49 protein-coding genes and 1 pseudogene (2 of these 50 running past the window's edge) are annotated in these 56,374 nt (G+C 61.3%); 26 read left to right on the top strand and 24 right to left on the bottom strand.

Translation table 11 applies throughout. From position 1 onward, the window contains the following. On the top strand, positions 1-310 hold the final stretch of the coding sequence (locus ACM6IM_RS27895) for an RNA polymerase sigma factor (RefSeq protein WP_414866874.1). The gene continues 923 nt to the left of window position 1, outside the view; the window shows 310 of its 1,233 coding nt (coding positions 924-1,233); its start codon lies off the left edge, out of view; the stop codon is at positions 308-310. A 116-nt stretch (positions 311-426) separates the two neighbouring features. On the opposite strand, the gene ACM6IM_RS27890 is transcribed toward ACM6IM_RS27895, so the two are convergent. Further along, the gene (locus tag ACM6IM_RS27890; protein ID WP_414866873.1) at positions 427-1,281 is read right to left on the bottom strand and encodes a LysR family transcriptional regulator; all 855 of its coding nucleotides are present in this window, start codon (positions 1,279-1,281) and stop codon (positions 427-429) included. An 89-nt stretch (positions 1,282-1,370) separates the two neighbouring features. Here ACM6IM_RS27890 and ACM6IM_RS27885 point away from each other — a divergent pair, with 89 nt between their 5' ends. Beyond that, on the top strand, positions 1,371-1,793 hold the full coding sequence (locus ACM6IM_RS27885; RefSeq protein WP_192305702.1) for a multidrug/biocide efflux PACE transporter: 423 nt from the start codon (positions 1,371-1,373) through the stop codon (positions 1,791-1,793). A gap of 34 nt (positions 1,794-1,827) precedes the next feature. Here the strand turns inward: ACM6IM_RS27885 and ACM6IM_RS27880 are convergent, their stop codons facing one another. Further along, complete coding sequence (locus tag ACM6IM_RS27880) at positions 1,828-3,441, bottom strand: inorganic phosphate transporter (protein WP_414866872.1); 1,614 nt, start codon at positions 3,439-3,441, stop codon at positions 1,828-1,830. Between the two features lie 178 nt (positions 3,442-3,619). Next, positions 3,620-4,642, bottom strand: coding sequence for a transporter (locus ACM6IM_RS27875; RefSeq protein WP_201193370.1), 1,023 nt, complete (start codon positions 4,640-4,642; stop codon positions 3,620-3,622). Between the two features lie 232 nt (positions 4,643-4,874). Between ACM6IM_RS27875 and ACM6IM_RS27870 the strand changes: the two genes are divergently transcribed. Further along, complete coding sequence (locus tag ACM6IM_RS27870) at positions 4,875-5,309, top strand: hypothetical protein (protein WP_414866871.1); 435 nt, start codon at positions 4,875-4,877, stop codon at positions 5,307-5,309. A gap of 139 nt (positions 5,310-5,448) precedes the next feature. Here the strand turns inward: ACM6IM_RS27870 and ACM6IM_RS27865 are convergent, their stop codons facing one another. Further along, positions 5,449-5,757: a PepSY domain-containing protein gene (locus ACM6IM_RS27865; protein WP_414866870.1), complete on the bottom strand. Its 309-nt coding sequence runs from the start codon at positions 5,755-5,757 to the stop codon at positions 5,449-5,451. 181 nt (positions 5,758-5,938) lie between these two features. After that, entirely contained in the window at positions 5,939-7,066 is a 1,128-nt protein-coding gene (locus tag ACM6IM_RS27860; protein ID WP_414866869.1) for a glycerophosphodiester phosphodiesterase, read from the bottom strand. Positions 7,067-7,284: 218 nt separating this feature from the next. Between ACM6IM_RS27860 and ACM6IM_RS27855 the strand changes: the two genes are divergently transcribed. After that, a complete protein-coding gene (locus ACM6IM_RS27855; RefSeq protein ID WP_192305714.1) occupies positions 7,285-7,611 on the top strand; it encodes a DUF2025 family protein in 327 nt (108 codons plus the stop codon). A 34-nt stretch (positions 7,612-7,645) separates the two neighbouring features. Here ACM6IM_RS27855 and ACM6IM_RS27850 read toward each other — a convergent pair whose 3' ends face one another. Together ACM6IM_RS27850 and ACM6IM_RS27845 are read right to left on the bottom strand one after the other, a co-directional pair. Continuing rightward, positions 7,646-7,969 carry an antibiotic biosynthesis monooxygenase family protein gene (locus ACM6IM_RS27850; protein WP_414866868.1) on the bottom strand — a complete coding sequence of 108 codons (324 nt, stop codon included), beginning with the start codon at positions 7,967-7,969 and terminating at the stop codon, positions 7,646-7,648. Continuing rightward, a complete protein-coding gene (locus tag ACM6IM_RS27845; protein ID WP_414866867.1) occupies positions 7,966-8,673 on the bottom strand; it encodes a CTP synthase in 708 nt (235 codons plus the stop codon). Before ACM6IM_RS27845 ends, ACM6IM_RS27850 begins: the two co-directional genes overlap by 4 nt. Before the next feature lie 15 nt (positions 8,674-8,688). Between ACM6IM_RS27845 and ACM6IM_RS27840 the strand changes: the two genes are divergently transcribed. Both ACM6IM_RS27840 and ACM6IM_RS27835 read left to right on the top strand, forming a co-directional pair. Next, positions 8,689-9,630: a LysR family transcriptional regulator gene (locus ACM6IM_RS27840; protein WP_414866866.1), complete on the top strand. Its 942-nt coding sequence runs from the start codon at positions 8,689-8,691 to the stop codon at positions 9,628-9,630. A gap of 242 nt (positions 9,631-9,872) precedes the next feature. Then, positions 9,873-10,184, top strand: a complete 312-nt coding sequence (locus tag ACM6IM_RS27835; RefSeq protein WP_192305722.1) for a hypothetical protein — start codon at positions 9,873-9,875, stop codon at positions 10,182-10,184. Here the strand turns inward: ACM6IM_RS27835 and ACM6IM_RS27830 are convergent, their stop codons facing one another. From ACM6IM_RS27830 to ACM6IM_RS27820, 3 genes and pseudogenes are all read right to left on the bottom strand, one after another. Continuing rightward, a complete protein-coding gene (locus tag ACM6IM_RS27830; RefSeq protein ID WP_414866865.1) occupies positions 10,185-10,715 on the bottom strand; it encodes a DUF1003 domain-containing protein in 531 nt (176 codons plus the stop codon). Between the two features lie 73 nt (positions 10,716-10,788). Continuing rightward, positions 10,789-11,869: pseudogene (locus ACM6IM_RS27825) on the bottom strand (diguanylate cyclase). A 157-nt stretch (positions 11,870-12,026) separates the two neighbouring features. Further along, positions 12,027-12,635, bottom strand: a complete 609-nt coding sequence (locus tag ACM6IM_RS27820) for a TetR/AcrR family transcriptional regulator (RefSeq protein ID WP_414866864.1) — start codon at positions 12,633-12,635, stop codon at positions 12,027-12,029. Between the two features lie 208 nt (positions 12,636-12,843). Between ACM6IM_RS27820 and ACM6IM_RS27815 the strand changes: the two genes are divergently transcribed. After that, a complete protein-coding gene (locus tag ACM6IM_RS27815; RefSeq protein WP_414866863.1) occupies positions 12,844-13,884 on the top strand; it encodes an MBL fold metallo-hydrolase in 1,041 nt (346 codons plus the stop codon). 269 nt (positions 13,885-14,153) lie between these two features. Further along, positions 14,154-15,530, top strand: a complete 1,377-nt coding sequence (locus ACM6IM_RS27810; protein WP_414866862.1) for an amidase family protein — start codon at positions 14,154-14,156, stop codon at positions 15,528-15,530. 24 nt (positions 15,531-15,554) lie between these two features. Here the strand turns inward: ACM6IM_RS27810 and ACM6IM_RS27805 are convergent, their stop codons facing one another. The 3 genes from ACM6IM_RS27805 to ACM6IM_RS27795 form a co-directional block, all read right to left on the bottom strand. Next, positions 15,555-15,875 (bottom strand): helix-turn-helix domain-containing protein, encoded by a 321-nt coding sequence (locus tag ACM6IM_RS27805; RefSeq protein ID WP_414866861.1) that lies wholly within the window; start codon positions 15,873-15,875, stop codon positions 15,555-15,557. Positions 15,876-15,955: 80 nt separating this feature from the next. After that, complete coding sequence (locus tag ACM6IM_RS27800) at positions 15,956-16,270, bottom strand: XRE family transcriptional regulator (RefSeq protein WP_371048533.1); 315 nt, start codon at positions 16,268-16,270, stop codon at positions 15,956-15,958. Between the two features lie 93 nt (positions 16,271-16,363). Continuing rightward, entirely contained in the window at positions 16,364-17,131 is a 768-nt protein-coding gene (locus ACM6IM_RS27795; RefSeq protein ID WP_414866860.1) for an AraC family transcriptional regulator, read from the bottom strand. Positions 17,132-17,242: 111 nt separating this feature from the next. On the opposite strand from ACM6IM_RS27795, the gene ACM6IM_RS27790 reads away from it, so the two are divergent. After that, positions 17,243-18,058: a sulfite exporter TauE/SafE family protein gene (locus tag ACM6IM_RS27790; RefSeq protein WP_414866859.1), complete on the top strand. Its 816-nt coding sequence runs from the start codon at positions 17,243-17,245 to the stop codon at positions 18,056-18,058. Between the two features lie 6 nt (positions 18,059-18,064). Here ACM6IM_RS27790 and ACM6IM_RS27785 read toward each other — a convergent pair whose 3' ends face one another. Continuing rightward, complete coding sequence (locus ACM6IM_RS27785) at positions 18,065-19,042, bottom strand: hypothetical protein (protein WP_414866858.1); 978 nt, start codon at positions 19,040-19,042, stop codon at positions 18,065-18,067. Positions 19,043-19,162: 120 nt separating this feature from the next. Here ACM6IM_RS27785 and ACM6IM_RS27780 point away from each other — a divergent pair, with 120 nt between their 5' ends. From ACM6IM_RS27780 to ACM6IM_RS27750, 7 genes are all read left to right on the top strand, one after another. Continuing rightward, on the top strand, positions 19,163-19,954 hold the full coding sequence (locus tag ACM6IM_RS27780; protein WP_371048529.1) for a GntR family transcriptional regulator: 792 nt from the start codon (positions 19,163-19,165) through the stop codon (positions 19,952-19,954). Between the two features lie 303 nt (positions 19,955-20,257). Beyond that, entirely contained in the window at positions 20,258-21,127 is an 870-nt protein-coding gene (locus ACM6IM_RS27775; protein ID WP_371048528.1) for a transporter substrate-binding domain-containing protein, read from the top strand. A gap of 17 nt (positions 21,128-21,144) precedes the next feature. Continuing rightward, the gene (locus ACM6IM_RS27770) at positions 21,145-21,864 is read left to right on the top strand and encodes an amino acid ABC transporter permease (RefSeq protein WP_414866857.1); all 720 of its coding nucleotides are present in this window, start codon (positions 21,145-21,147) and stop codon (positions 21,862-21,864) included. Beyond that, entirely contained in the window at positions 21,861-22,619 is a 759-nt protein-coding gene (locus ACM6IM_RS27765) for an amino acid ABC transporter ATP-binding protein (RefSeq protein ID WP_371048527.1), read from the top strand. Before ACM6IM_RS27770 ends, ACM6IM_RS27765 begins: the two co-directional genes overlap by 4 nt. A 140-nt stretch (positions 22,620-22,759) precedes the next feature. Then, a complete protein-coding gene (locus tag ACM6IM_RS27760; RefSeq protein ID WP_414866856.1) occupies positions 22,760-24,100 on the top strand; it encodes an aspartate aminotransferase family protein in 1,341 nt (446 codons plus the stop codon). A gap of 64 nt (positions 24,101-24,164) precedes the next feature. Beyond that, positions 24,165-25,334 carry an acetyl-CoA acetyltransferase gene (locus tag ACM6IM_RS27755; protein WP_414866855.1) on the top strand — a complete coding sequence of 390 codons (1,170 nt, stop codon included), beginning with the start codon at positions 24,165-24,167 and terminating at the stop codon, positions 25,332-25,334. Further along, a complete protein-coding gene (locus ACM6IM_RS27750) occupies positions 25,331-26,962 on the top strand; it encodes an acyl-CoA synthetase (protein WP_414866854.1) in 1,632 nt (543 codons plus the stop codon). The genes ACM6IM_RS27755 and ACM6IM_RS27750 overlap by 4 nt, the downstream gene beginning before the upstream one ends. A gap of 92 nt (positions 26,963-27,054) precedes the next feature. Here the strand turns inward: ACM6IM_RS27750 and ACM6IM_RS27745 are convergent, their stop codons facing one another. The 4 genes from ACM6IM_RS27745 to ACM6IM_RS27730 all read right to left on the bottom strand — a co-directional run bounded on the left by ACM6IM_RS27745 (position 27,055) and on the right by ACM6IM_RS27730 (position 29,152). After that, on the bottom strand, positions 27,055-27,282 hold the full coding sequence (locus ACM6IM_RS27745; protein ID WP_371048523.1) for a hypothetical protein: 228 nt from the start codon (positions 27,280-27,282) through the stop codon (positions 27,055-27,057). Positions 27,283-27,357: 75 nt separating this feature from the next. Continuing rightward, complete coding sequence (locus ACM6IM_RS27740) at positions 27,358-27,621, bottom strand: pyocin S6 family toxin immunity protein (protein WP_371048522.1); 264 nt, start codon at positions 27,619-27,621, stop codon at positions 27,358-27,360. Between the two features lie 56 nt (positions 27,622-27,677). Beyond that, on the bottom strand, positions 27,678-27,917 hold the full coding sequence (locus tag ACM6IM_RS27735; protein ID WP_414866853.1) for a pyocin S6 family toxin immunity protein: 240 nt from the start codon (positions 27,915-27,917) through the stop codon (positions 27,678-27,680). A gap of 14 nt (positions 27,918-27,931) precedes the next feature. Beyond that, complete coding sequence (locus ACM6IM_RS27730; protein ID WP_414866852.1) at positions 27,932-29,152, bottom strand: colicin E3/pyocin S6 family cytotoxin; 1,221 nt, start codon at positions 29,150-29,152, stop codon at positions 27,932-27,934. 279 nt (positions 29,153-29,431) lie between these two features. On the opposite strand from ACM6IM_RS27730, the gene ACM6IM_RS27725 reads away from it, so the two are divergent. Continuing rightward, on the top strand, positions 29,432-29,797 hold the full coding sequence (locus ACM6IM_RS27725; protein ID WP_414866851.1) for a hypothetical protein: 366 nt from the start codon (positions 29,432-29,434) through the stop codon (positions 29,795-29,797). 23 nt (positions 29,798-29,820) lie between these two features. Here the strand turns inward: ACM6IM_RS27725 and ACM6IM_RS27720 are convergent, their stop codons facing one another. From ACM6IM_RS27720 to ACM6IM_RS27710, 3 genes are all read right to left on the bottom strand, one after another. Continuing rightward, positions 29,821-30,534 (bottom strand): HNH endonuclease, encoded by a 714-nt coding sequence (locus ACM6IM_RS27720; RefSeq protein WP_371048518.1) that lies wholly within the window; start codon positions 30,532-30,534, stop codon positions 29,821-29,823. A 117-nt stretch (positions 30,535-30,651) separates the two neighbouring features. Next, positions 30,652-31,215, bottom strand: coding sequence for a Bro-N domain-containing protein (locus tag ACM6IM_RS27715; RefSeq protein ID WP_414866850.1), 564 nt, complete (start codon positions 31,213-31,215; stop codon positions 30,652-30,654). 347 nt (positions 31,216-31,562) lie between these two features. After that, positions 31,563-32,810: a ribonucleotide-diphosphate reductase subunit beta gene (locus tag ACM6IM_RS27710; protein ID WP_414866849.1), complete on the bottom strand. Its 1,248-nt coding sequence runs from the start codon at positions 32,808-32,810 to the stop codon at positions 31,563-31,565. A 542-nt stretch (positions 32,811-33,352) separates the two neighbouring features. On the opposite strand from ACM6IM_RS27710, the gene ACM6IM_RS27705 reads away from it, so the two are divergent. Then, complete coding sequence (locus ACM6IM_RS27705) at positions 33,353-33,658, top strand: hypothetical protein (protein WP_414866848.1); 306 nt, start codon at positions 33,353-33,355, stop codon at positions 33,656-33,658. A 294-nt stretch (positions 33,659-33,952) separates the two neighbouring features. Here ACM6IM_RS27705 and ACM6IM_RS27700 read toward each other — a convergent pair whose 3' ends face one another. Further along, positions 33,953-34,216, bottom strand: coding sequence for a DUF2790 domain-containing protein (locus tag ACM6IM_RS27700; RefSeq protein WP_085578243.1), 264 nt, complete (start codon positions 34,214-34,216; stop codon positions 33,953-33,955). Positions 34,217-34,691: 475 nt separating this feature from the next. Between ACM6IM_RS27700 and acs the strand changes: the two genes are divergently transcribed. From acs to argR, 7 genes are all read left to right on the top strand, one after another. Continuing rightward, positions 34,692-36,647, top strand: a complete 1,956-nt coding sequence (gene acs, locus ACM6IM_RS27695) for an acetate--CoA ligase (RefSeq protein ID WP_192305769.1) — start codon at positions 34,692-34,694, stop codon at positions 36,645-36,647. 698 nt (positions 36,648-37,345) lie between these two features. Beyond that, complete coding sequence (locus tag ACM6IM_RS27690; RefSeq protein ID WP_192305771.1) at positions 37,346-38,119, top strand: ABC transporter substrate-binding protein; 774 nt, start codon at positions 37,346-37,348, stop codon at positions 38,117-38,119. 91 nt (positions 38,120-38,210) lie between these two features. Then, positions 38,211-38,900, top strand: coding sequence for an ABC transporter permease (locus ACM6IM_RS27685; RefSeq protein WP_192305773.1), 690 nt, complete (start codon positions 38,211-38,213; stop codon positions 38,898-38,900). After that, positions 38,897-39,595 carry an ABC transporter permease gene (locus ACM6IM_RS27680; protein WP_201193305.1) on the top strand — a complete coding sequence of 233 codons (699 nt, stop codon included), beginning with the start codon at positions 38,897-38,899 and terminating at the stop codon, positions 39,593-39,595. The genes ACM6IM_RS27685 and ACM6IM_RS27680 overlap by 4 nt, the downstream gene beginning before the upstream one ends. A gap of 1 nt (position 39,596) precedes the next feature. Then, positions 39,597-40,721, top strand: a complete 1,125-nt coding sequence (locus tag ACM6IM_RS27675; RefSeq protein ID WP_414866847.1) for a M14 family metallopeptidase — start codon at positions 39,597-39,599, stop codon at positions 40,719-40,721. Positions 40,722-40,748: 27 nt separating this feature from the next. Then, on the top strand, positions 40,749-41,513 hold the full coding sequence (locus ACM6IM_RS27670) for an ABC transporter ATP-binding protein (RefSeq protein WP_034151461.1): 765 nt from the start codon (positions 40,749-40,751) through the stop codon (positions 41,511-41,513). A gap of 257 nt (positions 41,514-41,770) precedes the next feature. Next, positions 41,771-42,751 (top strand): transcriptional regulator ArgR, encoded by a 981-nt coding sequence (gene argR, locus ACM6IM_RS27665; protein WP_414866846.1) that lies wholly within the window; start codon positions 41,771-41,773, stop codon positions 42,749-42,751. Between the two features lie 176 nt (positions 42,752-42,927). Here the strand turns inward: argR and ACM6IM_RS27660 are convergent, their stop codons facing one another. Next, a complete protein-coding gene (locus ACM6IM_RS27660) occupies positions 42,928-47,637 on the bottom strand; it encodes a dermonecrotic toxin domain-containing protein (protein WP_414866845.1) in 4,710 nt (1,569 codons plus the stop codon). A gap of 93 nt (positions 47,638-47,730) precedes the next feature. After that, complete coding sequence (locus ACM6IM_RS27655; protein WP_414866844.1) at positions 47,731-55,407, bottom strand: dermonecrotic toxin domain-containing protein; 7,677 nt, start codon at positions 55,405-55,407, stop codon at positions 47,731-47,733. Positions 55,408-55,713: 306 nt separating this feature from the next. On the opposite strand from ACM6IM_RS27655, the gene ACM6IM_RS27650 reads away from it, so the two are divergent. Beyond that, positions 55,714-56,374, top strand: the 5' portion of a protein-coding gene (locus ACM6IM_RS27650) for an aspartate aminotransferase family protein (protein ID WP_201193296.1). 560 nt of this gene lie beyond the right edge of the window; only the first 661 of its 1,221 coding nucleotides appear in the window; its start codon is at positions 55,714-55,716; its stop codon lies beyond the right edge, outside the window.

Raw genomic sequence — 56,374 nt, 5'->3', positions numbered from 1 at the left:
GACGGACTGGGAGCAGATCGTGGGGCTGTATGACGTGCTCTTGGCCGCCGTGCCTTCGCCGGTGATCGAGTTGAACCGCGCAGCGGCGATCTCCCGGCGAGATGGACCGCTGGCGGGGCTGACCTTGATCGAGGACATCCTGGCCCGCGGCGATTTGCAGGATTACCACCTGGCGCATTCGGCGCGGGCGGAGTTCTGTCGGCAACTGGGCAGGGTGGAGGAGGCGCGAGCGGCGTACGAGCGGGCGCTGACCTTGACGCAACAGGTGCCGGAGCGACGGTTCATCGAGGCGCGGCTCAAGGCATTGTGAAGGGATTCATCGAAGCCATCGCCAGCGGGCTCGCTCCCACAATGGATGTTCGTTGCACCATGGCCTCCTGCGGGAGCGAGCCTGCTCCGGGCGGCGTTCCGACGATGGCCGCACCGCTATTCCAGCATCCTGCCCAACAGCCAGCTCCCCGCCGGCCCCGGTGGATGCAGGCGCGACCACAGCGCATCGACGAACAGCGGCCGGGGCCAGCCCCGCACCTGCAATTCCTGTAATGTTCCGGCGCCAAATCGCGCCACCAGCCAGCGCGGCAGCGGCGCCCAGCCGAACCCGCCTTCGGCCATTTCCAGCAGCATCAGGTAACTCGGCGCCGACCAGACACGCCCCTTTGCGCGGCTTTCGTAAGGGTTGACGATGGTTGCCAGGCGCAGCTCCCGGTGCTGTTGCAACAGCGCCTGATCGATCCCCGACAGGGTCGCCAACGGATGCCGGCGGGACACGAACAACGCAATGTCCGTGTGCTCCTGCACCGTGGCACTTTCCAGGTCGGGCGGGTAACTGGGCTGCTGTTCGGCGAACGCGACCTGGGCCCGACCGCTTTGGACCAGCGCGATCAGGTCATCGCATTCGGCAATCAGGCACTCGAATTCGAGGTCCGGGTAACGCTGCTCGAACGCGCTGAGCGCCGCTTCGAAACGGTCGGACTGGTAAGTGTCGGACAACGCCACGGTCAGCTTCGGTTCGACACCCTGGGCCAGCTGGCTGGCGGTCATTTCCAGGCGACTGGTGGCCGCGAGGATCTCCTCGGCCCGCTGCAACATCACATGCCCGGCCGGTGTCAGGGTCGGCTTGCGGCTGCTGCGGTCGAACAGCAGCAGATCCAGGTCGATCTCCAGGCTCGCCACCGCTGCGCTGACAGTGGACTGACTGCGCCCGAGCTTGCGGGCCGCAGCGGAAAACGAACCCTGGGTGGCCGCTTGTACAAACGCCTGCAACACTTCGTGGGAGGCCATGAACTATCGTCCTGGTCGATGGTTATTGGTTAGGAAGTATCGGTGCGGGGCAGGATGATGACAACCACATTCACTCTGGAGTGCTGGTCATGACCGCCGACAAATCCATCCTTGAACGCATCTGCCAGGCCATTGGCTTCGAACTGCTGGCGATCCTCATCTGTACGCCGCTGCTGGCCTGGATCATGGACAAGCCGATGCTCGACATGGGCGTGGTCACGGTGGTGCTGGCAGCGCTGGCACTGGCCTGGAACGTGGTGTTCAACGGCGTGTTCGATCGCGTGTTGCGGCATTTCGCGGTGGTGCACAACGCCTGGACCCGAGTGATCCATGCGCTGCTGTTCGAAGGCGGGTTGGTGGCGGTCGGCGTGCCGCTGATTGCCTGGTGGCTGGACGTCAGCCTGTGGCAGGCGTTCCTGATGGACATCGGCGTGCTGCTGTTTTTCCTGCCGTACACCTACGTTTACCACTGGGGCTACGACGTGATGCGGGCGCGGCTGGTCAGTGCCTGATGGCTGATGCCCCTGCTCCCACAGGGCAGGGGACTCAGAACAACCGGGAGAACAACCAGTACAGACTCCCCGACAACACGATCGCCGCCGGCAAGGTCAGCACCCAGGCCATCAGCAGGTTGCGGATGGTCTTCATCTGCAAACCGCCGCCGTTGGCGACCATGGTCCCGGCCACGCCCGACGACAACACATGAGTGGTCGACACCGGCAGGCCGAACATGTCCGCCGCGCCGATGGTCAGCATGGCCACGGTTTCGGCCGAGGCGCCCTGGGCGTAGGTCAGGTGGGTCTTGCCGATCTTTTCGCCGACCGTCACCACGATGCGTTTCCAGCCGACCATGGTGCCCAGGCCCAGGGCAATCGCGACGGCGATCTTCACCCACAGAGGAATGAAGCGCGTGGCGTTGTCGATCTGTTGCTTGAACAGTTGCAGGGTGGCCGTGGTGTCGGCGTCGAATTGGGCGACCTTGTGCTTGTCCATCAGACGAATGGTTTCACTGGTCAGGTACATGTCGTTACGCACGTTGCCCATCGCTTCCGCCGGCACCCTGGACAAGGAGCCGTACCCCTTGACCTGCGCACCGATGCTCCCGGTGAGCGCGGCGAGGGCCGGTATCAGTTGCGGCGTGACTTGCTTGCTGCCCACGTAAGCGGACAGCACTGGACGCGGATCGGCCGGTGCCGGCAGCGTCGAATGTTTCATCAGCGCCTGCTGGGTGACTTCGGCCACTGCGGCGAACTGCAGGGCCTGATCGGCCGGCATGGTGCGGTTCAACGCATAGGCCATCGGCAGGGTGCCCACCAGGATCAGCATGATCAGGCCCATGCCTTTCTGGCCGTCGTTGGAACCGTGGGCAAACGACACCCCGGTGCAGGTCACGATGAGCATGCCGCGGATCCACCAGGGTGGCGGCGTGTTGCCTTGCGGAGCCTTGTACAGCGAACGATTCTTGACGAAGGCGCGCAGGGCCAGCAGCAATAGCGCGGCAAAACCGAAACCGACCAGTGGCGACAGCAGCAGTGCGTAACCGATCTTGATGGCCTGCGCCCAGTCCACGCCGCTGGTGCCGTCGCGGCCGTGCATCAGGGCATTGGCCACGCCCACACCGATGATCGAGCCGATCAGCGTGTGCGACGACGAAGCCGGCAAGCCGAGCCACCAGGTGCCGAGGTTCCACAGGATGGCCGCGATCAGCAGGGCGAAAATCATGGCGAAACCGGCGGACGAACCGACTTGCAGAATCAGTTCCACCGGCAGCAGGGCGATGATGCCGAACGCCACCGCGCCGCTGGACAGCAACACCCCGAGGAAATTGAAGAACCCCGACCAGGCCACCGCGACATTGGGCGGCATCGAGTGGGTGTAGATTACCGTGGCCACTGCGTTGGCCGTGTCATGGAAGCCGTTGACGAACTCGAAGCCCAGGGCGATCAGCAGCGCGACACCCAGTAACAGAAACGGCGTCCAGGTGGTGACCACCGTGCCGATTTCGCGCATGTCGTGCATCAGGCTGTAAGCGGTGAACAACAGGCCGCAGGCCAGCACGCCGAAGAACATCACCAGAGTGAACAGGCTGGGCTTCTTGTCCAGCAGCGACTTGCCGCTGCTGGCGGACGCCGGTGCAGGGGCAAAGGAAGAAATAGCCATGACGGACAATCCATCGGGGGAGAGGAATGTTCGTCATGATCGTTTCAATGGCTGACAGAGACACTGCGTTGGATCAGTGTTAGGGGAATCGGGTGGGCCGTTGATCCGAAATCGTCCGTTGTGGGGACAGATCCATTGAGGGCGGCCTGTCTGATAAATCGCTAAGCGCCCACGGTACTCAATAATCCTGGCGCTTGCGAAACGCCCATCGACCGGCGATCACGGTGAAGGTCGCGACCAACGCCACCAGAATCCAGAATCCTTCCGGATCGCCGGCCAGCGGTACACCGCCGACGTTCATGCCAAAGAAACCGGCGATGATGTTGATCGGCAGCGCCAGCACCGTCACCACCGTCAGGGTGAACAGGGTGCGGTTGCTCTGTTCGTTGAGGTTGGCGGCGATCTCTTCCTGCAACAACTTGATCCGCTCCCCCAGCGCCGTGAGGTCGTTGATGATCAGCGCAAACTCCTCGGTGGACTTGCGCAACTCCTTCACGTCCTCTTTCTGCAACCATTGCGGCGGGCGGTTTAGCAGCCGCAGCAACGAACCCGGCTCGAGCGCGAGCAGCCGTTGCAGGCGCACCAGCACCCGGCGGTTGGTGCCCAGTTCCGCACGGTTGGTCGACAGGCGCGAGGACAGCAATTCATCCTCGATCTGATCGACACTCTGGCTGGTCTTGCGCACGATCTGGGTCAGCACCTCGCCCTGGTCGCGCAGCAGATGCACCAGCAGTTCCAGCGGTGAGCGAAAGCACTCGCCAGCCTTCACCGAGGAGCGCAACTTGTCGACCGAGTGCAGCGGTTGCAGGCGCGCGCTGATGATCAGCCGGCTGCGCACGCACACCCACAGCGTCGAGACATCCGAGGAAACCATGTTGCTGAGGTTGAACACCACGTCGTTGACCACCGCCAGCAGCGCCGAGTCCACATGCTCGATGCGCGTCGAACGCGAGCCTTCGTGCAAGGCCTCGAAAAACTCGTCGGGCAATTCCAGATGATTTTTCATCCAGCGCTCGCACGCGGCGTGGGCGAGGTTCAGGTGCAGCCAGAGAAACTCGTCGCTGTCGTCGGGTTGTTGCAGGCGACTCAACGCCATCGCCGAATCGATTTCACGGCCACGTTCGCCGGGACGAAAACTGAAGCCGTAGAGCAGACCGAACAGGTCCGGATCGCGATGGCTTTGGTCGATGCTGTGGTTCATGAAGGCTCGCTGCAAGGAGGCGCCTGTCGCGGATTTCACAGGTTCACTTGAGCCGAATCATCGCAAGGCTGGATGACACTTTTGTGACGTCGAGTTGGCGATGGCACGCTTGAGCGCATGACGCCACGGGCTGTGTACCGGTTTGCTTACCGAGTCGGTACACAGTCGATCTCAAGTCGGTGCGGGCGATGTCGATGATGGGCGTAAACCCGTCACTTCAAAGGAAAACGCCATGGTCAGCATGACTTCGATTTCGATCACCCAACCGCTTTCGACAACTGCCAGCAAAGTCGCCGCCAGCGACGGCACGGACGACACGTCCGCCACGGCAACCGCCGACACTTCCAGCGACAGCAACAAGGTCGCTGCGGGCGGGGCACCGACGGCGGGTGGCAGCAGTGCCAGCAGTGAAGAATCCGATTCGGTAAAGGCCCTGCGCAAGCAGATTGCCGAGTTGCAAAAGCAGTTGCAGGAGGCGCAGCAACAGCTGCAGGCGGCCCAGGCCAAACAGCAAAGCGAGGACGCCAAGGCGGCGAGTGTGGCGGCGGCTCAAGCGCAGGTGACGAGCACCTCGGCATCGTTGCAGACCGCCACGGCTGCGTTGCTGGCAGCCTTGCAGGAAGAGGGCGGCAGCACCTCGGGCACGATGGTCAGCACGACGGCTTGATGGAGGAAATTGCAGAAAGTTTTGTGGGAGCGAGCCTGCTCGCGATGCAGCGTGTCAGTCACCGTCAAGGTGTCTGTCAGACCGCATCGCGAGCAGGCTCGCTCCCACAGGGGAATGGCGATGCTGTTGCAGGCCGGCCTCAGTTGTCCTGCTTGTTCTTCAGGACTTCGCCGGTGGCCGCGTTCACGTCCACGTCCCACTCAACGCCTTTGGCGTCGCGCAGCTCGACTTCGTACTCGTAGAGGTTGGCGTGCTGGTCCAGGTCGCTGTCGGTGATCGTGGCACCCGGGTGCAGCTTCAATACGATCTGGTTCAACTCTTCCAGCGGCTTGATCTTGCCGTCCTTGACCAACTGAGGAATCTGGTCGACAGGCACATCGGCCGCCTGCGCCAGGCCAGCGGTGAGGGTCAGTGCAGCGGCGGTGAACAGGGCAGTCAAAGTCTTCATGGGGGCTTTCCTTGGTGTGCTGTTTAAGTGAGTTCAGGTTAGCGTTCGTAACTTAATCCACCCTTAAAATTCCCTGCCCCGCAAAATTTTTGCCTGTGCGAGCCTGCTCGCGATGGATGCCGATAGACCGCGGGGCGCGGTATTGTCGGCGATCTTCGCGAGCAAGCTCGCTCCTGCCGTTTCAGTAGCCGTTGTTTTTCAGCACCTGCGCAACACTCGCGGCGGCCGGGCGTTTGTAGAATTTCAACAGTTCGCTGGCGCGGTTGGTGAAGATGCCATCGACGCCGGCGTCCATGACCTTCTGGAAATCCACCGCTTCATCGACGGTATAGACGTGCACCAGCAGACCCTGATCGTGGGTGTACTGGTTCATCCACGGTTGCACCAGGTCCGAATAGCTCTGGTCGCCGCCGTGGGTCAGTGCGGCGGAAGGCCCGGTGCCGATAGCGCCCTGGGCTTTGGCGTAATCGATCCATTGCTGGAATTCGGCTTTGCTTTTCGGTTCCTGCCTGGCGTAGTAGGTCGCGTGGTCCTTGTCGCCCGACGCGGCGAAAGTCACTTTGGACTTGGGTTCGATGTTGCCTTCGCCCACCCACAGCAGCAGGATTTTCGGCACCTGCGGCATTTCCTTTTCCAGCAGTTCGAGGCTGCTCTTCTCGAACGTTTGCAGGACCACCCGGCCGCTGCCCTGGCCGACCGCCAGAGCGCTCTTCGCCCCTTTGGAACCGGCCGGAATCAGCCAGCCACGGTCATGCAATTTGTCCTTGAGGTCGCGTTCGATGCCGGGAAACTGCTTCGGCTCCTTGGTTTCGATGTACAGACCGGGTTTGTGCAGCGGGTTTTCCTGGGCGATATCGATGATTTCGTCGAGGGTGAGGATCTTCAGACCGACAAAGGCGGGGCGCGCGCGATCCGGGTAAGCGGTGTTGAACCAGCTGCCGGCGTCCAGGGTTTTCAGTTCCGCCATGGTGAACGCATTGGCCGGGCTGTCCTTGCGTTCCGGGAATTTGCTGGCAACGTCGGTGGTGCGTTGCAGGTTGTTGTCGTGCAGGGCAAAGAGCACGCCGTCCTTGCTGCGTTGCAGGTCCAGTTCCAGGTAATCGGCCCCCAGGTCGCGCGCCACTTTATAGGCGGCGGCGGTGGATTCCGGTGCATCGAACGAGGCCCCACGATGGGCAATCACTGCCGGGTGCGGGATGCCCGAACGGGCCGCCAGTGTGGCGGGACTTGGCTCGGTAGCGGCCTGGGCCTGACCGAGGCCGAGCATCAGACTCAGCAACAGGGCGCTCTTGGTGAAAGTGGCTGGCATGTCGAGATCCTTTCGCGGAGAGTTTTCGAAGACGTCTCTTTTAACAACTGAGCGCCGACCGCGCTATCGCGAGACCGACATAAACGTGTTTAAAGCGGTTTTTTTCAACACATCTGTGCGGTGCTTTGCAGTACTCTTGGCCACGGCAGTCTCCCCGGCAGAGGGAGCGCCGTTCATCTTGCCAGGCGTGTAAACCATCGATCTTTTGTGAGGTTTATATGCGCATCACGTCCCAACTCATCTGCCAGGCCGCCGATCAACTCAAGGGCTTTGTCGGCCTCAACCGCAAGACCGGCCGCTACATCGTGCGCTTCAGCGAAGACTCCTTCGGCATGGACGTGGCGGATGACGGCATCATCCCGGCCAGTGAGTTCGTCTGGGCACCGGGCCCGGAACAGGCCATGACCCTCAAGCGCGATTTGATCCAGTTGCTGCTCGACCAGCACATCGATGACCGGATCAACATCACCGAGCCGTTGCGGGTGTACATGAGTCGCCAGCAGGTGCCGGAGATTTCGGCGGTGCGCCGTTTGGTGCAGGGCTGAGGCATTGCGGTGAGTGTGCCGGTCGCATCGCGGGTTACAGGCTGAACTCATACGCCCGCTCGACCCGACACACCCGTGTCTGACACCGCGCATACCAGGTCGAACGCCCGCGCTCACGGATCGCGCTGTGCTCAGGATGATGCTTCCACGCCAGGATCGCCGCCTCGCTGGTCCAATACGACACGGTGATCCCCACCCCGTCGTTGCCCCGGGCCGACTCCACCCCGAGAAACCCCGGCTGTTCATGCGCCAATTGCACCATCCGTTCGGCGGCTTCGGCATAGCCCTGATCGCCGTCCGTGCGCAGCGAGGTGAAGATCACCGCGTAATAGGGCGCGGGCGGTGTGCTGGCGATCATGCTTGCCCCTGCGCGCAGGCATCGACCAGCGCTCGCACCAACGGTGGCAGGACGCCCTGCAGCGCCGCCCGCTCCGGCTGGAACAGGGTCGCGACGAAGAAGGGATGACCTTCGAGTTCAATGGCCCGCAACCCCTGCGCTGCATCGTGCCCGACAGGCTGCAGGTCATGTTTGAGGAGCGCCTGTTCGAACGCCGGGTTCACCCCGTAGCGGCAGCGATAGCCTTCACGGATCTCCGATGTTTCGTACGCCTGGGCGATCAATGAGCCTTCACGCAACTGAATGTCGTCGATGGCTTCCACCAGTGAGCAGGTCAGGGGCGTGATCACTGCCCTGACAGCGTCGGGCGATAGCTCACCGTGCTCGGCGTCCGACCAACCCAGTACATGGCGGGCGTGCTCCAGCACCGCGTGCTGAAAACCGCCGCAGGTGCCAAGGAAAGGTCGTGGGCGTTCGCGGGCAAAACGGATCGCCCGCAAGGCGCCTTCCAGGTTGCGATAGGGGCTGCCCGGCACGCACCAGAATCCGTCGTAGGCCTCGAGCGGGGTGTCGGCGTGAATGCACTCGGTGGCCAGCCACTGTCCTTGCACGTTCAGGCCGCTGTGTTCGGCGGCCAGGCCCAGAGCCACAGGGATGGCCTGGTGCGCGGTGACCTGGGGGTCGTAGTCGCCGATCAGGGCGATGCGAATGACGCGGTTTTCCATGAGCAGCCTCTGCGCTTGTTGATTCCCGAGGTCCACTATAGATTGGCGTTCACGCACTCAATATGGGCATTTTCCCAAATGATCAATGCAGCCACGCACTATCGGCTGGACTACCCGGACCTTGCCCTGATCCTTGCACTGGTGCGCGGCGGCTCTCTGGCCCGGGCCTCGCAGCTGATGAAGGTGGATGTGTCGACGGTGTTTCGCGCCGTGCGTCGCCTGGAAGGTGCGCTGGGTCAGCAACTGTTCGAAAAAAGCCGCGCCGGTTACCTGCCGACGACCTTGGCGCAGTCTCTGGCCGAGCAGGCGGAACGGGCCGAACAGGCACTGGAAGCTGCGCGTATCGGCGTGGAGCAGGGCGGCGTTGTCATCAGCGGAACGGTGCGCCTGACCTGCACCGACTCGGTGTTGCAGGGCTTGCTGTTGCCGGCACTGGCGCGTTTCATGCCGGACTATCCGGCGCTGACCCTCGAACTGAGCACCTCCAACGACTTCGCCAACCTCACCCGTCGGGATGCCGACATCGCCCTGCGCCTGACCTGCGCGCCACCGGAACATCTGGTGGGCCGACACCTGGCTGACGTTTCCTATCGGGTCTGCGCCAGCGTTGGTTACCTGCAATCGATCGATGCCGCAGAACTGGAGGCACTCACCTGGATTGCACCGGATGGTTTCCTGCCCGATCACCCGACGGTGGCCTGGCGTCATCAAGCGTTGCCGGGCGTGATGCCGGGGTATCGCTGCAACAGCATGCTGTCGGTCACCGAACTGGTACGCGCGGGCCTGGGCGTGGCGGCGTTGCCGGATTTCCTGATCGGCGATGGCCTGCAGGCCATCAGCGAACCATTGCCGGGGTGCGACACCGCCCTCTGGTTGCTGACGCGTCCGGATTGTCGTGCGTTGCGTTCGGTGGTGACGTTGTTCGATGAGCTGGGGCGGGCGTTGCGGTTGTCTTGAGGTGTGTGCCGGCCTCATCGCGAGCGGGCTGCAATCCCTGTGGGAGCGTGCCTGCTCGCGAGGCGGCCGCGAGATCAACCGGTGCGTTGACAGGTAAACGCCCGCTGCCGAAGCACCCTTCAACCCCAAGTGCTTTAAGCCTAAGGCCAGTGTCGACTTTTCCGATTGTGAACCCGTTGCACCGACCTTAAGTTTGGCTCCAGTCATTTGACTGAACCTTTAAACGATGGAAAGGGATCACCATGAAAAAAACAGCAGGGCAGCTTTTGGTATGGGTTTGTTGCGCCGGGGCGTGGCCAGTGATGGCGCAGCCTTTTACCTGTGGTGGCAAATTCCTGGGCAGCGACACGCAGGCGGAGCTGGAACAGGTCATCATCGAGGATGGTGGGCGGGCCGTCGGCGTTCAGCGGGTGTTCACGATTTGCCAGAAGGGCGTCATCCAGGTCGTGCTGGACGGCAACAACGAGACCTCGACGCCCAGTTACAAAAGGCGCTGGCAGCAGCGTGCCGTCGCCTTGCTGCAAGTGCCGGCGGACAAGGTCACGCTCCGTTGATCAGGACGTCGGCGCGTCCTTGCGCACGAAGTGCTGGTGCATTTCCGAGGTCAGGCTCTCGATCCGTTCGGTGAGGGTCTTGGTCATCTCGGTGAGGCGGGTGTTCTGTTCGAGCAATTCCAGCAGTTGCGCGGAGTTCTGCGCCGCTTGCGCCTGGCGCTCGCTGTTGGCCACGGCCAGTGCCTCGCGGTGCTGCGCGTCGGCCTCGGATTGGGCTTTGTCCCGGGCCGCCTGCCGGGTCTGGGCCAGCAGGATCAGCGGCGCGGCGTACGCCGATTGCAGGCTGAACGCCAGGTTCAGCAGGATGAACGGGTACACGTCGAAATGCGTGACCCCGGAAACATTGAGCGCCACCCACAACAGCACGATCAGCGTCTGCGCGCCGAGAAAGGCCGGGGTACCGAAGAACCGCGCAAAGGCCTCGGCACGCAGGGCGAACTTGTCGTTGCCGAAGGTCGGCGCCAGATGGGCGTGGGGGCGATGAAAGCGCAGGTGATCGATGGGCGCGGTGGTCTTGCTTTCAGTGGTCATGAGGCTCTCTGCGGTAGGCGGCTAAGACAGCGCTCACTATAGCGCTCCCCATCGCCGCCCCGCGCAGTCTGGCTTAAATCGCCAGGGTCGGCGTCGGGTGGCGATCGCCTTCGCCGGCCGCCAGGCTGATTTTGTTGCGACCGGTATTCTTGGCGGTGTAGAGCGCCTTGTCCGCGTCATCGAGCCAGGCAATGGCATCGCTGAAGGACGGCTGGAAGGCGGCCAGGCCAATGCTCAGGCTGATCCGCAGGCCGGGCACTTGCTCGTGGCGATAGTCATGCAGGACGCCACGCAAGCGCTCCATGACATCTTGGGCTTGCAACAGCGGCATGTCGGGCAGGATCACGCAAAACTCATCACCGCCGTAGCGACCGGCCAGATCGCATTCGCGCAGGTTGCGCTTGAGTTCGGCGCTGAGCTGGCGCAGCACCGAATCCCCGACGATATGCCCATGGGTGTCGTTGATGGGTTTGAAGTGATCGATGTCGATCAAGGCAATCACGGCCGAGTGTCCCTGCAGGCGGCTACGCTGGAATTGCAGTTGCAGCGAGTCTTTCCAGGCACCGTGGTTGAGCAGCCCGGTCAGGCTGTCGGTGCGGTTCAGGGCGCTCAGGATGCGTTTGTGTTTGGCCAGCTTGATTGCCAACTGGTAGCTGACCATGCCCACCGCAAAAGGGTAGAGCGTGAGCATGGGCAGGGAGGCCCAGAGTTGCATCGGTGTGGTCACCGCACTGAAGGCGACACCGAACACCAGCCAGCCAGCCAAGCAGTATGCCTGCCATCTGTGCCAGGGAGCCGAACGCAAACAGCCGCAGCCCGCCCATGGCGACATTGTGCATCGCCATCATCCCCAGGACCGTCACGGTGGTCAGGGGATTGAACTGCACCGTCGCGGCCCAGAAGCCGCCCCACAGCGAATCGTAGAGCATGTTGCGCAGCTCGGCCTTGTAGGGATAGTCCGCGCGGGACGACAGCTGATAGGCAATGTGCGGCCAGATATAGGCGTTGAGCACCAACAGGGCCCAGATCCAGGGCGGCAGGTTCATGGGCGCCAGGGCGGCGGCCACGCTGAAGCTGCCGATGCACAGTCCAACGGCCCGCGGCAGGTAGATGCGTCTGGCAAATGACAAGCCCTTGCCGCGTTGATTTTCCATAATGTCCTGCGCCAGATTCATCTTGAAACAAAATGCCGAGCGGCCAGCAAATTACCGTTCATCGGCAAAAACGGCGCACATTGTCATTTATTCCAGCGCGAAAAATCAGTGTCCTTCGAAGCCATTTAGCGGTGTCGACGCACATGAAGTGCTTGATTCAGCGCTGATAGCACGCCAGGAACATGTCCAGCGCCGACTCCGCGACTGCGGTTTGCCGCTCGGGCGAAAGGCTGGGCTGCCCCATGGAAATCTGCGGCCAGAACGCAAAGGACTTGAGCAGGCCCTGGACCTGTTGCGCGGCGAACTCCGGATCGACCGGCTTCAGGCGTCCGTCGGCCTGGGCGGCACGAATCCACACGGTCAGGCCTTCCTCGCGCTGGCCCATCCTGGCAACCATGTCCTGCGCCCGTTCCGGGGAATGGATGGTCGCGGCAATCGCCACGCGAGCCAGGTCGAGAAAGTTGTCATCGCCCAGCATGTGCAGTTTCGCCATCAGCATCCGGCGCATCTGCTCGCGCAGGGGCAGGTCGGGGCGGTAGGGCGTTTCCTGTTCGGCGGTCACCCGCGCCCATAACTGATTGAGGATTTCGGCGAACAACTCTTCCTTGCTCGGGAAGTGGTTGTACACCGTGCGCTTGGACACGCCGGCGGTGGCGGCGATCTTGTCCATGCTGGTGATGTCGAAACCGTTGTCACGGAATTCGGCAATCGCCGCTTGGATGATCGCTTCGCGTTTTCGGTCGGTCAGGCGCTGTGGAGCTGTCATAAGTACGCTTCGGCAGAAGAAGTCAGGAATTACACTTGGCAGTTTACTTGTGATGGTTATTGATGCAACCTTGAAACTACACTGTGCAGTGTAATGTTTTGTTAATCCTGCCCAGTCAACACTAGAGTGTCCGGCTGATGCGTGCGTGCCTTGGCCATTTATCGTTCATCGCAGACACCGCCTCGCGTGCGGTGCCCTGGAGTCATTCATGGCCAATGCCACTACCGCTACTGAACCTGAAGCGTCCCGCCAGGTCGATGGCCTTTTCCGCAACCATGCGCCGGTGCAACGGGAAGGCTTTCGCAAAATGATGCGCATCCTGTGGAACATGATCTTCCACAAACCGCGCGACACCCGGCCGACCGCTGCGGTCCCGGTGCAACGCCTGACCCATGACGCGCTGATCGCCGCGCCCAATCACAGCGTCTATCGCCTCGGCCACTCCACCGTATTGCTGAAACTGCAGGACAAATTCTGGATCACCGACCCGGTGTTCGCCGAACGCGCCTCGCCGTTGCAGTGGCTTGGCCCCAAGCGCTTTCACCAGCCGCCGATCAGCCTGGAAGAACTGCCGCCGATCGAAGCGGTGATCCTGTCCCACGACCACTACGACCACCTGGACTATCGGGCGGTCCTGGACCTGGCGGACAAAACCAACTACTTCCTCACCCCGCTGGGCGTCGGCGACACCCTGATCAAGTGGGGCGTCGACGCCAGCAAAGTGCGTCAACTGGACTGGTGGCAGGACACCGAAGTGGCGGGCATCCGCTTCGCGGCGACCCCCTCGCAACATTTTTCCGGTCGCGGCCTGTTCGACAGCAACAGCACGCTGTGGGCGTCGTGGGTGATCATCGACGGTGATACGCGGATTTTCTTCAGCGGCGACAGCGGCTACTTCGATGGTTTCAAACGCATCGGCCAACACTACGGCCCGTTCGACCTGACGCTGATGGAAACCGGCGCCTACAACGTCGAATGGCCGCACGTGCACATGCAGCCCGAACAAACCCTGCAAGCCCACATCGACCTGAAAGGCCGCTGGCTGTTGCCGATCCACAACGGCACTTTCGACCTGGCGATGCACGCCTGGTACGAACCGTTCGACCGGATCCTGGCCCTGGCCTGGGATCGCAATGTATCGATCACCACGCCGCAGATGGGGCAGGCGTTCAACGTGATGCATCCACATCGGGGCGACGCCTGGTGGTATGAAGTGGAGCAGCAGGTGTATCAGCAGAGCATTGGTTGATAGGGCTACCGACAGGCGCGAACTTTCATACGGGCTCTGGCGGTAAGTGATGACGGACATTTCCGGACGCCTCGGTAGGCTGGGAATGGAACGGGACCTCTCCCTCCCGTCATCACACAGGATTTTTTTTCATGGATGTAAGGCAAAGCGGCCGGCTGATGGGTCTGGTCATGACGGTTCTTTTTTCACTCGCCAGCACGGCTCATGCACACGCACTCCTAGCTGAATCAAGGCTGGAATATTTAAGCGTCGACGAAATCTCCCGGCGGATGGAACGCAACGAGCTGAGTGCGGCAACGTTCGTGCTCTACCTGCAGCGAAGGATCGCCGCCCTCGATAAACAGGGGCCGAAGATCAACGCTGTGATCGAGCTCAATCCCGAGGCGCTGGCCATCGCCGAGTTCCTGGACCGGGAGCGCAAATCGGGCTACGTGCGCGGTCCGTTGCATGGCATCCCGGTACTGCTCAAGGACAACATCGACACCTCCGACCAGATGCAGACCAGCGCGGGCTCACTGGCCATGGTGGGTGACCCTCCGGCCAAGGATGCGTTTATCGTGCAACGCCTCAGGGAAGCGGGCGCGATCATTCTCGGCAAAACCAACCTCAGTGAATGGGCGGCGTTTCGCGATCCGGCCCTGCCCAGTGGCTGGAGCGGTCGCGGTGGCCAAACCAGAAACCCTCACCTGTTGAGCGGTGACGTGTGCGGCTCCAGCTCCGGTTCTGCCGCCGCCACCGCCGCCGGGTTCGCCCCATTGGCTGTCGGAACGGAAACCGCCGGCTCGATCATCTGCCCGGCGTCCCTCAACGGCGTGGTCGGCATCAAGCCGACCGTAGGCCTGTTAAGCCGCAGCGGCATCATCCCGGTGACCCACAAACTGGACACTCCTGGCCCGATGGCCCGCACCGTTCGCGAGGCTGCCCTGCTCCTGAACGCCATGCGTGGCAGTGACCCCGCCGACCCGGTCAGAAAGCCCCATGGCCAGGACGCCGTGGACTACACCGCACTGCTGCGCCCCCACACCCTGGTTGGCAAGCGTATCGGCTACCCCGCCAAGTTTGATCGCAGCGGCCTGCCGCTGTTGCTCGACCCGCAGTTTTCCCAGGCACTGGAACTCATCCAGGCCGCCGGTGCGACCTTGATTCCCGTGGACCTGAAGGATCCGTCATCGGCTCGGCTGGATGAGGCGTTTCAGATGGGCATCCAACGTGAGTTGCCTCGCTACCTGGCCACACGAACCGGCATTCCCGCCCAGACCCTGAACGATCTATTGCTGTTCAACGCCGCAAACGCCGAAGGCCCTGGACAAGCCACCCTGATCGCCGCCAGCAAAGTGGTGTTTGACGAGCAGACCTACAACCACCTCTGGGGCATGATTCAAGGTGAAAATGCCGCCGCCATCGATCGCTTGCTGGTCACGCATCAACTCGATGCCCTCGTCTCGGATATCGCATCCTCCGCCATGAACGTCGCCCCCCTGGCCGGTTACCCCGGCGTCATGGTGCCCACCGGCATCGACGAAGAGGGCGCCCCGACCTCGATCTTCTTCTACGGCCCGCGCTGGAGCGAGGCCCAGCTTCTGGCGTTGGCGTATGGTTATGAACAGGTTTCCAATGCGCGGCGGGCGCCGGAGTTCAAGCCATAACCAGTGTTTTACAGGCTGCACCTGTCAGGCGAACACCACCTCAATCAGCCCCTCTTTTCTGGATCGGGGGGCCGACTTGACCACGATTTGAACGTCCCGCCCCAGCAACGACAGGCATTCCATCATCTTGGCTTCGCTGATGCCGCGAAACTTTCCGCGTAGCATTTCAGACAATTTGGGTTGGGAAAGGCCGAGGATTTCGGATGCTTGAACTTGGGTCAGATGGCGAGCCTTGATGATTTCGCCAATTTTTGCCGCCAGTTGGGATTTGACGCGCATCTCATTGGCGTTGGGAGTTGCGAAATCTTCGTAGACATTCCCACTGCTTGCTTCGACTTCAGTCATGATTTGATCCTTTTGAGTGATCATAATCATGCGAAAATATACCAATTTGGGAATAATCGCCAATCAATGATTCATCTCACTCAACCATTCACAAAATCCGTCTGCCCTCGCGATTCTGCCACTGCGCCTTTCCCACCGATCACCCGCCCCGGCGCAAACCCCGGGAAGAACATCAGCCCCTCGGACTCAAAGCGATAGGCCAGCGCCAAGCGGTCGGCGTCCGCCACCTCGCGCCGGGCCTCGAACCGTTCGATTTCGGCTACCGCCACCCCGGTCTCCCGCGATAACTCATCAACACTCCAGCCCAGCATCGCCCGGGCCTGGGCGCAATGGGTGGGGGTGAATTGGAAGAGGGCGATACGTTCCAGGGTGATTTTCATCGCATAAGAGGCCATGGTGTGCTCCGGGCTCGAGAGTGCTGATCCAAAATGTACTGTGTTTTTGTACAGTTGTTTTCGGCCCGGATCAAATTGATTTTTTGTTTTTTTCTAGTTTGCCTCCGCCATCCAGACGGACGGTGCATGGCCCAGCACACGCCGGAACATGGTCGAGAAGGCCGCCGGGCTGTCATAGCCGAAGTCCAGCGCAATACGCGTCACCGGCTCACCCACGGCCAGTCGGGCAAGCGCCAGCACTACACAGGCACGCTGTCGCCATTGGCTGAAGCTCAGGCCGGTTTGCTGGCGAAACAGGCGATTGAACGTGCGCAGGCTGACGTGCATTTGACTCGCCCATTGCTGCGGCGACTGATGAGCATCGGGCCGCTGCAGAAACAGCTGGCACAACCCGAGCAGCCGCGACTCCTCGGGCAACGGAATGTGCAACGGCAGGTGAGCACTGCGCGCCAGTTCGTGCAGCAGCAGATCGATCAATGCCCCATCGCGGCCGGTCTCGTCGTACACCGGCGCCACCTCTGCGGCCTCCATCAACAAGTGCCGCATCAACGGCGAGACATTGATCACCTGACAACGGCCGCCCAGGTCCACCTCCCCCGGCTCGATGTACACACTGCGCGTGCTCACCCCCAGCATCAACACTTCGTGTGCCATCCCCGGTGGTATCCACACGGCCCGTTGTGGCGGCACCACCCAATTGCCATCGTGCGTGCTCACCTGCATCACCCCGGTGGCGCCGTACAACAATTGCGCCCTGCGGTGTGTATGACGTGGCAACACCTGGCCGTAGGCGTAATCCGTACCGATCGCCACCACCCGCCGGGGCGTGTCGTCCAGCACATCAATCGAAACATTGCGCATCGGGCGGCTCCCGCGTTTGGCGTAAACGCGAACATTATTGGCCTATTTGCTGAGGCCGGCCAAGCCACTTCACTCTATCGTCGAGCGCTCTCAATCCGATGGAAGCCCGTGATGTCCTACCTCTTGCTGACACTCTTCGGCTGCATGACTGGCGTCACTGCGGTGTTGTTTGGCTTTGGCGGTGGTTTCGTCGTGGTGCCCTTGCTGTACCGCATGCTCATGGCCCATCACTCGGTCGACGATCCGATGGGGCAATCGGCAATGCACATCGCCGTCGCCACCTCGACCTGCGTGATGATCGTCAATGCGCTGGTCGCCACCGGAAAGCATCGACGCGCGGGTAATCTGGTTCGCCATTACCTGTGGCCATTGGGCGGGTTCATTGCCATCGGTGCCGTGTTGGGGGCCGTCGCGGCGACCTGGGTCAGCGGTGAGGTGATTCGGTACGCGTTCATCGCCTACCTTGGCTTGACCATTGTGGATTGCCTGTTCAGGCAAGGGTTTCTCACGCCGCCTGGCACCGGCAACACACGTCGATTGGGCCGAGCAGAAGTATCTGTCGGTGGCGTAGGAATCGGCGTCATCGCTACGTTTCTTGGCGTGGGGGGCAGTGTCATGACGGTCCCATTATTGCGTCGATGCGGGTTGAGCATGAATCAAGCGACCTCGATGGCGAACCCGTTGAGCCTGCCGGTGGCGGTGGCCGGTACGCTGACCTACCTGTCGATGGCAGGTTTCGGGACGCTCGATCTGGGGCCGTGGTTTATCGGGTATGTGGATCTGCTGGCGTTTGCGGTGTTGACCGTGGGGTCGATGCTGGGGATTCGATTGGCCACGCGCTGGATTGGTCGAATTCCGGACCGGATCCATGCGCGGGTGTATGTCGGGTTGCTGGTTCTGGTCATGATCAGCATGGCCCTGAACTGAAGGCTGCTATTTCGCCTCCAGCCCCGGCGCCTCCCGAATAATGAAGTGATCCAGGTTCTCGATGTTCGCGCTGAACACCCCGAACGTCTGCTCGGGATTTTTCTTGCTCGGCACCTGCGTCAACGCCGGCGTCACGCCATAAAAGAAGCAATACAACTCGGCCTCGCTGTCGATGGCATGCTTGATCTCTTGCAGAAACGCTTTGCGCTTGCGGTAACCCTCGATCAACTTTTTGCTGAGGTAGACGTTCACCGAATACGGTTTTTTTTTCGCCTCGTCCGCCTGCTTGAACCACACCTTCTGCTCGAAATCGATGCGAAAGCTCTGGGTGTAATCCTTGATCTGTTTGATCCGGCCCCAGTAAATCAGCCCCTTGTTGTCCGTCAGGTACTCGATCTTCTTGAAGAACGAAGCGTACGGCGCCGTGTGCTCGCCCACCTTCAGCGGCATGCGCTTGAGCAGCTCCTTGTCGGCGAAGTTCGAGACGAAACACTCAACCGGATGGGCAAAGACACTGGTCTTGTCCGGCGACGACTCGCGGCCTGAGTGCTCGGCACGGACCGTCGACGAGGAGGGCACAGGCGCGTCCTGCCCATCCGCCACCGCAGCCGCCGGGCTCGACGGCCTGCGCACATACTGACGCCGGGTCAGCAACAGCTCCGACGGAAAATGCTCCTCACGCCCGTCATCCGTTTCCGCACCGTCCACCCCCGACGCCTTGAGGCTGGCATAAGGACAATCCGCCACATGCCGCGTGCCCGGTGTGTTCTTGAAGTGCGGGGTGCGCACGTAATTGACGTTCTTGGCATTGAACGTGGTCAGCACATTCGCCGCATCGAATGCCGAACGACAGGCGTCGTTGGGGCACTGGAAGTGTTCCTTGGCGGAATCGAACGCCACCGTCTCGTCGAAATTCAGATCCCGCACGTCATAGATCGACAACTTGTCGTCGAGGCTGAGGCAGTAGGCGAGGTCGAATTTCATGTCAGTCTCGGTTCCGTGAGCAAATGGGTATTAATAGCGGGAGGCGGGCAGGGATGCACTCACTGAATTCACGCGCTGCCCATTTGCGGGAGCGGACCTGCTCACGACAGATCCGGGGACATGACTGCTTTTCATCGACCTCATCGCCTCCACAAAGGCGCCATTGCAGAGAAGACAAGCGGTATTGAAGTCGATCTGTATATATGTATACTTAAATACATTGAGACCAATGCTCTGCCCATCGGGCCAAAAGGTAAACAGGAAATGGCACTCTCCAAATTCCCGGTCGTAGCCAATGAGCGGTCCCGCACGCTGGGGGATCAGGTCGCCGACTCTATCGTCAGCGCGGCGATTCATGGGGATCTGGCTCCGGGTGCCCGGCTAATTGAGGTAGAGCTGGCCGAAGCCTTTGGTGTCAGTCGGGTGCCGGTGCGCGAAGCCCTCAAGACCCTCGAAAGCCAGGGCATTGTCGTCACGACCAACCGCGAATTGTGCCTGGTGGACGTGGATCGTGAATCCCTGGAGCAGATGCTTTCGGTGCGCGTCGTCCTGGAGAACCATGCGGTCGAATTGGCGATGGCGGCCATTGCCAAGGACCCACGTTTGCTCGAACCCTTCGAAGATGCCCTGTTCAATTTGCAGGGCGCCATCCGCAAGGGCTCTGCATTCCTGGCAGCCCAGGCAGACATGGATTTTCATCGTGCCATCTATCTGGCCAGCGGCAACAAGACGCTATTGGACATTTGGGACAAGATGTCGCGCAAGATCCTCATCGCAGTCGGTTTGAGGGTTCCCAATACCAAGGTGTACGAAGACCACGAAAAGCTGCTGAGCATTCTCAAGAGCAACGACTCGGTGAAATTCAAGGAAGCGCTCTTGCCGCATGTTCAGGAGTGCCTCACCGTCGAATAGCCAGGCGCCCAAAGCGAAATCACCCGTCGTGGTGATTTTTCTGGATTACCAATGTATACAAGAGTACAGGAGGACATGTATCAAGCTTTGAGCGCCCAATCACGCCCGCTTGGCAGCTGCCCCGCCAAAGGCTGACGCCATGGTCGGACTGAGCCACTGGGCGTAGCTTAAGCAACAGCAAGATTCGAGCGGACTGCAGAGCCGCCTTTATCAAGCCCTGTGAGTACCGCAGCAACGACTTTGTAACTGCCACCCAACGGTTCCAACAATTTCAACTAATCACGTTCGGTAGGGAATTTAGTCATGAAAGCTTCCAAGTGCATCCTCTCGGCATTTTGCTTTGCCGCCGTCGCCAACCTCGCCATGCCCGCCATGGCCTATGAGGTTGCCCCAAGCTACGAGAAATGCGGGGACGACTCCTTCAGCCAGTACATCAAGGACGGCGTCACGATCGGCATCGTGTCCGCGCCGCCTCACTCCTTCCTGAACACTTCCACCGGCAAGGCCGAGGGCATTGATGTCGAGATCAATGAAGCGGCGCTGAAATGGATGGGCATCACCTCGATAAAATACGAAGTAACGCCCGTTGGCCAACTTGTCCCGGGCCTGATGTCCAGGCGCATCGATGTGATTGGCACCAACATCCACGTCACCCCGGACCGGATCAAAGCCATCAGCTTTACCGGGCCCTCGTGGTGGTACGGCCCGATCATCGTGCTGCCGGCAAACTCCGATTTGCAGATCAGTTCCTACGCCGACCTCAAAGGCAAGAAAGTCGGCGCCGTGGTGGGCTCTGCGGCGGACGAATACCTGCGCAAGATCGGGGCCGAGTCGATCGCGTTCCCCGGCGCCGAGCAGGAAATCGGTGCGCTGACCACCGGCCGCGTGGATGCGGTGCTGGAGGATGATGTCACCGTCGTTGACTGGCTCAAATCCAACCCCTCGCTGCCGATCAAGCAGCTCAAGGACGTTCCGGTTCCTGAAGAAATGATCACCAGGTACGGGTATGGCTACGCACGCTACGGTTTGCGCAAGGATGATTGCACTTTCCGCGCCGCGTATACCCAGGCGTTGGCTGAAGTGAGAGGCACGGGGGAGGTCTCTGCGATATTGAAAAAGTACGGTCTGAGCAATCGCAATCTGTTTCTTCACCCGCTTGAGAAAAACTGGTAAAGCCCAAGGGGTGAAACATGAACTTATTCAACGTTTCAGTCGTACTCGAATATTGGCCCGTGTTCCTGAGAGGGTTGGGCCTCACGGTATTGTTGACCATTATCGTATTCAGCCTGAGTGCAGTTTTGGCCATACCCGTGGCACTGGCTCAACTGTCCCGCTATCGCGTATTACGCCTGCTTGCGCATATCTACGTGGAAGTGATGCGCGGTACGCCGGTCATCCTGCAATTGATCTACGTGTATTACGTATTCCCGATCATCGGCATCAAGGTCGCGCCATTCAGTGCTGCCGTGATCGGTCTTTCAATGAGCATGATTGCTTACTTGAGTGAAGTGTATCGAGGCGGTATCAACGGTATTCCACAGGGGCAACGAGAAGCCGCTGCGGCCATGGGCATGAGCGAGTTTCAGGCGTTCCGTCGAGTGGTTCTTCCCCAGGCCATCCGCCTGACGCTGCCGTCGTTGGGTAACTACCTGATCGCGCTGTTCAAGGACAGCGCACTGGCCTCCGTGGTCACGCTTCAGGAGTTGATGTTTGCCGGCCAGATCATCGCGGTCCGCAACTATGAATATTTCACCGTTTATACCGTGTGTGGCGTGCTCTACCTGTCGGTCAGCTACCCCTGTGCATTGCTGGTGCGGCACCTGGAAAAACGCACTCAGGGCGGTTACCGGCGCAAGGTCGCGCGGGCGGCGCCAGCCTCGCAAAGCTCGGCCGTAGGAGAAAACTCATGATCGAACTCAAAAGCTTGAACAAGGCTTACGGTGATCACGAAGTCCTGCGGGGCATCGACCTCACCATCGAGACCGGGAAAGTCGTGGTCATCATTGGTCCGTCCGGCAGCGGCAAGTCCACGCTGCTCAGGTGCATCAACTACCTGGAGCAGCCGGATTCCGGGACGATACTGCTGGACGGTCAACGAATCTTTTTCGATTCAACGGCCGGCGCAGCCAAGGCCCACAGCCCCAAGCGCGTCGCCGCCGTGCGCGCCCGACTGGGGATGGTGTTCCAGGACTTCAACCTGTTCCCGCACATGAACGTCCTGCACAACGTCATGGAAGGCCCCGTGACGGTCAAGGGGCGGCGGGCCAGAGACGTGGAGTCACTGGCGCGCGAGTTGCTGGCCAAGGTCGGATTGGCCCATCGGGCCGACTACTTTCCCGATGAAATTTCCGGCGGGCAGAAGCAACGGGTGGCGATAGCGAGGGCACTGGCGATGGAGCCCGATGCCATGCTCTTTGACGAACCCACCAGCGCCCTCGACCCCGAGTTGGTGGGAGAAGTGCTGAACGTCATGCGCGATCTGGCCCAACAGGGCATGACCATGATTGTGGTCACCCACGAGATGGCCTTTGCCAGGGAAGTGGCCGATGAAGTGGTGTTCATGGACGGTGGAGTCATTATTGAACGCGGGCCGCCGGCGCAGTTGTTCGATCATCCACAAAATGAAAGAACCGTGCGGTTTCTGCAACGTACGGCGAATGCTTAAAGTTTAGAAGTTTCACCTCTTCAATTATAGAAGTCCGCCGTCTATTGCTCATTTGGACGTCAGCGGCTCCATTGATTTTTTAAACACTCGTCCAGCCGATTAGTTCGGCCGCGCACTCATTCGTCAAGAGAGGATTCGTCATGGCTCTGCGATATCAACATTTCATTACTCCGACCGGTACAGCCGAATTCCCCAAAGTTGTCAGAGGTGAAGGGGTTTATATATGGGACCATACCGGGCGTCGTTTATTGGACGGCTCTTCCGGCGCAGTCTCGGTCAATATCGGTCATGCTCATCCCAGGGTGCTGGAAGCCATGCGTGAGCAGATGAACAAGATCATCTACGCCCACAGCATGCGTTGGGACAACGACCCCAGCCAGGCATTGGCCGAGCGACTGGCCCGCCTGAGCGGCTGGGATTTCGAAGCGGCGTTTTTCGTGTCCGGCGGTTCCGAGGCCAACGAGGCCGCGATCAAGTTCGCCCGTCAGGTGGCGGTCGCACGCGGGCAGGCCAGCCGCTACAAGATCATCAGTCGCGTGCCGTCCTACCATGGCGCCACCACCGCCTTGCTCGGCATCACCGGCGATACCGATTACGCCAAAGCGTACAAGCCCATGTTCGTCGACATGCCAAAGATCGATGCCCCGTTGCTGTATCGCCGACCGGCCCATGAATCGGTCGACGATGTGATCGATCGCTGCGTTCGCCAACTCGAAGACACCATCATCGCCCAGGGCCCCGAGACCGTGCTGGCGTTCATGATCGAGCCGGTGGGGGGCGTTTCGACGGGGGCCTTGATGTCACCTGTCGACTATTACGACCGCTGTCGCCAGATCTGCGACCGCTACGGCGTACTGATGATCTACGACGAGATCATGAGCGGCGCCGGTCGCACCGGGCGATTCCTCGCGGCCCATCATTGGCCCGACTGCCGTCCCGACATCGTCACCCTGGCCAAGGGTGTCAGCGGTTCCTACGCGCCGTTGGGCGCGGTGCTCGCGTCCTCGGCGATGGTCAATGACGTCCGGCTCAGTGGCGGGTTCAAGCACGGCCATACCTACTCGGCCAATCCGCTGGGGTGCGCGGCTTCCAACATGGTGCTCCAGGTGCTGGAGGACGAAGCCCTCATGCCGCGCGCCACCTTGTTGGGTGAAAGAATCCGAACGCGTCTGGAGGACCTCAAGAGCAGGACTCGGGTCATCGGCGACATCCGGGGCATCGGCCTGCACATGGCGGTCGAAATCGTCGTCGACAAGGACACCAAGGCAATCTTCACCGATGAAGTCCGCGCCAGCGAAAAGATCGGATTGCTCTGCCGCGAGTACGGGCTGCTGCTGTTCTCACGCCGCACGGCCGGTGCCGCGTATGGCGAGTGGCTGATGTTCTGCCCGCCGCTGACGATTTCCGACGCCGAAGTGGAGGAAATGCTGGCAGCGTTCGAGAAGGGCGTCTTCGCGTTCCAGAACTCGGTGTGCTCGTAAGGCCAACAGCCGCGCCGTTTTGCTGAGCAGTCGCGGCTTTCATCTGTATATGGGAGGGTTTCATATGGCTAGGCGAGCAACCATTGTGGGTTGGGCTCATACGCCTTTCGGTAAGCTGGACGACCCGGACGTCGAGTCCTTGATGTCCCGCGTGTCGCGGGCTGCGCTCGATCACGCCCAGGTCGCCCCCGGGGACGTTGGCATGGTCTGCGTGGGGGTCTATAACAACGGTCTCACCCCGCAAGGATTCGAAGGTGCCTTGGTCTCCCTGGGCGAACCGGCCCTGCGTTTTACCCCGACCGTTCGGGTTGAAAATGCCTGCGCCACTGGCACCGCCGCCATTCACGCGGCGGCCGATTTCATCGAAAGCGGTCGCGGCCGCATTGCCCTGGTGATCGGCGCGGAAAAAATGACCGCCGTACCTTCCAGTGTGGTCCCCGGCATCCTGCTCAGCGGCTGCTACCGCCGCGAAGAGGAAAGCCCCGAAGGCTTCGCCGGCATCTTCGGCCAGATCGCCAGTGCCTACTTCGACCGCTACGGCGATCACCGCGAAGCGCTCGCGATGATCGCTGCGAAGAACCACGCCAACGGCGTGCACAACCCTTATGCCCACATTCGCAAGGATCTGGGCGTTCAGTTCTGCAATAAAATCTCGGAAAAAAATCCCCTGGTGGCCGGACCGCTTCGCCGCACCGACTGCTCGTTGGTGTCCGACGGCGCGGCCGCGATCGTGCTGGCCGATGAAGAGACGGCGGCGGCACTGGGCCGGGCCATCCGCTTTCGTGCACGCACCCACGTCAATGACTTCCTGCCGCTCTCGCGCCGTGACCCATTGGTGTTCGAAGGCGCGCGCCACGCCTGGGATGCCGCCCGCGAAACCGCCGGGATTGCGCTGGACGATCTTGACCTGGTGGAAACCCATGACTGCTTCACCATCGCCGAGATGCTGCAATACGAAGCGATGGGGCTGGCCAAACCCGGGCAGGGTTGGACAGTGATACACGAGGGCATCACCCAACGGACGGGCCGCCTGCCAGTGAACCTCTCCGGCGGCCTCAAGGCCAAGGGGCATCCACTGGGTGCCACAGGCGTGTCGATGCATGTGATGGCCGCCATGCAACTGATGAACGAAGCCGGCGACATGCAGATCGCCAACGCGCAGTTGGCCGGTGTTTTCAACATGGGAGGCGCGGCCGTCACCAACTACGTCTCCATCCTGGAGCGGACGAAATGAAGATGGCAGCTCAAATTCCGGCCGTGTCCGAACGGGTCATGAACCTCGCGCACTGGCTGACCCAGAATGCGCGGCGCCTGCCCGATCATCCGGCGATCATCCACGGCGACACCACCTGGACCTGGGCGCAGTTCGACGCCCGGGTCAGCGCGCTGGCCGCCGGGCTCGCCGAGCGGGGCCTGGGGCCGGGCGACAAGGTGCTGGTGCATTCGAAAAACAGCAGCGAAATGTTCGAATCGCTGTTCGCCGCCTTACGCCTCGGGGCGATCTGGGTGCCGACCAATTTCCGCATCACGCCTGACGAAGTCATCTACATGGCGTCCACGGCCCAGAGCCGGATCTTCCTGTGTCAGAGCGATTTCCCCGAATACGCGGCCGCCGTGTGCGCGGCTGCGCCACAGACGGACCTCATCTGGCTCGAAGGCACCCGGCCTGCCGCGCCGGATCAGCGTCCCCTTGCCAATGACCTGATCCGCACGCACTTGGGCAAGTCCGTGCCCAATGCCGCCGTCGCCCGAGACACGCCGTGCTGGTTCCTGTTCACCTCCGGAACCACCGGCAAGCCGAAGGCCGCCGTTCTGACCCATGGCCAGCTCGCGTTCGTGATCAACAACCACCTGGCTGATCTCCTGCCAGGCACCACCCATCACGACGGGTCGCTGGTGGTCGCGCCGCTGTCCCACGGTGCGGGCATTCACCAACTGAACATCGTCGCGCGGGGCGGCACTACGGTTCTGCTGCCCTCGGACCGGTTCGATATCGACCTGGCCTTCGAACTCATCGAAAAGCACCGGCTGACCAACATCTTCACCGTGCCCACCGTGCTGAAAATGATGGTCGAGCACCCCAGCGTGGACCAACGGGATCACCAAAGCCTGCGCCACGTCGTCTACGCCGGCGCGCCGATGTACGAAGCCGACAAGCAACGCGCCCTGGAAAAACTCGGCCCCGTGCTGGTTCAGTATTACGGCCTGGGTGAAGTGACCGGCAACATCACCGTGCTGCCGCCCTGCGAGCATCAAAGCGCGACCTCACGGCCATCAACCTGCGGCTACGAGCGCACCGGCATGCAGGTCTCGATTCAGGACGAGCAGGGCAATGAGCTGCCGACTGGCGTCACGGGCGAGGTCTGCGTCGTGGGCCCGGCGGTATTCGTGGGCTACTACAACAACCCCGATGCGAACGCCAAAGCATTCCGCAATGGCTGGTTCCGCACCGGCGACATGGGGCACATGGACCAGGACGGTTTCATCTACCTGACCGGGCGATCTTCCGACATGTACATCTCGGGCGGCTCCAACATCTACCCCCGAGAAATCGAAGAAAAAATCCTCCTGCATGAAGGCATCACCGAAGCCGCCGTGCTCGGCCTGCCGGATGCGCAGTGGGGGGAAATCGGCGTCGCGGTCTGTGTACGCAAGGAAGGCGCGGTGTTGAGTGAGGGCGAGCTGCTGGAGTGGATGGCCGCGAGGATTGCCCGTTACAAAATGCCCAAGCAGGTGTTCTTCTGGGACGCGCTGCCCAAGTCCGGTTATGGCAAGGTGACGAAGTTGCTGGTGAAGGCGGAGCTGGAGCGGCGGGGTGTCAGGGTGGTGCTCGAGGAGGCGGTGGGGCACGTGGGGCGTTGAGTGGAGTCGGCTCGCCCCCGCACCTGTGGAGCGAGCCTGCTCGCGATTTTCACCCCGTGGCGAGGACGCTTGTCGTGTTCCTCTGGCTCTCCTCAACGCTCGCTACTGGTTAAAAAAAGAGTCAGGTTATGCGGGAGTGATAACGCGCAGGTTTTCTCGATTTCGCGGATCTGTGTTTTTGTCAGTTTGTAGTCGTACACATAATCCTTTTTATCTTTCCAGCCCATTAACGCAGCCAGCTCGTTGCTGAGAATTGGCAGTGTTGTTTCATATGACGCGAAATAATCTCCATCGCGTACGCCCATGACGCTGTGCTTCAAGGCTCTATCCTCTGTGTCTGATCTCCAGTTGTCTCCACCCGTTTGTTGTACTTCCCGTTGCGGTCAGACCGAGTTTCATGACGGGCTCGGGTTCTTGAGGCAAGTGCCGACAAAGTACTCCAGGCCATCAGGAAACCCGACGCCTAGAAGTTCGGAGAGCGCCATCACCTGACGCTCGCTCAGCAGTAATTCGCCCGGCTCCATTTCGGCGAGGGGCTTTGATTCAATGAGTTGAGCGACCTTTTCATTGAGCTCAATACCTTCAATGTCCAGCTCGAACTGGAGAGAATCGTCCTGCTTGTCATCCGGATAGAAGCCAGTGATCAATAGGTAGCGCATGGTTCACTCCTCACTGCTTTGACCAATGTGAACGCGCACTACCTGGCATTGTGAGCCTAACCCTCCACTCCAATAAAAATATCCAGATCAGACGGAATCACCTCTCCAACCAACCTCGAAATCTGCGCCACCTGATCAGCAGTCAACAGCCATTCCCCTGCTGCCATTTCATCCAGGCTCATGTGCCCTAGCAGCGCCACAATCCGCTCGTTGAACTCGTCATCTACATACAGCTCATACTTCAATGAACTGTCTTCAAACGCGTCAGGCAGGAAGCCCGTAATACACAGACTCATAGAGACCTCTCGGCTTATTTAGGCGTGGTTCGTCCCGATTTCGCAGGTTTGGTTTGCTTACCCGTTTCTGGGTCGAATTCGCCCAGATGCTTTCCTTGTCTGTCATACATTTCAACAGCCCCATGTTGGGCGTCCCACTCGAAAATTCGACCTTTCGTATCTTTCCAGCGCTTGCGCCGTGCGCCGCCACCTTGAACGCTGCTTTTGGATTTATCTTTTACCGCGTCAGGGAAGGCTTTCAGTTCCTTGGGTGCCTGATGGTATTTCTGATCGCCCACGCTCAGCACAATGTAAACCGGCTTCACTGATGAACCCACCGGAAACACAAGAATGAAATCCCTGTACTCAGGCGGATAGATCGGATCAACGATCATGCTGTCCGCCTGTTGGGTCGGCGGATAAACCCAGATGTGCGGTGCCTGCGGAGCGGCCTCCAGCTTGGGAATGCCCAGGATGTCGGCGCCATCGACCGCCGGCGTCCAGATCAACTCAATGCCTTCCCCAAGATCCGCGACGTACTGGCTGTCACGCAGTGCGACTTGCACCACATCAACCATCTCCCAATCGCGGTGGTTGCCGGTGTAGAACCCGTAGCCCTTGAGACTGCCGTCCGCCTTTTGCTCGATTTGCAGGCGCATACGGGTGCGAGCATGCTTGAGGGTTCGCAGTTGGTCTTCGTTATAGAGCGCGCTGTCGCCGAGGCGGGGTGACCAGAACACCGCCACCAAACCCGTCAACACGGCCACCGTCGTAGCGCCGACGGCGGCGATGGTGCCCGCGACCGGCGCTGTGAGCGCAGGCGCGCGAAGTGCCAGTTGCCCGACGCCAAGCGAAACCGTGGAACCGCTGATCGTACGTAGTTTCAGCAGGCCATCGTCGTCCGCTTCGCGAGCGCCAAGCCAGGCGATCTCACCGTAATCCGCGAGGCTGTCGGTAGGCACTCGGCCCGAAGGGTTGGAATAGTTGATGACCGCGTCGGGCAGCTTGCAGGATTTGGCGAAGACGCAACCTGCATGCACCGTTTTTTGCTCGACCTCGTTGGCCTGACGTCTGCGCATGTAGTCGTCTTGCCTGGCGAGCATGGCTTCGTAGGCGTTTTGCCGGGTTTCGCGTTCGGCGAGTTCGGAGGGCGTCATGAAACGGTAGGTGACGTGATGGCCGTCACCGGAAGGAGGATTTCTGACCTTGGGAATGTCCTTTCGCCAGCCACTGATTGTCCCTGTGTGTTCGTCCATCGGCAGCTCTGGAGAAGAGCAGGGCGACGTTATCGAACCGGAGAAATCGGGGCAGTAGGAGGCTTCTGGGATGACGTGAGGAATTGTCGCTGCTTCACGGGATGGCTACGCAATGTGCGAGCCACCGGTCTTTCTTGCAGATGCGAGAGCATCGCTACGACGCCTGACATCGCAGAGAGTTTGGTCTTGAAGACTGTTCCAGTTATGGTCAGGCACGTCACGCAACGCGAGCAACTTCAATCAACTGGATGATGACCCTTACCCCAAGGACCGTACCCTATGCCAACCCCTCTTTCCCTAGTCAGCGAACGCCTCAACAACCGCCGATTCACCGTAGCCGGCAACACCCACGGCCTCTCCGGCACAGGTACGGTCTTCCATTACCAGGTCGAAGGCGACGCCATTACCAGCACCTACCAAGGCGGCCGAATCCGCACCGGCCACCAGGTTGGCCGCGTCACCGGCGACGACACCATCGAACTGCTTTATCACTGCATCAGCATCGAAGGCGAAATCCTGGCCGGCTGGTCCCGTGGCACGGTGGGGATCGATGGGGCAGGGCGGACGACGCTGGCGTTTGTGTGGGGTTGGTTGTCGGGGGCGGAGGGTGGTGGGGAGTCGAGTTATGTTGAGGTGGTGGGGTAGAGCCACGCAGATTGATATCGCGGCTATTCGCGGATCAACCGCCCAACCTTTTCATAAAGTGACTCAGTAAATTCCACACTGTCATTCGAATGATGGCAACGCCGGTGACAGTTGGGGCAAAGCGCTACGGCGTTGCTGATTTGATCCGAACCTTTTAGGGCCAGGGGCCTGACGTGGTGGACTTCGAGAAACGGCAGGTCAAGTTTCAGAAATGGAGCAGGCTCGCCACAGCCTTCGCAATGTCCCTCCGCTTCCTTCCGAACCCAGGCTCTCACCTCAGGATCACGTACAAACGCCGTGCGAGAGCTGGCCGCCAGCTTCGGTTTCTTGATGCCCTTGGGCGGTGCATTCATTGGCTGTTTTTGAAGCGCGGCCGCTCGACGTTCGAGGGTTTCTTCGTCGGCTGTCGGTGCTTTGGGGTCGTCGGGCTTAACTCCCCGTTCAATCAGCACTGCGCGAATTGCCTGCTCGACCTTCGAGCCAACGTTTCTGGCGGGTTTGTAACCCTCAATGAACTTTCGATTCATGTTCATTAGGACAGTGGAGATGTTCTGCATCCGAAACTCGACCGAGCCTTTGGTACGAGTGAGCAAGGTCGTTTCTCGCAGAGCGAGATTCTCTTGGGCCTTCACGAATTTCTGACCATTGAGCTCCAGCGCGAGCATCTTCAAGTAGGCGTCAACAGCGGCCCGAATCTCGATCACGCTCCAGTCAGTGTCCTTTTTCTTTTCGCTCATACAGCCGCCGAGGGTTGAAAACCCTCGGACGATACTGATTAGCCATTACCGTTGTCTACGAAAATTCCTACAGAAAAGAATGACGAGTTTCGCGAGCGATCCTACAGTCGCGTTGCCTTAGCTCAGCGAATGCTTCGACGCCTGAAACATCTCCATCATCCTGCGCCGCCAAGGCTTAACCACAGGCATCCGATATTGAGTGTGATCCATCAACAGATAGGGCATATCCCGCAGCCGAATCCATCCTTCACCCTGCCAATGCAGCATGCTCAACGACATCTGCGGCCAATCCAACAAGCTCACCATCGGCCGATCCGGATGCCCCGAGGGCTGCGCATCGCGCAAGGCCGGGACCACCTGTTGGGTTAACCATTCACGCAACAATCGATTGCCTGGAACGTAGTGATACACCAGTAGCGCATACACCCCGGACTCGCTGAGCATCAGCTGCTTTTCGGGTTGCCGGTAATTCTCGATCCATAGGACCCGATGCTGATCCTTATCCAACTTGTGGACCATGCGATCACTGAGATGTACACCCATCAGGCGACCGATGTCACGAGCGCAGAACCATGGTTGGTTTTCGAGGAGTAGGGCGTGAAGAGACAGGTTGTGGCGAGTAAAAACGGTCGAGCTGGAAGGCTCGGAGATGACCGAGCGTTGCGCGATGGTGGCAGGCATATCCATTACCTCTACGTGCGAAGTTGAAGAGGGCCAAGCCCGACGTAGAGGATCTAAGAAATCCCAACAAGCGTTTTCTTCAAACAGTGCATACGTGGGCGGATGCCAGCATGCTTTCTGTGTGATGAAGATAGCTTCTACGTTGGGCGTTTCTTAGGCACCTGCAAGAAGATTAGACCTGCTCGACGTGGTGCTCAATACGGAATGTGCTGCAGTTTTCGTAGGAGATCTAGCTGCCCCTCCATCACCAGTCGACTTTTTCTTACCCACAAAAAAGCCCTGATCAGATCAGGGCTTTCTATGTTCGATTTGTCGTTCAAGTCGTCAAATCGCGGCTCACTCAGGAATCAATCCCAGCTCAACGCCCCACCTGTCTGATACTCAATCACCCGAGTCTCAAAGAAATTCTTCTCTTTCTTCAAGTCCATGATCTCGCTCATCCATGGGAACGGGTTAGTGGTGCCTGGGTACTCTTCCTTCAGACCGATCTGCGACAGGCGACGGTTGGCGATGAACTTGAGGTAGTCCTCCATCATCGCCGCGTTCATGCCCAGCACGCCGCGAGGCATGGTGTCGCGGGCGTATTCGATTTCCAGTTGGGTGCCTTGCAGGATCATCTGCGAGGCTTCTTCCTTCATTTCGGCGTCCCACAGGTGCGGGTTTTCGATTTTGATCTGGTTGATCACGTCGATTCCGAAGTTCAGGTGCATGGATTCGTCGCGCAGGATGTATTGGAACTGCTCGGCGACGCCGGTCATTTTGTTGCGGCGGCCCATGGAAAGGATCTGGGTGAAGCCGCAGTAGAAGAAGATGCCTTCCAGGACGCAGTAGTAGGCGATCAGGTTGCGCAGCAGTTCTTTGTCGGTTTCGACGGTGCCGGTTTCGAACTTCGGATCGGAGATGGAGCGGGTGTACTTGAGGCCCCAAGTGGCTTTTTTCGCGACCGATGGGATCTCGTGGTACATGTTGAAGATTTCACCTTCGTCCATGGCCAGCGATTCGATGCAGTACTGGTAGGCGTGGGTGTGGATCGCTTCTTCGAATGCCTGGCGCAGGATGTACTGGCGGCATTCCGGGTTGGTGATCAGGCGGTAGACGGCCAGCACCAGGTTGTTGGCGACCAGGGAGTCGGCGGTGGAGAAGAAGCCGAGGTTGCGCATGACGATGCGGCGTTCGTCGTCGGTCAGGCCTTCCGGGTTTTTCCAGAGGGCGATGTCGGCGGTCATGTTGACTTCTTGCGGCATCCAGTGGTTTGCGCAGCCGTCCAGGTATTTCTGCCAGGCCCAGTCGTACTTGAAGGGCACGAGCTGGTTGAGGTCGGCGCGGCAGTTGATCATGGCTTTTTCGTCGACGGCGACGCGTGCGGAGGCGCCTTCGAGTTCGGCCAGGCCTTCGGCGATGTCGAGGTTGTCCAGGGAGGCCTTGGCGCGTGCGACGGCAGGCGAGTCAGCGGAAGTCACGGCGCGGGCTTCCAGGGCGGCGGCACCGCCGGCGCTGTCGAGACGGTCCATATTGGCTTCGGTGGGGTGGCCGGCGTTAGCGCTCTTTGCCACGACTTCCGTGTCTTCTTTGTCGAATTCGTCCCAGCTCAGCATGACGTGTCGTCTCCTGCGTGAGGGCCAGAGTGCCCGTGTGAAATTGGATGGTCTGTTTTTTCACACGGCCTTGTTGGCCGCGTTGATAGCGTTTTTTGCAGCGGTACACGCAGGCAAATAAACATGAATTAGTACCGGGTTCCGAGAGCCACTGACGGGCGCAGAAATCGTTGAGGACTTCGGCGTGGGCTTCAGACTGGCAGTCCTCCCTGTAAGGGAATATTGCAGGCCGGGTTTAGGCGGCATTATAGGGAAATTTTTGCTGCCGTGGTGGGGCGAATCCGCGCACGAAGCGCTCGAGCAGGAGGGTTTTTCGGTCGGAGCGAGGGTTTACAGGGCTTTGGCCGGAGATGGCGGGCGCAGATTTTTTTTGATTAATTTTTCCGGTCGGTTTTTTTTGTTCAAAAAATAGGCAAAAAACCGGTTTTTTACTACATCTTGTGTTTTGGATCGGTTTTTGACCGGCCTGGACACAACTAAGCCCGACCGAAGTCGGGCTGTGAAGTCATGCCGGACGATCAGCTAAGGCGAGCGGCACCCACGTGATCCGAACCATCGGCAGCCAGCTTGGAAGCACCGACGTGATCAGCGCCATCGGCAGCCAGCTTGGACGCACCGACGTGGTCAGCACCATCGGCAGCCAGCTTCGACGCACCTACGTGGTCGGCGCCATCGGCAGCCAGCTTGGAAGTACCGACGTGGTCAGCGCCATCGGCAGCCAGCTTGGAAGCACCGACGTGATCAGCGCCATCGGCAGCCAGCTTGGAAGCACCGACGTGATCAGCGCCGTCGGCAGCGAGCTTGGACGCGCCAACGTGGTCAGCGCCATCGGCGGCGAAGGAGGCTGATGCGGTGGAGAAGGCAGCCGAACCCGTGCGGTCGTAACCGTCAGCGGCGAATGTGTTGGCGGCCAGTACGGAAAGGGTCAGGGCGAGAATCAGTTGGGTTTTCATGGTGGTTGCTCCAGTTCGCAGTCGTTGTATGTCTTGGTGTGGAATTCATACTACGCCGATCAATTTGATTAAAAAGCGCAAATAAATGCTTGAATCAATCGTATAAATCGATCTATACGGTTCGGCGCTTCATCGGCCTGTACAGCGAGGCGAATGGGTCGAACCGTTTAGAAGGAAGAGGGGCGGTGATCAGCCGTTGGAGCAGCCGTTGCCCATGACGCTGTAGCGCAGGATATGGCGTTGGCCTTTGGAGTCGTCGTATTCCATTTTCATGGGAACCACTTCGCAGACATTGGGCACTTCGCTCATCGATACAACTTTGGCGATGTCCAGGTGTGTGGAGTAAGTGTATTCCTCGATAACCGGTTGTTGCTGTGCGACATCAGTCGGGACCTCGTCTGCCATGGCGGTTGCGCACAGGCTGGAGAGGGCCAGAACTAATAAAGCTTTCATTTCGTTTTTACCTTTTAGAGGTCGAGTGGGGTCACGCAACCTTTTTGGGGTTGCGTGTGGAACTTGATTACCGGAGTTTTGATTAACGGCCTTCGTGGGGGCTGCAACTGTGTTAATCAGGTTTGCCTTGTTGGCGGAGCGAATTCTAGGCGTGGGGTCGGGATTCATATAGGCCGGGTTTTGATAAACACCTTTGGCAGATTTTGTAACAATCGCTGACCCGGGTGCTTTGGGTGTTCTGATTTTTTGTGGTAGCGGGCTTGCTCGCGATAGCGGTTTATCTGTGAATGCTTCGGTGACTGACAGACCGCAATCGCGAGCAGGCTCGCTCCCACAGGGGGAGGGCGGAGATGGTCAGAAGCTTGTCACGACAATTTGTAGGGGATTGTTACTACCATCGTCGAATGGTTCTATGGTGCTGGCCCGGCTAAAACTGGTGCCATACAAAAACAACTATTCCACCGAGGTAAGAAAGATGAGTGCGGCTTCTCTGTATCCCGTTCGTCCCGAGGTAGCGGCCAACACGCTGACCGACGAGGCAACCTACAAAGCCATGTACCAGCAGTCGGTCGTCAACCCTGACGGTTTCTGGCGCGAACAAGCCAAGCGCCTCGACTGGATCAAGCCTTTCACCACGGTGAAACAGACGTCGTTCGACGATCACCATGTCGACATCAAGTGGTTCGCCGACGGCACCCTGAACGTTTCCTACAACTGCCTCGACCGCCATCTGGCCGAGCGCGGCGACCAAGTCGCGATCATCTGGGAAGGCGACGATCCTTCCGAAAGCCGCAACATCACCTACCGCGAACTGCACGAGCAGGTCTGCAAGCTCGCCAACGCCCTGCGTGGCCAGGACGTGCACCGCGGCGATGTGGTGACTATCTACATGCCGATGATCCCCGAGGCCGTGGTCGCCATGCTGGCCTGCGCCCGCATCGGTGCGATCCACTCGGTAGTCTTCGGTGGTTTCTCGCCGGAAGCCCTGGCCGGCCGCATCATCGACTGCAAGTCGAAAGTGGTGATCACCGCCGACGAAGGCATCCGCGCCGGCAAGAAGGTGTCGCTCAAGGCCAACGTCGACGACGCCCTGACCAACCCGGAAACCAGCAGCATCCAGAAGGTCATCGTGTGCAAGCGCACCGGTGGCGACATCAAGTGGAACCAGCACCGCGACATCTGGTACGAAGACCTGATGAAAGTGGCGGGCACCGTGTGCGCGCCAAAAGAGATGGGCGCCGAAGAAGCGCTGTTCATCCTTTACACCTCCGGTTCCACCGGCAAGCCCAAGGGCGTGCAGCACACCACCGCCGGTTACCTGCTGTACGCGGCCATGACCCATGAGCGCGTGTTCGACTACCGCCCGGGCGAAATCTACTGGTGCACCGCCGACGTCGGCTGGGTCACCGGTCACTCCTACATTGTCTACGGGCCGCTGGCCAACGGCGCGACCACGCTGCTGTTCGAAGGCGTGCCGAACTATCCGGACATCACCCGGGTGGCGAAGATCGTCGACAAGCACAAGGTCAACATCCTCTACACCGCACCGACCGCGATCCGCGCCATGATGGCGTCCGGCACCGCAGCGGTCGAAGGGGCGGACGGCAGCAGCCTGCGCCTGTTGGGTTCGGTCGGCGAGCCGATCAACCCTGAAGCCTGGGACTGGTACTACAAGAATGTCGGCAAATCCCGTTGCCCGATCGTCGACACCTGGTGGCAGACCGAAACCGGCGGCAACATGATGAGCCCGCTGCCAGGCGCCCATGCCCTCAAGCCGGGTTCGGCGGCGCGTCCGTTCTTCGGTGTGGTGCCGGCGCTGGTCGACAACCTGGGCAACATCATCGAAGGCGAGGCCGAGGGCAACCTGGTGATTCTCGATTCGTGGCCAGGCCAGGCGCGTACGCTGTACGGCGACCATGACCGCTTCGTCGACACCTACTTCAAGACCTTCCGTGGCATGTACTTCACCGGTGACGGTGCGCGTCGCGATGCCGACGGTTACTACTGGATCACCGGGCGTGTGGACGACGTGCTCAACGTGTCCGGCCACCGCATGGGCACCGCCGAGATCGAGAGCGCGATGGTGGCGCACCCGAAAGTCGCCGAGGCCGCCGTGGTCGGTGTGCCGCACGACATCAAGGGCCAGGGCATCTATGTCTACGTCACCCTCAATGGCGGCGAAGAGCCGAGCGAGCAATTGCGCGTCGAGCTGAAGAACTGGGTGCGCAAGGAGATCGGCCCGATTGCTTCACCGGACGTGATCCAGTGGGCGCCGGGGCTGCCGAAGACCCGTTCGGGCAAGATCATGCGCCGGATTCTGCGCAAGATTGCCACGGCCGAGTACGATGGCTTGGGCGATATCTCGACCCTGGCCGATCCGAGCGTAGTGGCGCATTTGATTGATACGCACAAGACGATGAATGTGGCTTAAGCGCCGGTTCTGAGTGACTGAGAAGCCCCGTCGGTGTTGAGCTGGCGGGGCTTTTTTTGTCTGGGGATTCTGTGGTGTTCAGGCGGGCGTCTTCGCGGGCAAGCCCGCTCCCACAGTGTTTTGGGGGGGCACACATAATGTGTCCACTGGAGATCCCTGTAGGAGCGAGCATGCTCGCGATGACGCCCGCCCAAACACCGGATAACTCCCCGGCCAATAATTATCGACATCTCCTGTCACCCAATTCCCACTGTTACCTTCCTCTATTCAAGTAACTGAATGTGTAACCAGCCGCACCGCCCCGGGGCATCCAGAAACGCCCATGCCCCAATCAGGGCCACAAAATCCGCTGAAAAAAATAACACCCCACGCTGCGCTTGCCGGATTAGAAGGCTTTGCCAATAATAGGCCCGCAATTTGCAGCATAGATCGGTTCACTGTCTTTTGCTCTTGCATGAATTTGCAGGGCTGTCAACGTGTCCGGGCGGCTTTCTCGTGGCATCTGTAACTAGTTGTCGCATTGAAGAAATATCGACCTCGGGCCTGTCGTTAGAATGCCGATCACTCGCTCGTCGTTGCCCGTGTTGAAAATCCCGCGGGCTTCCTAGGACGTAGCAATACATTTCCGGTCCCACTCATTCGCATATTGGGCTGTCGCTCACTCTGCTGTTTTAGCCCTTTACCGATGGAGTCCCAAGATGAAGAAACTCGTGCTGCTTGGCGCCCTGGCACTGTCCGTGCTGTCCCTGCCCACCTTCGCCGATGACAAGCCTGTGAAAATCGGTATCGAAGCGGCCTACCCTCCGTTCGCCTCGAAAGCGCCGGACGGCAGCATCGTCGGTTTCGACTACGACATCGGCAACGCCCTGTGCGAAGAGATGAAGGTCAAGTGCGTGTGGGTCGAGCAAGAGTTCGACGGCCTGATCCCGGCGCTTAAAGTGCGCAAGATCGACGCGATCCTGTCGTCGATGTCGATCACCGAAGATCGCAAGAAGTCCGTGGACTTCACCAACAAGTACTACAACACCCCGGCTCGCCTGGTCATGAAGGAAGGCACCCAGGTCAGCGACGGCCTGACCGAGCTCAAGGGCAAGAACATCGGCGTGCAGCGTGGTTCGATCCACGAGCGTTTCGCCCGCGAAGTCCTGGCCCCGCTGGGTGCCGAGATCAAGCCTTACGGCTCGCAGAACGAAATCTACCTGGACGTGACGGCCGGTCGCCTCGACGGCACCGTGGCAGACGCTACGCTGCTTAATGACGGTTTCCTGAAAACCGACGCCGGCAAGGGCTTCGCGTTCGTTGGCCCGGCCTTCACCGACGTCAAGTACTTCGGCGACGGCGTGGGTATCGCAGTGCGCAAGGGTGATGCGCTCAAGGACAAGATCAACAGCGCCATCGTGGCCATCCGTGAAAACGGCAAATACAAGCAAATCCAGGACAAGTACTTCGCCTTCGATATCTACGGCAAGTAACACGTCCCGGCGACAAGTCCGAAATGGCGCAAGCAACAGGATCTCTGCGGTTTGCGCCATTTTTTCATCCCAACATTCGAGGACCTGAATCATGTTGAAAGGCTACGGGGCTGTCATCCTCGATGGCGCATGGCTGACGCTTCAGCTCGCCTTGTCGTCCATGGCGCTGGCCATTGTCCTGGGGCTGATCGGCGTGGCGCTGCGTCTGTCGCCGGTGCGCTGGCTGGCGTGGCTGGGCGACCTGTATTCCACGGTGATTCGCGGGATTCCCGACCTGGTGCTGATCCTGCTGATTTTCTACGGTGGCCAGGACCTGCTCAACCGCGTGGCACCGATGCTCGGCTACGACGACTACATCGACCTCAACCCGCTGGCCGCCGGTATCGGCACCCTGGGCTTCATCTTCGGTGCGTACCTGTCGGAAACCTTCCGTGGCGCCTTCATGGCGATCCCCAAGGGGCAGGCCGAAGCCGGCATGGCCTACGGCATGAGCAGTTTCCAGGTGTTCTTCCGGGTGATGGTGCCGCAGATGATTCGCCTGGCGATTCCGGGCTTCACCAACAACTGGCTGGTATTGACCAAGGCCACCGCGCTGATTTCGGTAGTGGGCCTGCAAGACATGATGTTCAAGGCCAAGCAGGCGGCGGATGCCACCCGCGAGCCTTTCACCTTCTTCCTCGCAGTGGCGGCGATGTACCTGGTGATCACCAGCGTCTCGTTGCTGGCATTGCGTCACCTCGAGAAGCGCTACTCGGTAGGCGTAAGGGCGGCTGAGCTATGATCTTCGACTACAACGTCATCTGGGAGGCCTTGCCGCTGTACTTCAGCGGTTTGCTGACCACCCTCAAACTGCTCGCGCTGTCGCTGTTCTTCGGCCTGCTGTGCGCGTTGCCCCTGGGCCTGATGCGCGTCTCGAAGAACGCGGTGGTCAACGGCGCCGCCTGGCTCTACACCTACGTGATCCGTGGCACGCCGATGCTGGTGCAGCTGTTCCTGATCTACTACGGCCTGGCCCAGTTCGAAGCGGTGCGCGAAAGCTTCCTCTGGCCGTGGCTGTCCAGCGCCACGTTCTGTGCCTGCCTGGCGTTTGCCATCAACACCAGCGCCTACACCGCGGAAATCATCGCCGGCAGCCTGCGCGCCACGCCGAACGGCGAGATCGAGGCGGCCAAGGCCATGGGCATGTCGCGCTTCAAGATGTACAAGCGCATCCTGTTGCCATCGGCCCTGCGCCGGGCGCTGCCGCAGTACAGCAACGAAGTGATCATGATGTTGCAGACCACCAGCCTGGCCTCCATCGTGACCCTGATCGACATCACCGGCGCCGCGCGCACGGTCAACGCCCAGTACTACCTGCCGTTCGAGGCGTACATCACGGCGGGCGTGTTCTACCTGTGCCTGACCTTCATCCTGGTGAAGCTGTTCAAACTGGCCGAGCGCCGCTGGCTGGGCTACCTGGCCCCGCGGAAGCACTGATATGGAACGTATCGATCATTCCCTGCCATGGAGCCACCTGGGCAGCGAGCGGCAGATCTCGGTGTTCAGCTTTGGGAATAGAGAGTGCAGCGGCGAGCGCAAGGCCTACATCCAGGCCAGCCTGCACGCCGATGAACTGCCGGGCATGCGCACCGCCTGGGAGCTGAAAAAGCGCCTGGGCGAACTCGAAGCCCAGGGCCTGCTCAACGGCGTCATCGAACTGGTGCCGGTGGCCAACCCACTGGGCCTCGGGCAACTGTTGCAGGGCAATCATCAAGGGCGTTTCGAGGCGGGCAGCGGCAAGAACTTCAACCGTGATTTCGTCGAACTCAGCGCGCCCGTCGCCGCACAACTCGCCGGGCACCTGGGCGACGACCCGCACGCCAACATCCGCCTGATCCGCCAGGCCATGAGCGATCACCTGGCGGCGTTGCCTGCCGCTGCGAGCCAGCTGCAAGGCATGCAGCGCATCCTGCTCAGCCATGCCTGCACGGCGGACGTGGTGCTGGACCTGCATTGCGATGCCGAAGCGGCGCTGCACATGTACGCCTTGCCGCAACACTGGCCGCAGTGGCGTTCGCTGGCCGCGCACCTGAACGTCAAGGTCGGCCTGCTGGCCGAGGATTCCGGTGGCAGCTCGTTCGATGAAGCCTGTTCGCTGCCGTGGCTGCGCCTGTCGCGGCAGTTCCCCGACGCGCAGATTCCCCTGGCGTGCCTGGCAACGACCGTCGAGCTGGGTGGCCAGGCCGACACCGCTCGCGACGATGCCGAAGCCTATGCCGAAGGCATCCTGGCGTTCCTCGCCGAGCAGGGGCTGATCGGCGGCGAATGGCCAAGACCGGCGCAGGAGCCTTGTGAAGGCATGCCGTTCGAAGGCACCGAGTTGCTGTTCGCGCCGCACCCGGGCGTGGTCAGTTTCCTGCGCAGGCCCGGCGAGTGGATCGAAGCCGGCGATGAAATTTTCGAAGTGATCGATCCGTTATCGGATCGGGTGAGCACCGTGTGTGCGGGTACGTCCGGGGTGCTGTTTGCCATTGAACGGCTGCGTTATGCCCAACCCGGTTTCTGGCTGGCCAAGGTGGCGGGGCGCGAAGCGCTGCGTCACGGGCGCTTGCTCAACGACTGACTGACTGTTTTTGTGAGAACCGACAGCATGTACAAACTTGAAGTCCAAGACCTGCATAAACGCTATGGCAGTCACGAAGTGCTCAAGGGCGTGTCCCTGAAAGCGGCCGCCGGCGATGTGATCAGCATCATCGGCTCCAGTGGCTCCGGCAAAAGTACTTTCCTGCGCTGCATCAACCTGCTGGAGCAGCCGCACGCGGGCCGTATCCTGCTCAACAACGAAGAGTTGAAGCTGGTGGCGAACAAGGACGGCGCGATGAAGGCCGCCGATCCGAAGCAGCTGCAGCGTATGCGTTCGCGCCTGTCGATGGTGTTCCAGCATTTCAACCTGTGGTCGCACATGACCGCGCTGGAAAACATCATGGAAGCGCCGGTCCACGTACTGGGCGTGTCCAAGGCCGAAGCCCGCGAGAAAGCCGAGCACTACCTGAACAAGGTCGGCGTGGCCCATCGCAAGGACGCCTACCCGGGGCACATGTCCGGCGGCGAGCAGCAGCGCGTGGCGATTGCCCGTGCGCTGGCGATGGAACCGGAGGTGATGCTGTTCGACGAACCGACCTCGGCGCTCGACCCGGAGCTGGTGGGTGACGTGCTCAAGGTGATGCAGGCCCTGGCCCAAGAAGGCCGTACCATGGTGGTGGTGACCCACGAAATGGGCTTCGCCCGTGAAGTGTCGAACCAGTTGGTGTTCCTGCACAAAGGCGTCGTCGAAGAAAGCGGCAACCCGCGTGAAGTGCTGGTGAACCCGCAATCGGAGCGTCTGCAGCAGTTCCTCTCCGGGAGCCTGAAGTAATCAGTGCTGCCTTTGTGCACCTTGATAGTGCATGCTTCGCAGCCTGAAGCCGGTCCCGGATCTGTGGGAGCGAGCCTGCTCGCGAGTGCGGTGTGACATCCCAAGCAGATGTCGACTGATTCATCGCTTTCGCGAGCAGGCTCGCTCCCACATTCAGATCGCTGCCCGGATCGTGACTGGTTTTGAGTTTTGTGTTCATTTACGGGCTAGCATTGGCCCATGCCTTCAACACTTGATTTCGCTTCGGATTGCCCGCCATGACTGCCCATCGAATTGGTTTCCTGATTTGGCCCAGCACTAAAGCCCTGACGCTTGCGCTGGCTGAGGAGGCCTTGCGTGTGGCCCAGCGTGTGCATCCGGAGGTGGTCTACGAACTGTCGTTCCTGCAGGCCGAAGCGCCGGACGAAGGCGCCTGGCAATTGCCGGGCGAGGCCTGGACCGGCAAGCTCGAGAATTTCCAGAAACTGTTCCTGCTCGCCGACGAGCCACCGACCGCGATGACGCCGGCACTGAGCAGCGCGCTCAAGCAACTGGTGCGCGCCGGTTGTGTGATCGGCGGCTTGTCGGCCGGGGTCTACCCGCTGGCGCAGCTCGGTCTGCTCGACGGTTATCGCGCCGCCGTGCACTGGCGCTGGCAGGACGACTTCGCCGAACGCTTCCCCAAAGTCATCGCCACCAGCCACCTGTTCGACTGGGATCGCGACCGCCTGACCGCGTGCGGCGGCATGTCGGTGCTCGACTTGTTGCTGGCAGTGTTGGCCCGGGATCACGGCGCGGAACTGGCCGGTGCCGTGTCGGAAGAACTGGTGGTGGAGCGCATCCGCGAAGGCGGCGAGCGTCAGCGCATTCCATTGCAGAATCGCTTGGGCTCCAGCCATCCGAAGCTCACCCAGGCGGTGCTGCTGATGGAAGCCAACATCGAAGAACCGCTGACCACCGACGAAATCGCCCAGCACGTGTGCGTGTCCCGTCGGCAGCTGGAGCGGATCTTCAAGCAATACCTCAACCGCGTGCCGAGCCAGTATTACCTGGAACTGCGCCTGAACAAGGCCCGGCAGATGTTGATGCAAACCAGCAAATCGATCATCCAGATCGGCCTGTCCTGCGGCTTCTCTTCGGGGCCGCACTTCTCCAGCGCTTACCGCAACTTCTTCGGCGCCACCCCGCGCGAAGACCGCAACCAGCGGCGCAGCAGCAGCCCGTTCGAGTTGTCATCGGTCCCCTCAGAGCGCGGCTGACGGCTCCCTCCAATGTAGGAGCGGGCTTGCTCCGGGCGGCGTTCCGACGATGAGCCGGCACAGCCAACATCACCGGCGACTGACCCACCGCTTTCGCGAGCAAGCCCGCTCCCACAATGTATTGAGTGGTTCCAGGCTATTGAGAACGCCTCCAAAACCTGTGGGAGCGTCACTCCCTACTCATCCGCCTCCGATTCGTCGGACGTGGCCATTTGCACTTCGCCGCGCTGGATCACGGCTTCGATGCCGAAGTCGATACCGGTCTTTTCGTAGTGGGCGATCAGGCGCAGCAGCGTGGCTTCGCTGAACGGGTTGTTGGACAGGTGCAGGACATCCGCCTGGTCCGTCGTCATTTCCAGGATGTCGCTGGGGACATCGGTGATGGCGTTGTTGCTCAGGTCCACCCAGTCCAGTGCGGCTTTGTCCAGCAAGCCACGGGGGATTTCCCGCAGGCCTGTGTCATGCATCACCACGGTCGCGAGGCTTTGCATCTGGCTGAAGTCCGGGGTGAGTTGCAGTGGGTTGTGCGCCAGGTCGAGGTACTCGATACCCTCCATGCCCGCCAACGCGCTGGCCGATTGCGCTGACAGGGTGATCCGGCAGTTGGGCAGCGACAGTGAGTTCAACGGGCCCATCTTGAACACCGCCTCAGGCAGATTGCCCAGGTCAAAGTCGCGCAGCTTCAGGCGTTTCAGTTTGGGGAACGCCTCAAGGAAACGCCCGATGCGTGTCGCGCCATGGTCGCTGCGCAACTCCAGCGCCGAGACATGGCTGAAGTCGGCGCGCAGGGCCGGCAGCTCACCGTGAATCACCGAATCGAGCACCAGCTCGTAGGTGGGTTCGAGCAGCTCATTGAATTCGTCCAGCTCCATGTCCTGACGCCAGCAGCGTTGCAGCGCCTGCATGAAGGCATCGCGGTTGAGGTGCTCGGTTAGCACCTGATCGGCGGTGAAGGGTTCGCCGGACACCGGGTGCAGCGCTGGCAGGTCGGCGGTCCAGGCGGACAGGTCGTGACCCAGTTGCGCCAGCTCGGCTTCCAGCCGGGTCAGCTCGCTCAGGCTGTCGGCCCAGGTGCCGGGCAGTTCGTAGAGGAAGTCGCTGGCCTGTGCCGATTCCAGGTTCGGGTACAGCGCCATGACCCGCTGAATATCCGCCGCCGGTGCCGACACCCCGAGATCGTAGGCGGTCTGGAAGTAATGCAGCTTGATCTGTTCCCGCGACGCCTCGGTGAGCGGGTTGTTGGACAGGAACACCCCACGCTTTTCATGCACCGGGCTGTCGAACAGACCGGGCGGCAACTGGTCGATGGCGTTGTTCATCAACATCAGGGTGTTGAGCCCGGTGTGTTGCGTGGCGCCACGGGGCAGGGCGGTCAACCCGGTGTCGCTCAAGTCGAGGTGAACCAGCCCCGGCATCGATTCGATCCCCGGCACGGCGTCAAACGCATTGCGGTTGAGATCGAGGACCTTGAGTTTCTTCATCGACGCCAGTTTTTTCCAGGCGATGCCGTCGAACTGAATTCCGCAATCGCTGAGGATCAAGGTTTCGAGGTGCGGCATGTTCGCGATCGCGTCGGGCAGCCGGTCGAGGGTGAAACGGCGCAGCTCCAGTCGGCGCAACCCGCTGAACCGCTGCACAAAGGCCGGGATGCCGTGCGCGGCGCGGTGGCCCTCGAGGGTCAGTACCGAAACGTCGGGAAAATCGGCCGTGAGGAGGGGCAGGTCGCCCGGAATCGGCTCGCTGAATCGCAGCGTGTAGCGAAAGTCACCATCGCCTGCTTCGACGTCACGCTCGGACTGGCGTCGCCAACTGCGGCGGATTTCCTGCGCCAGCAAACGGCGATTGTTGCGCGTCCCCTGCTGTTCGCTGTCACTCAGCGCCAACCCGGTTTCCGGGTCGAGGACCGGGGTGTCGTTGATCCAGCGGCTCAGATCGCGATGCAATTGATGCAGTTCGCTGGCCCGCCGCGTGAGTTCCATGCGGGCGCCATCGGGATGGCTGCGCAGGCTGGCAATCACCGCGCTCAATTCCTCTTCGTCCAGCCCGCGATAGAGTTCGAGCACCCGGTTCTCCAGCGTGGGGATTGCGCTGCCATGGCGGCGCGGGTAACCCTGGGTGCCGCCGGGCAGGCGCATGGTCGACGGGTCGTAAACGGGTTTTCGCAGCGGGTGTTTGGCGAACAGCGTGCGCAGTCGCGGCTGGTTCGTCGCGACATCGACGATGCGTTTTTTCAGCGCCCGGCTGTCTTCGCCGACAAGCCCCAGCGTGTCGCGCTCGGCCTGGGTCAGGGTGCCCAGGAGCACCTGGTAGAAGGTGCCGTGTCGATCCGGGTTTTCATGCAGGTGAAAGGTGTCGTCCTGCTCGTTGACCAATGTCTTGACGTCCGGTGCGTCGGCCTCGCCGAGGCTGTCCAGCACCTCGCCGGTGTGCGAGTACTGGCGCACTTCGATGCACAGGCGGGTCGGCCAGCCGGGCATGGATTCCAGGCTGTGCAGGGCCAGTCGGCGGGTGTCCACGGTTTCCATGTCGGGCAGGTAGAACCCCTCGTAGGCCCGAGCGACCCGCACCGCGTCCAGGGCCTTGTACGCCAGATCGGTCAGGCGCCGTGGCGTGCGGCCGTGGTGCATGTCCAGGCGTTCGCTGGCGGTGGCGTTGGCCACCAGTTCCCCGGCGATGTCGGTCGGCAGCCCGCGCACGGCGCCTTGCAGCAGTTGGATGTCGCGGTCGCTGGTTTGCTCGCTGTCGCGGTAGCGCGATTCGAACAGCGACAGGCGCTGGTGCAGCGCTTGCTCACGGTCGGGGTGCTGGCGGGCGGGGTCGTCGATCAGGGCCTGGATATCGCGGTCGATCCTGAAGCGTTTGATCGTGTCGGTCAGCAGCGAAGGCGGGCGCTGGTGCTCGACGTGGACCTCGCGCAAGACGTTGTCGTGGAAGCCGCTGATGCGCAGGATCTGCTCGCGTTCGGCGTGGCTGAATGACTCGACGCTGTGGCCGAGGCGGCGCATCACGGTGTCTCGATCCCAGGTGATCGGGTCATCCAGCACGGTCTGCCAGGCGCCGTGGTGGTTGTGTTGCAACGGCGGCTGATAGGCCTCGGCGCGGGTCGGATGCTCGATCTGGAATTCGCCGCTGGGGCTGTCCGGTTTCACCGCGTAAAGCTTGTCCTCCAGGCGCAACAGGGTCTTGCCCTGGTGTCGATACAGACCCAGCTCATCGGGCCTGGCGTTTTTCGGCAGTTCGAGCGCCTGCTCGTAGGGCGTCAGGTCCGGCCGCCAGTAGCGGGTTTTGCCGGCGTTGCGCACCGGTTTGAACGACGAGAACAGGGCCACGGTTTGTGCGGGCAGCAAGCGACTGAATGCATTGGCCGCCATGGCGCCGCCCACGGCGAAGACCCCGAGTTGCACCGCCGTTTGCGCGATGTTGAGCAACTGGCCCAGCGCCTGGGTTTTCAAACCTTCGGCCCAGTCGATGATGCCTTCGAAGGATTCGTCGAGGACCTGATAAGCCAGGTAGGCCAGCATCAACTCGCCGAGAAACGGCACGAACGGCAGGGCCACGAACGACACCACTTCGACAATCGTGCTGGCGATTTTTCCTAGGGCGTCCCACAGCGCCCAGCGTGCGGCGCGGTCGGCGCTGGCGGTGGAGACGGCCACGGTACGCGCGTCGTTGAGGATTTTGTTCAGGTGTTGCTGGTAGAGGTGGGGCCACAGTTCAGCGTTGATCGGGTTGACCGAGAACTGCAGGTTGGGGGTGTCGATGGGCGTGTTGCGCCAACTCGGCTGCGAATCGCCGGGCTGGCGTTGATGCCAGCTGACGCGGCCCAGGCGCCGGGTGAGGTCGGCGAAGAAATGCCCGCGTTCGCCATGATCGACGAAGCGGCTGAAAAACGCCTGGTAGGCAGGAGAGCGCAGTTTGCGGGTCAGGTCGCCGATGAACGCCTGGGCGTTCTCGTAGTGTTTGAGCGGCGCCTCGGGGTCGTCGGGAATGTACGCCACTACCGGCAGGGCTCGCCGCGCGCCTTGCAGTCCGGCGGCGAACACCAGGATTCCGGTCAAGGTCGAGGCCATCATGCTCAGGCTGTGGCCGCGCAACGTGCGATTATCCGCGCGCGGGGCCTGGAGAACCTGCTCGTGGATCGCTCGATAAACATCTTCTGGCAGGTCCTTGCGCAGGTGCGCTATTTCCAGGGCGGCCCGCAGCGCGGTTTTGTGCGACTGGATGACGTAGGTTTTGATCACCTCGCTGGCCACCCGGTTGTTCAGCCCCAGGGATTCCTTGAGGTAGGCCTGGTAGCGGGCGCCGATGTCCAGCTCGCGGCACAACTGGGTAAAACGCTGAATCGGCAGTTGCCGTTTGATCGCTGGCAAGGTGTCGAACTGCCCGGTGGGCGAGGGCTCGGTGATGTAGGTCGAGTCCGGCTCGTAGGCTTCGTCGCGTGTTTCCGAGGCCTGGAAGTTGTGCAGTGCCGCGTCCAGCAGTGACACCGTCCAGGTGCGCGCGGCACCGGACGTAATCGGCAACCAGGGAATGTGCTGCGGGATGTACAGGCGCAGGAAGGTGGTCTTGACGTCCAGTTCGAGGCCGAAGCGGCTGCTCAACGCCGCCGTCAGCAGCGGCTCGGCGAAGTCCCGGGCGTTTTGCAGCCTGGCCAGCCGTGACTCCAGGCGCGTGCGCTCGATCATGTGCTGGTCGCTGGCGTTTTTCAGCGCCTGCCATTGCTCGCGGGTCGCGAGCGCGTGCCATGAGGGACGTTGCAGGTCCGCGTCGGCCAACCTGTCGCGGGTGGCCGGCGATGCCTTGAGCAGCCACGGCGGCAGGTTGTTGAATGCAGGATGAAAGTGCACGTCGGGCAAGGCCGTCCATGGGGGTTCCGGGTGATTCATTGCGCAGTCCTTAGCGGTTGATTGGGTTGCCAGCAAAACAAAGGGCGTCTGGCCCTGTGCGGTACATAGTTAACGCACAGGGCCAGGGCGGTCTCAGTGCTCCATGTCGATGCCATTCGCCGGGTCATCGGCGCGTGGCCGTTGCGTCAAGCCGTCGATGCCCAGGGTGTTGCCTGTTTCACGAAAGTGCGCGGCGATGCGCTCCAGGCTTTGCGCTGACAGTGGGTTGCCGCGCAAGTCGAAGCCCTGGGTGAAGTGGGCAGCGGCTTGCGTCAGTTCGATCGGTACCTGGGTGATGGCGTTGTAGCTCAGCTCGGCACTGAGCAAACCGTGGTTGGCGAGCAGCCCTTTGGGCATGACGGTCAATCCGGTGTGGCTCAGATCCAGCGAGGTCAGGTCCTGCATGTGGCTCAGGTCGGGCGCCAGGCCCAGCGGATTGCCGCGCAGATTCAGGCTGTCGAGGTCGTGCAGGCCGGCCAGTTTGTCCACCGATACCCTGTCCAGGGTGATGTGGCATTCCGGCAGGCTCAACGCGGTCAACTGGCGCATGTTGAAGATGGCGTCGGGAATCCTCTCCAGTCGATAACCGCGGATCGCCAGACGGGTCAGGTTGGGGAAGTGCTCGAGAAAGCGGCCGATCCGCGGAGCGTGGGGGCCGTTGTGGGCCAGGTAGAGTTCCAGGACATTGCCGAAGTCAGCCGTCAGCACCGGCAAGTCGCCGAAGAACGACGCGTTGAACTTGAAGCTGAGTTCATCGGCGAAGCGGTTTTCCACCGGGATGGTTCGCCAGCATTGTTCCAGGCTGTCCTTGAACGCCCGCCGCCGCTCTTGCTCCTGTGCCCGTGCGGAGGCGTCGAGCGGTTCGCCGGTGGTCGGGTGGTGGGCGGTATCTGCGACCCAGGCGTCGAGGTCGTCGATCAGCGTGGCCAGCTCGGTTTGCCGGCGAGCCAGTTCAACGCGACCCTCCGCCAGGGTGCCGGGCAGGGCAAAGATCAGGTGGCTGGCTTCGATGCTGTCCAGGCCTGGGTACAGCGCCAGGGCGTGCTCGATGTCTGCCGGGGCGGCCGAGGCGCCGAGGTCGCTGCCGGTTCGCTGCCAGTAGGCTTTCAAGCGTTCAAGCGTCGCCTCGGACAGCGGGTTGTTGGTCAGGTCGAAACCGTCGCCGTTGGCCCCCGGCAATTGATAGAACGCTGGCGGCAATTCAGTGATCAGGTTGTCGCGCAACAGGGCGGTGTTCAACTCGGGAAGGCTCGCCACGCCGGGAGGCATGCGCTCGATGCCGGTGCCGGAAAAGTCGATGAACGTCAGGGTTTTCAGGGGTGTGAGGTCCGGTGCGCGGCCCAGCGGGTTATCGAACAGGTCGAGCATTTTCAAGCGTGGCAACGCGCCGAGCACGGCTTGCCCTTCGTCATCGAAGACCACGCCGCAACGGCCCAGAACCAGAAACTCCAGGGTGGGTATGCGGGCAATCTCGGAGGGAATCCGGCCCAGGTCGAAATGGCGCAGTTCCAGGTGTTGCAGGCCGCTGAAGCAGTCGAGGAAACGCGCCTGCATGCGCAGGGCATCATGACCTTTGAGGGACAGCAGCGAGACATGGCTGAAGTCGGCGGTCAGCGCCGGCATCTCACCGATGAACGACGGCTCGGCGATGAAGGTGTTGTCCCGCAGCTCCGGTGTGTTGGGCACCCGCTGGCGCCAGAATTGCTCCAGCTGCTGCGCGAACGCTTGCCGTGCAATGTGCTCGGCGTCGATCTCCTGGGCGTCCAGCGTGTGCCCGAGTGACGGGTGTTCGGCGGGGACGTTCTGAGTCCAGTGCTTGAGGTCCTCGGTCAACTGGCTGATTTCGGCTTCCCAACGGGTCAACTGCGCAAGACCGTCCTCGAGCGTTCCCGGCAGCTTATAGATCACATGGCTGGCATCCTCTTTATCCATCATCTTGAACAACGCCTGGACCCGGCCGATCTCTGCCTGCCCGGCGGGCACGGCAAAGTCACGACCGGTGGCGGCGTAGTGGATCTTGATCTGCTCCCGGCTGTCGGCCGACAGCGGGTTATGGCTCAGGTTGATGCCGTCGGCGAAACGCTCGTTGACCGAGAACAACTCGTCGGGCAGCTCGGCGATCCGGTTGTTGTAAAGCGTTGCAATCCTCAGGTTCTCCAGGCGGGTGAAGCCCTTCGGCAATTGGGTGATCCCGGTGTTTGCCAAACGCAGTTCATTGAGTAACGGCATGGCCGTGATATCCGGAGCGACCGTCAGCGGGTTGTCGCTCAGGTCCAGCGCTTCGAGGCCATCGAGTGACGAAAGGACGGCCTGGCTCTCTGGGGTCAGGGTCATCTGGCAGCGCGTCAGGGTCAGTTCCCGAAGCGCTGACATCTGCGTCAGCCCCGGGGGGACTCGATCCAGGGCGAAGTCATGCAGGTCGAGGATGCGGAGGTTGGGGAACCGTTCGAGGAACCGCTCGCTGCCGAGAACGCTCGGGTTGCCGGCGAGGCTCAGGCTGGTCACATGGCCGAAATCCGCCGTGATCGGCGGCAGGTCGCCGCAGAAATTCAGGTTCAGGACGAAGGTGTCGGCGCGCTTCTGCTCAGGGTCGGGACGACTGCGCCAGTATCGCTCCAGGTCCTGGGAAAACTGCATCCTGGCCCGTTGCTCGGTGAATCGCTGATCGGCATTGAGCGGTTCACCGCTGACCGGATGATGCTCCGGCACGTTTTTCACCCACGCCGCGAAGGTGTCGATCAGTTGCGTGAGTTCCGACGCCCAGCGCTGCAGGTGCTCGCGGCCCTCTTGCAAGGTGCCGGGCAGGTCGTAGATCACATCGCTGGCGTCCTCCTCGTCCAAGGTGGGGAACAATTGTTGCACCTGCCTGATGTCGGCCTCGTCAGCGCGCACGCCCAGGTCTTCTCGCTGGTCCTGAAAGTAGCTTTTGATCCGTTCACGGGTGGCGAGCGACAACGGGTTATGCGCGAAATCCAGGCCATCGACTTGTGCCGCAGACAACGTGAAGAACTCATCGGGCAGGGCGGTAATGCGGTTGCCACTGAGCACGGCGGTCATGAGTTCGGTGTGCCCGGCAAGACCGACCGGGATCGTCGACAATCCGCACCGGCTCAGGTCCAGGTAGGTGAGCGCGGGCAGTCGTGTCAGGTCGGGCGGGCTGCCCAGTGGGTTGTTGGCCAGTTCCAGGGTACCGAGCATGTGCGGTGCGGCCAGCGCCAGTTGGCCATCGGCCGGTAGCGTCAGGTGGCAATGGTCGAGGCTCAGGGTGCGCAGCTTCGGCATTCTCGCCAGCGCCGGGGGCAGGTGGTTGAGCGTGAAGTCCTTGAGGTGCAGGCCCCGCAGGCCGGGGAAGCGTTGCAGGAACGGGTCGATGGCACCGATGTGGGGATTGCCGACGAAGGTCAACAGCGGCACATGACTGAAATCGGCGCTGAGTGCCGGTAGATCGCCGATGAACTTCAATTCCAGCCGGAACCGCTCGGGATGGTCGCTGAATCGATTGCGCCAGAACGACTCCAGTGATCGGGCGAAGGCTTCCCTGGCCACCTGTTCGGTAAACATCTCATTGATGTCAAGCGGCCGATGTGTCGCGGGATCGCGCTCCGGGGTGTCGTTTTCCCAGCGCGACAGGTCGCCGACCAGGACAGTGAGTTCGGCTTCCCAGCGGGTCAGTTGTTCCCGGCCTTCGGCCAGCGTTCCGGGCAGGCGATAGAGCAGGTCGGTGACCTGCCCGATGTTCATTTGCGGAAACAGGTTGCTCACCCGAGCGATGTCCACGTGTTCGGGCAACACGGCGAAGTGCGTGCCAGTGCGCAGGTAATGACGTCTGATCCGTTCGCGGGTGGCGGTGGACAACGGGTTGTCGGCAAAACAGTAGCCGTTGCTCAGTTCCGCGCCCAGTGTGTAGAGCGGCTCGGGCAATTCGGTGATGGCGTTGTTGGAGAAGTTGCCAATGATCAGTTGCGGATGATCGAGCAGGTCCGCGGGCACCGTGCGGATGCCGGTGGCGGCCAGGTTGACTTCGCGCAACGTCGGTATGGCGTGCAGGTCAGGTGCGTGCGCCAGTGGATTGTTTTGCAGATCCAGCAGTGACAGCAGCGGTGAGGAGGCGAGGATCCGCTGGTCGGACGGCGACAGCGAGAGGGCGCAGTTGCGCGCCACCAGTTGGCGCAGTTCCGGCATGGCGGTGATGGCCTGGGGCAGGCCTGGCAGCTCGAAGTTGACCATCTCCAGATGCACCAGGCCGGGCAGGTTCTGCAAAAAACCATCGAGGCCGGTGGTGCCGCTGCTGCCGTTGATCTGCAGCGAAGCGACATGGGCGAAGTCGGCGCTCAGGGGCGGCAGCTCGCCGGGGATCGAGCCCGGCACGAACAGCATGTAACCGACAGGGTTGCGGGTTTCCCGGCGCCAGCATTGCAGCAGGGCGTCCTTGAACAAACGGCGTGCCTGGCGGGCGTCCTGGTATTGCGCCTCGGTCAGCACGCCCCCTTGGCGGTCGACGGTCGGGGTCTGGTTGACCCAGCGTCCCAGGTCATCGGCCAGTCGCGTGAATTCGTTGCCCAGGCGCGACAACTCGGCCCGTACCCCGTCGGGGTGGTTGCGCAATCGCGTCAGCAGCGCGTCGATTTCATCCATGTAATACCCGGGAAACAGCGCCTGGGCGCGTTGTTCCAGGGTGAAGGGCAGTTCCTGGGAGGTGGGCTCCGTGCGCAGCAGGCGGCGATAACCCTGGACGGTCACCAGGCGCAGGGTGTCGAGCGCAGGCGCCTGCACCGGTGGGTGGGAAATCGCCACGCGCAGTTCACTGCGTGCCAGCGGGCGTTCGCGAATCGCGGCTTTGAGCTGCTGCCCCTGGCCGATGTGCAGGTTCAGCGCCTGGCGTTCCGAGTCGGGCAGGGCGTACAGAATGCTCGAATAGAAATCGGTGACCGAATGCAGCGCCTGGCCGCGATCGTCAAAAGGCTGGTAGCGACCGTCGGCCTGGCGCACAAGGATTTTCTGCAACGGGGCCTGCGTCGCTCCGGCGCTGTCCAGCCGGCGTCCTTCATAGCTGCCGTCGCGGACCTCGATACGCACCTCATGGGTCCAGCCGGGTAACTGTTGCAGGCTGTGCAGCGCCAGGGTCTCGGTGTCGGGATTGTTCACCGAATCCAGCTCCAACCCTTCGAAGGCACGGGTGACGCGCACTTCCTGGTTGGCCAGCTCAATCAGTGCCTGCTGGCGCGCGGGAAGCTGTCCCTGGCGGATCTGCTGGAGTTCCTCGCCGGTCGCGGTGTCGGCCAGCTCCCGTGCGACGCTGAGCGGCAGGTGCGGATCGTGTTGCACGATCTGGCGAACCCGTGGGTCTTGGGTTTGCTCAAGAGATTGGTAGCGTGATTCAAACAGCGACGTGCGGTGTTCCCGGGCCAGGTCCACCAGTTGTTTCCTGAGGGCACGGGTCCGACTGTCGAGCGACGGTGTCGGGTCACCAAACCCTTCGCCCAGCAGCGTTTTGATCTCGCTGTCGTCGAGGGTCTGCAGCAACGTTTGCAGGAGGTCGCCCTGCATCAGGTCATAGTTGCCTGCTTCAATGAATTGCAGGGGTTTGTCCGCTGGCCAGCGCGGGTGCCGCTTGAGCAGTTGCAGCAGCAGCGATGGCTCCGCGAGCAGGTATTGCTCGGGCGATTCGCTGTCCAGTTGGCCGATGAACCGTTCAAGGTCCTGATCGATCTGGAAGCGCTTGATACTGTCGGCCAGCAGTGGCGGCAAGGACTGCTGATTGACGTGCATCTTGCGCAGCGCGTCCTCGGAGCAGCCGCTGACCTGCAGAATCCGCTCGCGACGGGCGTCGGAAAAGCCTTCGACCGAATGGCCGATGCGCCGTAGCGCGGTGGAGGTGTCCCACTCCAGCGGCTGCTCGAGTTCGGTGTGCCAGGCGCCGTCGCCGTTGTGGTGCAGTGGGGGGCGGTACGCGTCCGGCCGGGTCGGGTGTTCGATGTGGTATTGCCCGGTGATCGGGTTTTGGCTCACCGCATAATGGGCCTGGTCGATGGGCAGCAGTTGTTTGCCTTGATGCGCGCGCAGGCCCAGCGAGTCGACTTCGGTTCGAGCGGCTGGCGCGGGGTGTTCATAGGCCTTGAGGTCGGGTTTCCAGTAGCGGGTATTTCCATTGGCCAGGGTGACCGGCTTGAAGCGGTCGATGAACGCCACGACCTCGCTGGGCAGCACTTTGCGATATTCCCCCGCGCCAATCGCCGCGCCCGCCGCGAACACCCCCAGTTGTACCAGCGACTCCACGGCCCCCATCAAGTGTTCGAAGCCTTCGCGGGTTTGTCCCAGCGTCCAGTCGATCACGCCCTCGAAGGTTTCATCGAGCAGTTGATACGCCATGTAGGCCATCATCAATTCCCCCAGCCCCGGCACAAATGGCGCCACGATGAAGGCGGCCGTCTGGAGAATCTCGGACGCTATGTCGACGAAGGAATCCCACAGCGCCCAACGCGCTTTCCGGTCGGCAGATGCGGTGGAGACGGCGAGGGTGCGGGCGTCATTGAGGATCTTGTTCAGTTTGCCCTGATAAAGGTGGCGCCACAGGTTGCCGTCAATGAGCGAGGCGGTGAACTGCAGGTCCGGTTTTTCCACGGGTGTTGGCCGCCAGGACGGCAGCGTGCTGCCGGCGACCGGTTCGTGCCACGCCAGTGTGCTCAGGCGCGTGTTCAACGTGGCAAAGAACACACCGCGTTTTTCGTGAGCCACGAAGCGGCTGAAGAACTGCTGGTACGGCGCTGAGCGCAGTTGGCGGATCAACTCGGCGGCCATCTCGGCGCTGGAGGCGTACTGCTTGACCGGGTGCTCGGGGTCACCCGGCACGTAGGCGACCACGGGCACCGCTTTCTGCGACCGTTCCAGGTCCGGGGCAAACAGCACGATGCCGGTCAGGCTCGCCGACATCATCGTCAGGTCGTGGCAGCGCAAGGCCTGGCCGTTGATGCGCATGCCTTGCAATCCGTCGAGCAGCCCGCCGATCAAGCGCAGATATTGCTCGTCGAGGTCACCGTTCATCCGCGCCCACTGCAGGGCGGCTCTCAGGGCGGCTTGCTCGCTTGCGTCGATTTTCAGGCGCAGTACGGCAGCGCCCACCGGCTCGGAAAACCCCAGGCTTTCCTTCAGGCAGGCCTGGTACTGCGCACCTATGTCGAGGGTTCTGCACAGTTTGATGAACGCCGGGATGCTCAACGTCTGCTTGATCTGGGGCAGGGTGTCGAATTGACCGGTGGGCGTCGGTGCGCTGATGAAGCACGAGTGCGCTTCGTAGGCATCGTCTTCGCTCTCCTGCGCGTCGAAGTTGTGCAGGGCCGCGTCCAGCAAGGAAACGGTCCAGGCGCGGGCGCCGGTTTTCAGCGCAAACCCGGGCACGCTGACCGGCACGTACAGGCGCAACCAGGTGTTTCTCACGTCCAGGTCCAGGCCGAACTGGTTTTTCAGCGCAGCCCTGAGCAAGGGTTCGGCGAAGGCGCTGGCGTCCTGCAGGTGTTCCAGGCGTTTATCGACCGCGCTTTGTGCGCTCCAGTGCGCGGCAGTCAGTGTCTGCAGGGTCTGGTGCTGTTCGGGCGACGCTGCCTTCAATCCGTCGGCAAGTCGGGGTGGCGTGGCCTTGAGTGCCTGGCGCTGAGCGGGCGAGACCTGGCCAAGCCAGTCGGGCAGGGCGTTGACGAGGTGCTGGTAATGGCTGTCGGGGTGTTCTGAGGGTGCCGCGCTGACCGTGGCCGAGCGATCCTGGACCTGCTGCATCGTGCTTTTCCTTGAGCGTTTGGAGAGTGCGCAAGGAAATCAAGGACGGGCGCGGGGCTGGCGGTACATAGTTATCGGATCGACAGCGCGGTGAAATCAAATCCGCGCGACCCTGCCTCTTGCCCCGTCCGCAGTTTAAACTGCGCCTTTGCGACGCTATATGTCGCATTGCCGTAAACCCGGCTGAAACCGGGGTTTGCGCTATAAGAAGTTGTCGCTTGGCGACAAGGCCGGGCTGAAAACTGTCCTTACAATCCTCACCAAGCTCGCCAGTTTCAGGCGAGTGTTCCTCTTCAGGAGACTCCGATGTCCGTTGAGCACGCTGCGGTAGAACGCGCCGATTTCGACCAGGTAATGGTTCCCAACTACGCGCCTGCCGCTTTCATTCCGGTACGTGGCGCCGGTTCCCGCGTCTGGGACCAGTCCGGTCGCGAGCTGATCGACTTCGCCGGCGGGATTGCCGTTAACGTACTGGGCCATGCGCACCCGGCGCTGGTCGGTGCGTTGACCGAACAGGCGAACAAGCTGTGGCATGTGTCGAACGTGTTCACCAACGAGCCGGCCCTGCGCCTGGCCCACAAGCTGATCGACGCGACCTTCGCCGAGCGTGCCTTCTTCTGCAACTCCGGCGCCGAAGCCAACGAGGCCGCGCTCAAGCTGGCCCGTCGCGTCGGCTTCGACCGGTTCGGCAGCGAAAAATACGAGATCATCGCCACGGTCAACAGCTTCCACGGCCGTACCCTGTTCACCGTGAACGTCGGTGGCCAGCCGAAGTACTCCGACGGCTTCGGTCCGAAAATCACCGGCATCACCCATGTGCCTTACAACGATCTGGCGGCGCTCAAAGCGGCCATTTCCGACAAGACCTGCGCGGTGATCCTGGAGCCAATCCAGGGCGAGAGCGGTGTGATCCCGGCCGAACTCGACTACCTGCAAGGCGCCCGTGACCTGTGCAACGCGCACAACG

Origin of the sequence: Pseudomonas sp. IT-P12 (assembly GCF_949767465.1) — a bacterium.
Taxonomy (GTDB): domain Bacteria; phylum Pseudomonadota; class Gammaproteobacteria; order Pseudomonadales; family Pseudomonadaceae; genus Aquipseudomonas.
This window is presented reverse-complemented; position numbering and strand designations above follow the sequence as displayed.

Excerpts from the sequence above, each read along its gene's own strand:
- ACM6IM_RS27685 (WP_192305773.1), top strand. The coding sequence starts at position 38,211 with ATGTTGAAAGGCTACGGGGCTGTCATCCTCGATGGCGCATGGCTGACG.
- ACM6IM_RS27740 (WP_371048522.1), bottom strand. The coding sequence starts at position 27,621 with ATGCGCTACCTATTGATCACTGGCTTCTATCCGGATGACAAGCAGGAC.
- ACM6IM_RS27675 (WP_414866847.1), top strand. The coding sequence starts at position 39,597 with ATGGAACGTATCGATCATTCCCTGCCATGGAGCCACCTGGGCAGCGAG.
- ACM6IM_RS27710 (WP_414866849.1), bottom strand. The coding sequence starts at position 32,810 with ATGCTGAGCTGGGACGAATTCGACAAAGAAGACACGGAAGTCGTGGCA.
- ACM6IM_RS27800 (WP_371048533.1), bottom strand. The coding sequence starts at position 16,270 with ATGGCCTCTTATGCGATGAAAATCACCCTGGAACGTATCGCCCTCTTC.
- ACM6IM_RS27725 (WP_414866851.1), top strand. The coding sequence starts at position 29,432 with ATGCCAACCCCTCTTTCCCTAGTCAGCGAACGCCTCAACAACCGCCGA.
- ACM6IM_RS27850 (WP_414866868.1), bottom strand. The coding sequence starts at position 7,969 with ATGATCGCCAGCACACCGCCCGCGCCCTATTACGCGGTGATCTTCACC.
- ACM6IM_RS27785 (WP_414866858.1), bottom strand. The coding sequence starts at position 19,042 with ATGAAATTCGACCTCGCCTACTGCCTCAGCCTCGACGACAAGTTGTCG.
- ACM6IM_RS27750 (WP_414866854.1), top strand. The coding sequence starts at position 25,331 with ATGAAGATGGCAGCTCAAATTCCGGCCGTGTCCGAACGGGTCATGAAC.
- ACM6IM_RS27690 (WP_192305771.1), top strand. The coding sequence starts at position 37,346 with ATGAAGAAACTCGTGCTGCTTGGCGCCCTGGCACTGTCCGTGCTGTCC.
- acs (WP_192305769.1), top strand. The coding sequence starts at position 34,692 with ATGAGTGCGGCTTCTCTGTATCCCGTTCGTCCCGAGGTAGCGGCCAAC.
- ACM6IM_RS27835 (WP_192305722.1), top strand. The coding sequence starts at position 9,873 with ATGAAAAAAACAGCAGGGCAGCTTTTGGTATGGGTTTGTTGCGCCGGG.
- ACM6IM_RS27870 (WP_414866871.1), top strand. The coding sequence starts at position 4,875 with ATGGTCAGCATGACTTCGATTTCGATCACCCAACCGCTTTCGACAACT.
- ACM6IM_RS27855 (WP_192305714.1), top strand. The coding sequence starts at position 7,285 with ATGCGCATCACGTCCCAACTCATCTGCCAGGCCGCCGATCAACTCAAG.
- ACM6IM_RS27815 (WP_414866863.1), top strand. The coding sequence starts at position 12,844 with ATGGCCAATGCCACTACCGCTACTGAACCTGAAGCGTCCCGCCAGGTC.
- ACM6IM_RS27720 (WP_371048518.1), bottom strand. The coding sequence starts at position 30,534 with ATGAGCGAAAAGAAAAAGGACACTGACTGGAGCGTGATCGAGATTCGG.
- ACM6IM_RS27700 (WP_085578243.1), bottom strand. The coding sequence starts at position 34,216 with ATGAAAGCTTTATTAGTTCTGGCCCTCTCCAGCCTGTGCGCAACCGCC.
- ACM6IM_RS27885 (WP_192305702.1), top strand. The coding sequence starts at position 1,371 with ATGACCGCCGACAAATCCATCCTTGAACGCATCTGCCAGGCCATTGGC.
- ACM6IM_RS27890 (WP_414866873.1), bottom strand. The coding sequence starts at position 1,281 with ATGGCCTCCCACGAAGTGTTGCAGGCGTTTGTACAAGCGGCCACCCAG.
- ACM6IM_RS27820 (WP_414866864.1), bottom strand. The coding sequence starts at position 12,635 with ATGACAGCTCCACAGCGCCTGACCGACCGAAAACGCGAAGCGATCATC.
- ACM6IM_RS27660 (WP_414866845.1), bottom strand. The coding sequence starts at position 47,637 with ATGAATCACCCGGAACCCCCATGGACGGCCTTGCCCGACGTGCACTTT.
- ACM6IM_RS27765 (WP_371048527.1), top strand. The coding sequence starts at position 21,861 with ATGATCGAACTCAAAAGCTTGAACAAGGCTTACGGTGATCACGAAGTC.
- ACM6IM_RS27730 (WP_414866852.1), bottom strand. The coding sequence starts at position 29,152 with ATGGACGAACACACAGGGACAATCAGTGGCTGGCGAAAGGACATTCCC.
- ACM6IM_RS27880 (WP_414866872.1), bottom strand. The coding sequence starts at position 3,441 with ATGGCTATTTCTTCCTTTGCCCCTGCACCGGCGTCCGCCAGCAGCGGC.
- ACM6IM_RS27805 (WP_414866861.1), bottom strand. The coding sequence starts at position 15,875 with ATGACTGAAGTCGAAGCAAGCAGTGGGAATGTCTACGAAGATTTCGCA.
- ACM6IM_RS27875 (WP_201193370.1), bottom strand. The coding sequence starts at position 4,642 with ATGAACCACAGCATCGACCAAAGCCATCGCGATCCGGACCTGTTCGGT.
- ACM6IM_RS27780 (WP_371048529.1), top strand. The coding sequence starts at position 19,163 with ATGACTGCTTTTCATCGACCTCATCGCCTCCACAAAGGCGCCATTGCA.
- ACM6IM_RS27670 (WP_034151461.1), top strand. The coding sequence starts at position 40,749 with ATGTACAAACTTGAAGTCCAAGACCTGCATAAACGCTATGGCAGTCAC.
- ACM6IM_RS27760 (WP_414866856.1), top strand. The coding sequence starts at position 22,760 with ATGGCTCTGCGATATCAACATTTCATTACTCCGACCGGTACAGCCGAA.
- ACM6IM_RS27795 (WP_414866860.1), bottom strand. The coding sequence starts at position 17,131 with ATGCGCAATGTTTCGATTGATGTGCTGGACGACACGCCCCGGCGGGTG.
- ACM6IM_RS27680 (WP_201193305.1), top strand. The coding sequence starts at position 38,897 with ATGATCTTCGACTACAACGTCATCTGGGAGGCCTTGCCGCTGTACTTC.
- argR (WP_414866846.1), top strand. The coding sequence starts at position 41,771 with ATGACTGCCCATCGAATTGGTTTCCTGATTTGGCCCAGCACTAAAGCC.
- ACM6IM_RS27715 (WP_414866850.1), bottom strand. The coding sequence starts at position 31,215 with ATGCCTGCCACCATCGCGCAACGCTCGGTCATCTCCGAGCCTTCCAGC.
- ACM6IM_RS27655 (WP_414866844.1), bottom strand. The coding sequence starts at position 55,407 with ATGCAGCAGGTCCAGGATCGCTCGGCCACGGTCAGCGCGGCACCCTCA.
- ACM6IM_RS27845 (WP_414866867.1), bottom strand. The coding sequence starts at position 8,673 with ATGGAAAACCGCGTCATTCGCATCGCCCTGATCGGCGACTACGACCCC.
- ACM6IM_RS27860 (WP_414866869.1), bottom strand. The coding sequence starts at position 7,066 with ATGCCAGCCACTTTCACCAAGAGCGCCCTGTTGCTGAGTCTGATGCTC.
- ACM6IM_RS27790 (WP_414866859.1), top strand. The coding sequence starts at position 17,243 with ATGTCCTACCTCTTGCTGACACTCTTCGGCTGCATGACTGGCGTCACT.
- ACM6IM_RS27735 (WP_414866853.1), bottom strand. The coding sequence starts at position 27,917 with ATGAGTCTGTGTATTACGGGCTTCCTGCCTGACGCGTTTGAAGACAGT.
- ACM6IM_RS27775 (WP_371048528.1), top strand. The coding sequence starts at position 20,258 with ATGAAAGCTTCCAAGTGCATCCTCTCGGCATTTTGCTTTGCCGCCGTC.
- ACM6IM_RS27770 (WP_414866857.1), top strand. The coding sequence starts at position 21,145 with ATGAACTTATTCAACGTTTCAGTCGTACTCGAATATTGGCCCGTGTTC.
- ACM6IM_RS27830 (WP_414866865.1), bottom strand. The coding sequence starts at position 10,715 with ATGACCACTGAAAGCAAGACCACCGCGCCCATCGATCACCTGCGCTTT.
- ACM6IM_RS27865 (WP_414866870.1), bottom strand. The coding sequence starts at position 5,757 with ATGAAGACTTTGACTGCCCTGTTCACCGCCGCTGCACTGACCCTCACC.
- ACM6IM_RS27755 (WP_414866855.1), top strand. The coding sequence starts at position 24,165 with ATGGCTAGGCGAGCAACCATTGTGGGTTGGGCTCATACGCCTTTCGGT.
- ACM6IM_RS27810 (WP_414866862.1), top strand. The coding sequence starts at position 14,154 with ATGGAACGCAACGAGCTGAGTGCGGCAACGTTCGTGCTCTACCTGCAG.